We start from the raw sequence: 40897 nt of genomic DNA on the forward strand, positions 1-40897 counted from the left end.
GGGGATGCTGTAGCTGTTTGCCCCTCCGCTTCGGGGGAGGGGTTACGACAAGTCTCCCCTCCCGCTTGCGGGAGGGGCCGGGGGTGGGCCAGACCGGGCCAGCCCGCCCCAGCACAGAACGGCCCACCCCCAACCCCTCCCGCGTGCGGGAGGGGGGAGAACGACGCGATGACCACCACCACCCGCCAGCGCCCCGCCGCGCTCACCCTCACCCCCGGTGCGGAGGCGCGCATTGCCGCGCTGATGGCGCGCGCGCCCGAAGGGGCGATGGGCGTGAAGCTCTCCACGCCGCGCCGCGGCTGTTCGGGGCTGGCTTATTCGGTCGATTATGTCACCGCCGCCCAGCCGCTCGACGAGCGGATCGACACGCCCGGCGGCACTTTGTTCGTCGATGCCGGATCGGTGCTCTATCTGGTCGGCTCGACGATGGACTGGGTGGAGGATGATTTCGCCGCCGGCTTCGTGTTCAACAACCCCAATGCCAAGGGCAGCTGCGGCTGCGGGGAAAGCTTTACGGTTTGAACACGCCGCTGGTGGAACGATTCACCGCGCCGAGCAGTTATCCTGAATAGAGTCCCCGATCTTGGTGGCCGGTTTAGGATGAAGCGATGCTCTGGACCCTCGTTGGGCTGTTGATCCTGCTTTGGCTGCTGGGATTTTCGTTTCACATCGCCGGCAGCCTGATCCACTTGTTATTGGTGATTGCGGTCGTCGTGGTCGTGTTTCGGATCATCACCGGGCGGCGCGCAGTGTGAACGGCCAGACGTACTCTCCATCGTCATGCCGGACCTGTTCCGGCATCCACCGGCGTTCTGGCCCGGCGCGCCGGTGGACCCCGGCACGAGGCCGGGGTGACGGGCGGGAAGGGGGCGCCGCGCGGTTACTTCGCCGGTCGCCCGCTCAGCACGCCGGTGGCGAACAGCGGCACGAAGAAGGTGATCAGCAGCACCATATTGGGCACCACGTTCAGCCCGAAGCCGGTGGCGACCGACAGCGTCGAATCGGTCACGAACCAGCTGAGCACCCCGGCCGTCAGCCAGCGCCACAGCCGCGTGCCCTGGGCGCCCAGATCGGCGGCAACGCGCACCGCGCCCAAAGTCGCCACGCCCCAGCCGATGGAGACGCCGCCCAGCACCCCGTTGGCGAAATAGAGCGGCGGCGTCACCTCAAGCGGCGCGTCGCCGTTCAGCTGATCGAGCAGCGCGACCGTCAGCGCCGAGGTGGCGGACAGCCCGCCGAGCAGCAGCACCACGCCGAACACAATCACGCCCACGCACCACAGCGACAGCCAGTTGCGCCAGAAACCGCTCATCATCACGCTCCTCCCTGATTGCGGAGGAGGATAGCCACGTCGCGTAGCGAACGCTACAGCAAAATCAGCTGGCTCGCCGCGCGGTTACTTTGCGGGACGCCCGTTCAGCACGCCGGTTGCGAACAGCGGCAGCGCCAGCGCGACCAGAAATCCCACATTCATGACGGCGTTCAGCGCGAAGCCCGTCGCCACCGACAGCGTTGAATCGACCGCGAACCAGAACAAAATGCTGGCCAGCAGCCAGCGCCAGATGCCCCGCGCATCGCCGGCAATTCTCTCGGCCGCCTGAAACGCGGCGAACAGCGTGACGCCCCAGCCGCACATCACCCCGCCCAGCACGCCAAAGGCGATGCGCGCCGCGCGATCGATCGCCAACGGTCCGCCATTCTGCCATTCCAGCAGCAGCCGGGCGGGCCATTCCGTCGCCGGCAGCGCGGCACCCGCCATCACCAGCCCGAACAGCACGACCACGCTGCACACAGCGTTCAGCCAGTTCCGCCAAAATCCGTTCATTCTTGCACCCTTGCCGGTCTCATTCGGCAAGCAGTGTAGCGATCGCTACGACAAGCGGCAAGCCATGCGCGGCAACGCACCAACCTAACGGTCGGGGGGCGCAAGGGCCGCGATCAGCAGGCCGCGCTGCTGGCGCGAATAGCGATCGAGCGGCAATTGATAGAGTGCCTGCAGAAAGCGGCTGTCCAGGTCGGTCAGCTGCCGGGCCTTGTCGGCGCCGCTGAACAGCGCCAGGATCGAGCTGCGCTGCACGTCCCTGGTCGGACGAATCTCGGCCAACGAAACAAATGCTGCATATTCCGCGATCGATTCCAGCCTGACCCCTGCGGCGCGGTTGACATCGACAACCACCGTTGCCGCGATGATTGCCCGCGCCGTTTGCGTGCTGATGATGCCGTTGGAGTATTGCGACAGATAGGTGGTGTCGCCATTGGACGGCAGCGATTGGCCCGGCACCCCGCCCTGAATGGAGGCAAATACCGGCGGCGCGCCGGACAGCCGATCGCCATCCTTGCCCCTGATTTCGGTTGAGTACCACCAGCGCACCGGCGCATCGCCGTTCAGCAGGGCATGGCGATCCTGTGCCTGCACTTCGGCCAGCTGGCCCGGCTGGCGGCGGACGACGAACTGGGCGGCGGCGCTGGCGTCTGCAACAAAGCTGACGATCAGATTGGGCTCGCACCGATCCTTGGCCAGCGGTGCTCCCGCAGCGGATGCGATGCGCCGTATCCGCCCCTCGACATAATGGGCGAGCTTGTCGTCGATGCCGCGCACTTTCGGGCAGACCGGGTCGATCCAGCGGGCAACGCCTTGCTGGCTGGCAGTCACGCCGACATGGCGCACATAGGCAGCGGCCTGCTGACGGGCTTCCTCCCGCGACAGGCGTTCCCCGGTGACGACGATGTCAGCCTGCGGCGTGGCGACCGCATTCTGCGCGTGCACAGACGCACTGGCCGACAGCGCAATGCAAAGGGCCGACAGGTTCAGTCTGCGCATCATCATCAACCACAGCATGATCAAGCCGAGAAAAATCGTGGCTCTAATATGGTGTTGCGTCAACAGAATCGCATCTTCATGCACGCGCTCGCCGGAGCAATGCGGTGCGCAGGCATTCGCACACCATCTCGCCGCGCTGGTTCCACATCTGGTGGCGCCAGGTGACGAGGCCCGCATCGGGGCGCGACCTGCTCTCGCGCAGTTCGGTCACTTCGCTGGTCGCGTGCAGCGTGTCGCCGATGAACACGGGCTTGGGCATCACCAGCTTGTCGTATCCCAGATTGGCGACCAGCGTGCCCATCGTCGTCTCGGCCACGGTGATGCCCACCATCAGGCTGAAGGTGAAGGTGCCGTTGACGAGGATGCGGCCGAATTCGCTGGCGGCGGCGGCTTGGGCGTCCAGGTGCAGCGGCTGCGGATTATGCGTCATCGTCGACCAGAGCAGATTGTCGGTCTCGGTCACGGTGCGGCGCAGCGGGTGCTCGATCCGCTCGCCGACCTGCCATTCGTCATAAAATTTGCCGGGCACGATTGTCTCCTGTCGCCAGCGCGTCAATGCTCGCCTCATGGACCAGCGGCTGCCCCCTGTCACGATCATCATGGGGGTCAGCGGTTGCGGCAAATCGACCTATGGCGCGGCGCTCGCCCAGCGCGGTGGCGCGCGTTTCATCGAGGGGGACGACCTGCACGGCGCCGCCAACATCGCCAAGATGCGCGCCGGCCAGCCGCTGAGCGATGATGATCGCTGGCCGTGGCTGGACCGGATTGCGACGGCGGTGAATGCGGCGCTGGCGGATGGGCCAGTGGTCGCCACCTGTTCAGCCCTGCGGCGTGCCTATCGCGACCGGCTGCGTGCGGCGATCACGGCGCCGGTGCGCTTCGTGCTGCTCGATGTGCCGCTGGAGGAACTGCGCCGCCGGGTTGCGACACGCAATCACTTCATGCCGCCCGCGCTGCTCGAAAGCCAGCTCGCCACGCTCGAATGGCCGGGCGCGGACGAAGCCGTCGAAATCGTTCAGCCGCCCAGCGCGCCAAACCCGCGCCCCGCCGTCCAGCCGCCATCGGCGGGCAGCACCACGCCCGACACATAGCGCGCATAGTCGCTGGCGAGGAACAGGCACACGTCCGCCACGTCATCCACCGTGCCCAGCCGCCCCAGCGGGACGGCGCGCGCCGACGCCGCTTTGGCTTCGGGGGTGGGGGCCAAGCGGTCCATCCCCTCGGTCCCGTCGATGGGCCCGGGCGACACGCTGTTCACGCGCACGCCCTCGCGCCCCCATTCGATGGCGAGCGTCCTGGTGATCATGTCGACGCCGGCCTTCGCCGCACAGACATGCACCTGCAGCGCCATCGGGATCCACGCCTGCGGGGCGGAGATGTTGATGACGCTGGCGCCCGGCTTGGTGAGATGTTCGTACGCCGCGCGCATGACGTGGAAGGTGCCGAGCGCGTCGATCTCCATCACCGACTTAAAACCATTGGGGGAAAGCGCAGCGGCGGGCACCGGGAAATTGCCGGCCGCGCCCGAGACGAGCACGTCGATCGTGCCCCGCTCGGCGCGGAAATGCTCGATCGCGGCCTTCACCGCATCGAAATCGCGCACGTCGAGCGCATAGCCGAGCGCGGGTTTGTCGCCGTGCAGCGCGGCGACGGCGGCGTCGACCTTGTCCTGCTTGCGGCTCGCAACCGCGAGGTTCGCGCCGGCCCGCGCGAAGGACTTGGCGATGCCCAGGTTGATGCCCGACGTGCCGCCGAAGACGATGACGTTCTTGCCCGTGAAATCGAAGGCCATGGGTTATCCTCCCGCGTGATGTGCTCCCGCGCAGGCGGGAGCCCAGACTGGGTCCCCGCCTTCGCGGGGACACAAGGTTGCTACTGTCCTGCCGCCACCACCCGCACCAGCAGCGCCTCCACCGCCACCTGCGCGCCGGGGGTGGCGTTCAGCTCGGCCACCACGCCGTCGAACGGGGCGGTCAGCGCATGCTCCATCTTCATCGCCTCCAGCGTCAGCAGCCGCTGGCCCTTGGTGACGCTATCCCCCGCCGCGACATCGACCGCCGTGACGCGCCCCGGCATGGGGGAGAGGATTGCGCCATCGGCGGCTGTGCCGACGGCGGTGCCTCGCGCTGATCGCACGAACTCGGTGGCTCTCCCCCCGGAAAAGGTGACGATATGAACGTCATCAACGAACGTGGAAAACGCCTCCGACTCGGTCACATCGCCAGCAAGAACCATTGGATAGCCATAGTCAGACGTCATCAGCTTTGCGTCGGCGCCGTTGCGGACGGTTCGGGACTCTCCACCGCATACTAGAGTGACATGCATTGCCGCTGCAGCATTGAGCCTGAAGCCTTGCGGCAGTGGCGCGGCGTCTTGCCAGTAATCTGCAAGCGCGAGCCGCGCCGCAGCCTGCCATTCATTATCGGACGCTTGTTCGGCTATGATCACCTGACTTTCGTGCCTAGCAATGAAAGCCGTATCGATATTGCCCGCCCGAAATTCATCGTGATTTGCCGCGCGTCGAAGGAATGCGGCGTTGGTCTTTATCGGCCACACTTCGATGCCGTTTAAGGCTTGGACAAGGTTGTCGATCGCTTCTTCGCGATCAAAACCATATGAGACCACCTTGGCGATCATCGGATCGTAAAATGGTGAAACTTCGGCGCCTTGCTCGACGCCGGTATCGATACGGCGGGCTAATCCGAATTGAAGATGCGTCAACCGCCCAACGCTCGGCAAAAACCCCTTCGCCGGGTCCTCCGCATAAAGCCGCGCTTCCATCGCCCAGCCGTTAATCTCCAGCTCGTCCTGCCGCTTCGGGAGCGGCTCCCCGCTCGCCACGCGCAGCTGCCATTCGACCAGATCGACGCCGGTGATTTCCTCGGTCACCGGGTGTTCCACCTGCAGCCGCGTGTTCATTTCCATGAACCAGATGCGGTCGGCGCGCAGGCCCTCGCTCGCATCGGCGATGAACTCGATCGTGCCCGCGCCGACATAATCGACCGCTTTTGCTGCGCGAATTGCTGCGCCGCAAATTGCCTCGCGCGTGGCCGCATCCATGCCCGGCGCGGGGGCTTCCTCGATCACTTTCTGGTGGCGGCGCTGGAGCGAGCAATCGCGCTCGAACAGGTGGACGATGTTGCCGTGCGTGTCGCCGAACACCTGCACTTCGATGTGGCGGGGGCTGAGGATGTATTTCTCGATCAGCACCCGGTCATCGCCGAAGGATGACGCCGCCTCGCGCTTGCAGCTGGCCAGCGCATCGGCGAAATCGCCGGCCGCTTCCACCCGGCGCATGCCCTTGCCGCCGCCGCCCGCCACCGCCTTGATCAGCACGGGATAGCCGATGGCGTCGGCCTCGGCGCGTAGCCGGTCGGGCGACTGGTCCTCGCCCAGATAGCCCGGCGTCACCGGCACGCCGGCGGCGATCATGCGTTCCTTGGCCGCGTCCTTCAGCCCCATCGCGCGGATGCTGTCCGGCCGGGGGCCGACCCAGATCAGCCCGGCATCGATCACCGCCTGTGCGAAATCGGCATTTTCGGACAGGAAGCCATAGCCGGGGTGGATCGCCTCCGCGCCCGTCGCCCTGGCGGCGGCGATGATCTTCTCGCCTTGCAAGTAGCTTTCGCGCGCCGGCGATGCGCCGATATGCACCGCCTCATCCGCCTGGCGCACGTGCAGCGCCTTGGCATCGGCATCGGAATAGACCGCGACCGTGCGCACCCCCATCGCGCGCGCGGTGCGGATGATGCGGCAGGCGATTTCCCCGCGATTGGCGATGAGCAGCGATTTGATCACGGTCTTCCCTTGCGTTCAGCGATGCCGAAAAAATCGAAAATGGTGGCGGTCGCGTCAATGCTCATGCTGGTGGGGCCAACCAGCCGCGCCAGGAAGCGCGCGCCCGGGTGGCCGGGCCAGCTATGGCCGCCATCGGCAAGGCTGATCTGCCGCACCTCCACGCCGCCGGCGCAACGGGAGTAGCGCCGCGTGGTGACGGGGCCGGCGCGGGTTTCGCTCACCGCGCCGGTGCAGCGATTGGCGCGGCCCCAAAAGGCCAAAGTCTGCGCGGCCGACAGCACCATGCCGCGCCCGCCCATGATCTCGCCCCCGCCATAGGGCGAGACGCGGTCCTGCTCGCCCAGAATGTTGAGCACCGGCACCGGCTGGACCGGCGCGCAACGCTGGCTGAGCGCGACGCTGAGCGTGGCCGCAACCGGCGCGATGGCGGTGATGCTGCCGGCCATCTCGCACGCCAGCCGAAAGCTCAAATGCCCGCCGTTCGACATGCCGGTGGCATAGGTGCGCGCGCGGTCCACCCCCGGCAGCTCGGCCTGGATCGCCGCAATCAGCGCGCGGACGAAGCCGACATCGTCCACCCCGCCGCCAATGCCCGGCCGCCCGTCATTCCAGTTGGAGGCGATCGCATCGGGAAACGCCATCACCACGTCGCGGCGCGCGGCGGCGGCAACGAAATCGCCGCTCTGCGCCAGTTGCCGGCCGGACACGGCGCGCAGCCCGCCGCCATGAAAGCCCAGCACCAGCGGGCAGCGCGCGCGGGGCAGCCGGCACGCCGGGCTGACGTAAAGCATATAGCTGCGCGTGGTACCCGCCACCGGCAGCGTGCGTGCCTCCAGCCCCTGTGCCGTGGCTGGCGCCGCGGCCAGCATCAGCGCGCCGGCCAGCGCCCAGGCCGCCCGCCGCGCGCGCACGTTCACCCCTCGCACCCGGTCGTGCGGCTGGAATAGGTGATGTTGGCGACTTTCCACTGCCCGCCCTCGCGCACCAGGTCGAAATGGTCATAGCCGCAATGGTGCAGCTTGCCATCGATGTAGAAGTTGTAGCGGCCCCACACCAGCGCGACATCGCCGTCAATCTCGATGGCGGGGTCGTACAGCCGCTCTTCATATTTTTCCGGCCCCGGCTTCATCGCGAAGAACTCGCTGAACGGGCGGCGGACCAGCTTGCGCGTGCCGTCGGCATTTTCAACCGCGATGAAGATGTTGCCATCCTCGCGGGCGAGGGCGCGCATCTGCTCGCCATTGCGCGCGGCAATCGCCGCGAACAGCGCGTTGACGGGGGCCATCACCGCTTCCGCCTCCACCTGCGGGGCGGGCGGCTGGCCGGTCTTTTTGGGCAGCGGCTGGACGGGGGTGATCTGCGCGAGCAGGGGAAGGAGAAGGGGCATCGGGCTTGTCCTTGTCGGTTGATCGGATCGCAGGAGCGCAACATCCGCCGGGTTCGTCAACGTTTCCAGAGGCAGACCCGAACATATTGGGCGATCGGGCCCTCCGGCATCCGTTTGCCGCCGTCGCTGAGGTAGCACGCGCCTTTTCGCCTGAGCGCACCCCAACGGCTTTCTTGCCCATGCACGGCGCGGATCCCGTCCTCGCTGTTGCTATAGCCTGCCCATCGGCCATCCCGTCGGAAGACATCTGCCCACCAATCGGTCGAGATCATGTTCGCCATGCCGCCGGCCTCGGGATAGTCGATGCCGTCGAACACCTGGTGCGGGCCGAAGATGTGAAAATCACCGCCCTTGCTGATCATGTAGCCGCATTTGCCGTCGATCAGGCGCTTGCCGTCGATTTCGAGCAGGCAGCGGCCGATCCGCGCGCCGCGCGGCAGGCGGGCAGGCGTCAGCAGCGGGGGGTGCGCGATCAGGCGGTCGATGCAGGCGTCGTCGCCATAGTCGCAACGCCTGACGCCGGGCCTGAGCGCCTGCGGTGCGGGGCCGGGTGCGAAAGCGGCCTGATCGCGCGCGCCCGCGCCGGCCAGCGCGACCGGGGCGGCGTGCAGCAGCAGGGGGAGGAGAAGGGGCATCGGGCACTCCGCATGGGCCGGGGGGGCGATCCTGTCTTATCCCCGTTCCGCCTGCCGCACCACTTCGTTGCACAGGCGGAAGGTGATGACCGCAATCACCGCGATGGTGAGGATGCACGATCCCATCACCAGCGCCAATGTCCCCTCCAGCACCGGCGCGACCATCGCGCCGCCGCTCAGCGCCTTCACCACCGCGAGCAGATCGAGCGACAGGTTGAGCGCGAGGATGTTGAGCGTGACCAGCACCGTATGCCGCGCCAGCACCGCGCCGATAAAGCCCGAACGATCAAGGCACAGCTTGGCCCGCGCCGTCATCCGCGCCGAAAAATCGCGCACCCCGCCCAGCACATGGCGCCAGGTCTGGTGCGCGCTGATCGCGACGAAACACAGCATCAGCGCGATGGCGAGGCGGGCCCAGCCGTCATTGGTCATCACCTCGTGCGCAATGGCGTTCATCATCATGGGTTGCGCCCTTAGCGCGTTTGGTCACGCGCTGCCAACGGGGGCGGGGGGCTCAATCCGGGCGGCGGCGCGCAACGCTGGGCACGGGCGTGCGGCGCCCCATGCCGGCCGCCTCACCCCGGCTTTTTGGTGCCGGGGGCGGGCAGCTTCAGGTAGAGTTCGCTCGCGCCGATGTTGATGATGCCGGCATAGGCGCTCAGCACGTCCTGGCCGACAACGCCGTCGATGACGACGCCGGTCGCGGCTTGCAGCCGGTTCGCCACGCTGTCCAGATCGGTCGCGCGCACCGTGTCGAGCGGAACCGGCTGACCGTTCAGCAACAGGCTTTTGACCGGGTGGCTGGTGATGGCAATGTTGCCGCCCGCGCCGGCGCCCTGCCCTTCGCCACTTGCCTGTTCGATGCCGAACTTTGCCAGCCGCGCGCGGTGGACCACCGTGCCGCCCGCGCCCGAATCCACCACGAAAATGCCGGAGACGCCGTTGATCGTCACCTCGATGGTTTCATGGCCGGTGGGCAGCTTGGTGAGCTTGAAGGTGTGATAGCCCTGGCCTTCAAGAAAGGCGCGAACCGATGTTGGCGCGGGCGCGGCCGCCGCCACGGTGCTTGCGGGAACCAGCATCAGCATCAGAAAGCAAAGCTTGGCGGAACGCACGGTCGGCCACTCCATTGACTACAGTAGTAGTCGATACTGGTGCGGGTCGAGGATTGTCAAGCGTGCCGGCGGGGCTGTTCCGCCCCGAGCTTGTCTCGGGGAGGGGGACCATGCGAAGGATGGTGGAGGGGTCGAGCCATGTTGAAGAACACCGCGCCAAGGGCAGCGGCCGGAGCGGTTCGGCAATCGCGCCGGCTGCGTCGGGCGATGACCCTGCCGGAAATATTGCTGTGGCAGGCGCTGCGCGACCGGCCGGGCGGGCTGAAGTTCCGCCGCCAGCACCCGTCCGGCGCGTACACGCTGGATTTCTATTGCAGCGACGCGCGGCTGGCGATCGAAGTCGATGGCGAGGCGCATTCGCGGAGTGACCGGCCCGCGCGCGACGCGGTTCGGGATGCGTGGTTTGCCGACCGCGGGATTGCGACGTTGCGCCTTGCAGCGGCGGATGTGCTGAGGGATTTGGATGCGGTCGTACGCGGCATCGTTGCGCAGGCTTGCGCGCGCCTGCCCCTCCACCACCCGGCTGCGCCGGGCGGTCCCCCTCCCCGAGACAAGCTCGGGGAGGAATGAGGGCTACCAACTCCTCCCCGAGCTTGTCTCGGGGAGGTGGCAGCGCGCAGCGCTGACGGAGGGGTGGGTGCGAAGCCCCCTCACATCCGGAACACCCCGAACCCGCGCTCCTCCACTGGCGCCGCCAGCGTCGCGGCCAGCGCCAGCCCCAGCACGTCGCGCGTCTGCGCGGGGTCGATCACGCCGTCGTCCCACAGCCGGGCGGTGGCGTAATAGGGGTTGCCTTCGTCTTCATATTTCTGGCGGATCGGCGCCTTGAAGGCTTCGGCCTCGTCGGTCGTCCAGCTCGTGGCGTCGCGGTGGACGGTCGCGAGCACCGACGCCGCCTGTTCGCCGCCCATCACGCTGATCCGCGCATTGGGCCAGGTGAACAGGAAGCGGGGGCTATAGGCGCGGCCGCACATGCCATAATTGCCCGCGCCAAAGCTGCCGCCGATCAGCACGGTGATCTTGGGCACGGTGGCGGTGGCGACAGCCGTCACCAGCTTGGCGCCGTGCTTGGCGATTCCTTCGGCCTCATATTTCCCGCCGACCATGAAGCCCGAGATATTCTGCAGGAACAGCAGCGGCACGCGGCGCTGCTGCGCCAGCTGGATGAAATGCGCGCCCTTCACCGCGCTTTCGCTGAACAGCACGCCGTTATTGGCCAGGATCGCGACCGGCATGCCCCAGATATGGGCAAAGCCGCACACCAGAGTGGTGCCATAGAGCGCCTTGAACTCGTGGAATTCGGACGCATCGACCAGCCGGGCGATCACCTCGCGCACGTCATAGGGGGCGCGGACGTCTTCGGGGATGATGCCGTAAAGCTCTTCGGCGTCATATCGGGGGGGGCGCGGCTCCTTCATTAAATGGGGACTGTCCCCATTTAATGGGCCGAGATGGCTGACAATGTCGCGCACGATGGTCAGCGCATGCTCGTCATTCTCGGCCAGATGATCGACCACGCCCGATTTGCGCGCGTGCAGATCGCCGCCGCCCAGATCCTCCGCGCTGATTTCCTCGCCCGTCGCCGCCTTCACCAGCGGCGGCCCGGCCAGGAAGATGGTGCCCTGGTCGCGCACGATCACCGTCTCGTCGGACATCGCCGGCACATAGGCGCCACCGGCGGTGCAGCTGCCCATCACACAGGCAATCTGGGTGATGCCGCGCGCCGACATCGTCGCCTGGTTGAAGAAGATGCGGCCGAAATGGTCGCGGTCGGGGAACACCTCTGCCTGGTGGGGCAGGTTGGCGCCGCCCGAATCGACCAGATAGATGCAGGGCAGCCGGTTCTCGAGCGCGATTTCCTGCGCGCGCAGATGCTTCTTCACCGTCATCGGATAATAGGTGCCACCTTTGACGGTGGCGTCGTTGGCGACGATCATCACCTGCCGGCCGGAAACCCGGCCGATGCCCGCGATCAGCGAGGCGCCATGGACATCGCCTTCATACATGCCGTTCGCGGCAAGCTGGCCGATTTCGAGAAAGGGCGCGCCCGGATCGAGCAGCCGCTCGACCCGCTCGCGCGGGAGCAGCTTGCCGCGCGCGACATGGCGCTCGCGCGATTTCTCGTTGCCGCCCAGCGCCGCCTCCGCCACCCGGCGCCACAGCGCGTCGCGCAGCGCGCGGTTATGGGCATCGCGCGCCCGGAAATCATCGGCGTCGGGGTTGATCCTGCTGTCGAGCACTGCCGCGCTCATGCCCTTGCTCTCCTGGTCTATGTCGCCTGCCTGCCTAGCGGCATGGCGCAGGCTTGGGAAGCGCGGCACCGGCGCGAATATTGGCATTTGCCATTGTATTTAACGGCTTCGTCAGTAGAGATTTGGATTTCGAAACTATTCGCATGGGGGCGGGGCGCAATGCGTTGGCTGGTGCTGTTCGCGGTGATCGCGGGGCTGGGGACTGTCGCGCGGGCGCAGGCGCCGGAAACGGTGGGTACCGGGCCGGCGCCGGCCTGGGTGGTGCCGGTGGCGCCGGGGGCGGAGCGGCCGGCCGATGGCGCCTTTCAGCTGCGGCTGGCCGACATCCAGGTCCGCACCGATGCGCAGGGCCTGCACAGTTTCCGCCACACCGTGGTGAAGGTGCTGGCGCCGGCCGCGCTGCAGCCGCTGGGCAACCTGACCGTGCAGTGGCAGCCCAGCTTCGGCAAGGTGACGATGCACCAGGTCACCATCATCCGCGCGGGCACAAGGCTCGACGTGCTGAAGGATGGCAAGGGCATTCAGGTGCTGCGTCGCGAGGAGGGGCTGTCCTCCTTCCAGCTCGACGGGCGGCTGACCGCGGTGTTCTCGGTGCCCGACCTGCGGCTGGGGGACACGCTGGAGTTCAGCTACACGGTCGACCAGGCCAATCCGCTGCTGGCTGGCCGGGCGGAGGAGCAGCTGGGCTTTGCGCCGGGCGTGGCGGCCGAGCGGCTGTTCCTGCGGCTCAGCTGGCCCACCGCGCGCCAGGTGCTGACCCGGTTCGGCGAGGCGATGCCCAAGCCCGCGCGGACGCGCGAGGGGGACATTACCGCGCTGGTCGTCGATCAGGTGGATTTCAAGGTGCCGGAGGTGCCCGCTGACTCCCCCGGCCGCTATGCGTTGCGCGGCCATGTCGAACTGAGCGAATTTGCCGACTGGAGCGCGGTGCGCGGCAACATGGCGCCGCTCTACCAAAAGGCGGCGGTCGCCGCGCCCGGCTCCCCCTTGCGCGCGGAGATCGACCGGATCGCGGCCCTTTCCGCCGATCCGGTGGTGCGCGCCAGCGAAGCGCTGACGCTGGTGCAGCGCCAGGTACGCTATTTCGCGCAGATCGACGGGCTGGGCGGCTATCTGCCCGAAGCGGCCGATGCGGTGTGGGCGGCACGCCGGGGCGACTGCAAGGGCAAGACCGCGCTGCTCGTCGCGCTGCTGCGTGGGCTGGGGATCGATGCGGTGCCGGCGCTGGTTTCCACCAAGCACAGCGACGGGGTCGATGCCTCGCTCGCCATGCCGGGCCGGTTCGACCATGTCATCGTGCGGGTGCGGCTGGGCGACAAGACCTATTGGCTCGACGGCACCCGGCTCGGCGACCGGTCGATCGGGCAGCTGGCGGTGCCCGATTTCAAATGGGCGCTGCCGCTTGATGCCGCCGATGCCGCGCCCGCCCGGCTGGTGCCGTTGCCGGCCACCGCGCCGGCCGAGCCCAACAGCGAATGGCGGCTCGATCTGGATGCCCGCGCCGGGCTGGACAAGCCGGCCAAGGCGACCGGCACGGTCGTGTTTCGCGGCGAGCTGGCACAGATTTTCGGCACCGGGTTCGAATCGATGACCAGCGCCGACCGCGAGACGGCGCTGCGCAAGCTGTGGAGCGAACGTCACGACTGGGTGACCATCGACAGCGTGTCGTTCCAGACCGATCCGGCCACCGGCCATGTGCGGCTGGGCTTTACCGGTTCGGGCAAGATGGAGTGGACCGGTGCCGAAGGCGGCGCCGGCCGGCTTTACGAAGCCAACAAGTCGCGGCTGGGCATGAACATCGCGCCCAAGCGCAACCCCGGCACCGAAAATGCCGCCCCGGTTCAGGTCGGCGCGCGTTACGATGTGGTGCAGCAGACCATCCTGCTGCCCGACCAGGGCAAGGGATTCACGATCGAGGGCGACAATGTCGACCGGGTGATCGGCGGCGTCCGCTACACCCGCACCGCCACACTGAAGGACGGGCGGTTCGACTTCACCGCCGCCACCCGCAGCCAGGCCAGCGAAATCGCCTATGCCGATGCGCGCGCCGCCGACAAGCTGACCGACGGACTGTTCGAACAGCTGCTGCAGATCAAGGCGCCGCAGGCCAAAGCGGCGCAGGCCAAGGCGGCGCCGGTGGTTGTCGTCACCCGGGAGGTCGAGCGGCGCAGCGTGCCGGAACGCGGCACCGCGTCCGGTTTGCAGGACGAAAATGCGCTGGCGACGCAGGTGCGCGCCAAGATGGAGGCGGGCGAGATGGCCGCCGCGCTCGCGCTGGTCGATACCCGGCTCGCCCAGCAGCGCACGGCCGAGCGGCTGCGCCTGCGGGCCGAGGTGCTCGAAGCCGATGAGCGGTTCGACGCGGCCGGCGATGCGCTGGACGCGGCAATCGCGCTTGATGAAGACAATGACGCGGTGCTGCGCGAGCGGGCCCAGCTGCTGCAGCGTGCGGGCCGCGACATCGACGCGCTGATCCTGTTCGACCGCAGGGTGCTGCGCAATCCGGGTGATTATGACATCGTCATGGACCGCGCCCGTGCCCGCGCCGCCGCCGGACGGTACGAAGGCGCGATCAACGACCTCGACACCGCGCTGAAGCTGAAGCCTGGCGACGAGGAGGCGGCCGGCCGGCGTCTGGACCTGATGATCGCGCATGGCGACCGGCAGGCCGCGCTGCGCGAGGTGGAACAGCAGCTGGCCGACCATCCGGGCACGGCCTGGTATCTGGCGCGCAAGGCGCAAGTGCTGCTGGCGATGGGCCGCCGCGACGAGGCGCGCAAGCTGGTGGCGGAGTCGATTGCCATCGGCCCCACCCAGCTTGCCTATTGGCTGGCGATCGACAATCTGTTCGGCGACGACCTGAACGCGCAGGGCGAGAACCTGCTCGGCTATATCCGCGAAGCGCCGGGCTATACCCCGCCGCTCCATGTGCTGCGGCCGCTGGCGCGCGATCCGGCATGGCGGGCGAAGATCGATGCCGCCTATGCCGCCGCGATCGAGGCGGTGCCGCCGGAGCAGGTGCCGGGCGTGCGCCATACGCGGGCCGCGTTTCAGGCCGCCGGCGGTGACACCGCGCCGCTGCTGAAGCTGGTCGATGAACCTGTGGCCAAGCCGCGCCCGTCGCCCGACGACCTGAACGCGGCTTGTTATGCGCGGGCGGAGTTTGGCGTGGAGCTGGACAAGGCGCAGGAGCAGTGCATGGCGGCCATCGCCCGGCTGCCCCGGCCGGCCATTCTGGACAGCCTGGGCCTGGTCCAGCTGCGGCGCGGCGATTTCGCCGGGGCAAAGGCAAGCTATGACCGGGCGATCTTCAACAATGCGGGCATCGCCGTCACCTTTTTCGGCCGCGGGCTGGCGCGGCTGAGGCTGGGCGACAAGGCCGGTGCCGAGGCCGATTTCGCCATCGCGCGCCGCCTGCAGCCCATGGTCGCCCAGCTGTTCGCGGCGATGGACCTGAAGCCCTGACGGCGCGGGCGGGGACAGCCAGCACTGGCTGCGCGCTCGGGCAGCGGCATTGAGCGACATACTCCCCTCCCGCAAGCGGGAGGGGCCGGGGGGTGGGCAAGCAGCCCCTGGTCCGGGGGCAGGCCCACCCCAAACCCCTCCCGCAAACGGGAGGGGTTTAGCGGCGCGGCGCGGCGCCGTTGGGCCTTAGCCGCCCGCCCCCACCAGTTCCCGCCCGATCAGCATCCGCCTGATCTCGTTCGTCCCCGCGCCGATGTCGAGCAGCTTGGCGTCGCGCCAATAGCGTTCCACGGGCCAGTCCTTGGTATAGCCCGCGCCGCCCAGCGCCTGGATCGCTTCGCCCGCCACCTTCACCGCATTCTCGCTGGCGAGCAGGATCGCGCCCGCCGCGTCGAACCGGGTCGTCCGCCCCGCGTCGCATGCTTGCGCCACCGCATAGACATAGGCCCGCGCCGAATTGAGCGCGACATACATGTCGGCCACCTTGGCCTGCATCAGCTGGAACTGGCCGATCGGTTTGCCGAACTGCTGGCGCTCGCGCACATAGGGCAGCACGACGTCTAGGCACGCCTGCATGATGCCCAGCTGGATGCCGGCGAGCACCGCGCGCTCGAAATCCAGGCCCGACATCAGCACGCCCGCGCCGCCATTTTGCGGGCCCATCACCTGCTCCTCGCCCACGAAGCAATCGGTGAAGACCAGCTCGGCGGTCGGCGAGCCGCGCATGCCGACCTTCTCGATCTTCTGCCCGATGGCAAAGCCTTCCATGTCCTTTTCAATGAGGAAAGTGGTCAGCCCGCGCCCGCCGCCGGAGGTGTTGGCATAGACGACGAGCGTATCGGCATAGGGCGCGTTGGTGATCCAGAATTTGGTGCCATTGAGCACATAGCCGCCCTGCACCGCCTCTGCCTTCAGCTTCATCGACATCACGTCGCTGCCCGCATTGGCTTCCGACATCGCCAGGCTGCCGACATGCGCGCCGGAGATCAGCCCGGGCAGATATTTGGCCTTTTGCGCCGCATTGCCCCAGCGCGCGATCTGGTTGATGCACAGGTTGGAATGCGCGCCATAGGACAGGCCGATGGACGCGGAGGCGCGCGCCACTTCCTCGCACGCGATGACATGTTCCAGATAGCCCAGCCCCAGCCCGCCATCAGCCTCCGGCACGGTGATGCCGTGCAGGCCGAGCGCCCCCATCGCCGGCCACAGCTCATCACGCGGGAACCAGTCCTCCGCATCCACTTTTACCGCGAGCGGCGCGATCTGCTCGCTGGCGAAGCGGCGCGTGGTCTCGCGGATCATGTCGGCGGTGTCGCCAAGCGCGAAGTCGAGGGCGATGTCCATGGTCTCTCCTGTGTTGCGGCCGGTGTCTCGCCGCTTGTCGCCCCCCGTCCTTGCCCCTAGACGGAAAGACGACGGGGCGCGACGAGCCAGACCCCGAAAGCATTGAATATGCCGCGCCATAACCCGCGCGGCGACGGGGGGAAAGCGTGACCGGCCTGTTCCGCAAAAAGATCATCACCGCCCAGGCGCCGCATCAGGCGCTGGCACGCACGCTGGGCTGGCCGCATCTGGTGGCGCTGGGGGTGGGCGCGATTGTCGGCACCGGCATCCTGACGCTGATCGGCGTGGGGGCGGACCGCGCCGGGCCGGCTGTGCTCTTAAGCTTTGTCGTCGCGGGCGCGATCTGTGCGTGCGCGGCTTTGTGCTATGCCGAAATGGCGACCAGCATTCCCGCCTCGGGCAGCGCCTATACCTATAGCTATGCGGTGCTGGGTGAAGTGATTGCCTGGGTGGTGGGGTGGAGCCTGATCCTGGAATATTCGCTGGTCGTCTCCACCGTGGCGGTGGGCTGGTCGGGCTATGCGGTGGGCTTTCTGAAAGGGCTGCGCATCGCGGTGCCGGCGGCGCTCGCCAATGGCCCGGCGCTGGGCGGGGTGATCAACCTGCCGGCGGTGCTGATCATCGGCGTGGTCGCCGGCCTGCTGATGCTGGGCACCCGCGAAAGCGCGCGCATCAACACCGCGCTGGTGGTGCTAAAAATCACCACGCTCGCGCTGTTCGTCTTCGTCGCGCTGCCGCATTTCGACGCGGCCAATTTTCAGCCCTTCGCGCCCAATGGCTATGGCAGCACCGCAGGCGCAGGCGGCGCGAAATACGGGATGATGGGGGCAGCGGCGATCATCTTCTTCGCCTTTTACGGGTTCGATGCGATCTCGGCCGCGGCGGAGGAAGCGAAAAACCCCGACCGCGATCTGGCGATCGGCATTGTCGGCTCGATGCTGGCCTGCACCGTCATCTATCTGGTGGTGGCTGCCGTCGCAATCGGCGCGCTGCCGGTGGCGCAGTTCGCCAAGAGCGCGGAGCCGCTGGCGCTGATCCTGCGCAGCGTGGGGCAGGGCAAGGTGGCCACCATCGTGGCGGCGGCGGCGGCGATTGCGCTGCCCACCGTGCTGCTGGCGTTTCTTTATGGCCAGAGCCGCATCTTCCTGGTGATGGCGCGCGACGGTTTTCTGCCGCCCGCGCTCGCCCGCGTTTCGGCGCGCGGTACGCCGGCGCGGATCACCGCGCTCACCGCCGTGCTGGTCGCGGTGGTGGCGGGGGTGATGCCGCTCGCCGAGATTGCCGCGCTCGCCAATGCCGGCACCTTGTGCGCCTTTGTCGCGGTGGCCGCGTGCGTGCTGGTGCGGCGGCGGCAGGCGCCCGATGCGCCGCGCCCGTTCCGCACGCCGCTCGCCTGGCTGGTGGCGCCGGCGGCGATTCTGGGCTGCCTCTATCTGTTCACCAGCCTGTCGACCACGACGCAGCTGTCATTCTTCGTGTGGAACGGCGTGGGGCTGGCGATTTACCTGCTTTACGCCCGCCCGCGCGCGCTGATTGCCCGTTAGGGTTGGTTTCAGCTTTGCTGAAACCATAACGGCACCAGCCCGCTCCCCCACCCGGCCTCCCATCGGCAGTATCTTGTGGGAGGCGGGGTGGGGGAGCGGGCTGGTGCCGCTTCAGCGATAGCTGAAGAACACTCAAATAATCATGCACGACCAAGCGCAATCCGCGCCAGGCTGACCAGCGCGATGGCCGCCCAGAGCAGTTCCAGCGCGGTGGCCGGCCAGGCCCGCTGCGCGATGACGTTGACCGCCAGGCACGCCGCCCCGGCCGCGTTCAGCGCGTGATAGGGGGCGGAGCGCCCGTCGATCCGCCCGGCCGATGTGAGCGCATAGGCGCCCAGCACCAGCAGCGATCCGGCCCAGCCGATGACATCGGAGAGCGGCACCGCCTCAGCCCGCCGGCCGCGCGCGTGCCAGCCGCCACAGCGATGCCAGCCCGATCGCCATCCACACCAGGTTGAGCACGGTGGAGGGGATCGCCCCGTGCCAGCCGCTGTTCACCACAAAGCCGGCGGCGCCGACCACGTTCAGCCACTGGAACAGCGCCGACTGGCCCGACAGCCTGCCCGCCGATACCAGCAGATAGGCCAGCAGGATCAGCCCTGCGCCGATCCAGCCGACCGCTTCAATCGCCAGCGTCACGCCGCCAGGGCGCGCAGCACATAGTGCAGGATGCCGCCGTTCAGGAAATATTCCAGCTCGTTGACGGTATCGATGCGGCACAGCGTTTCGAACGTCTCGGTCGTGCCGTCGGCGCGGGTCAGCTTCACCGTCACGTTCTGGCGCGGCTTCAGCCCGGCGACGCCTTCGATGGTGAAGGTCTCGCTGCCGTCCAGCTTCAGCGTCTGGCGCGTCACCCCGTCGGCGAACTGCAGCGGCAGCACGCCCATGCCGACCAGGTTGGAGCGGTGGATGCGCTCGAAGCTTTCCACGATCACTGCGCGCACGCCGAGCAGATTGGTGCCCTTCGCCGCCCAGTCGCGCGAGGAGCCGGTGCCATATTCCTTGCCGGCCACCACCACCAGCGGCGTGCCGTCGGCCTTGTGGCGCATTGCCGCGTCATAGATGGGCATGGTCTCGCCCTTATACTGGGTCATGCCGCCTTCGACGCCGGGGACCATTTCGTTCTTGATGCGGATATTGGCGAAAGTGCCGCGCATCATCACTTCATGATGGCCGCGCCGCGCGCCATAGCTGTTGAAGTCGGCCTTCGAAACCTGATGCTCCTGCAGATAGGTGCCAGCCGGGCTCGTCGCCTTGATGCTGCCGGCCGGGCTGATGTGGTCGGTGGTGATCGAATCGCCCAGGATCGCCAGCGGCTTGGCATCGATGATGTCGGCAACCGGCGCTGGCGTCATCGTCATCCCCTCGAAATAGGGCGGGTTGGCGATGTAGGTGGAGCCGGCGCGCCAGCGATAGGTGTCGGACCCGGTCACGTCGATCGCCTGCCAGCGCGCGTCGCCGGCAAACACATTGGCATAGCGCGCGCGGAACATCGCATTGTCGATATTGGCGTCGATCAGGCCGCGCACTTCGTCATTGGTCGGCCAGATGTCCTTCAGATAGACATCCTTGCCGTCCTGATCCTGGCCGATGGGGGTGCTGACCATGTCGGTCGTCACCGTGCCGCGAATGGCATAGGCCACGACCAGCGGCGGCGAGGCGAGGAAGTTCGCGCGCACGTCCGCGCTCACCCGCCCCTCGAAATTGCGGTTGCCCGACAGGACGGAGGCGGCGACGATGTTGTTGTCGTTGATCGCCTGGCTGATCGGCGCGGCGAGCGGCCCCGAATTGCCGATGCAGGTGGTGCAGCCATAGCCGACCAGGTTGAAGCCGAGCGCGTTCAGATCCTCGGTCAGCCCGGTCTTGTCGAGATAGTCGGTCACCACCTGGCTGCCCGGCGCCAGGCTGGTCTTGACCCAGGGCTTGGCGGTGAGGCCGCGCGCGCGGGCCTTGCGCGCGACAAGGCCGGCGGCGACCAGCACCGAGGGGTTGGAGGTGTTGGTGCAGCTGGTGATCGCCGCGATCACCACATCGCCATCGCCAATGCCATGGTCGGCGCCCTCAACCGCCGCGCGCGCGGGCGCGGTCTTGCCATAGGTCTTGGCGAGGTCGCCGTTGAACGCCTCATCGACATCGGGCAGGCTGACGCGGTCCTGCGGCCGCTTGGGGCCGGCGAGCGACGCCTGCACGCTGCCCATGTCCAGCTCCAGCGTGTCGGTGAACACGGGGTCGGGCGCGTCGGCATGGCGCCACAGCCCCTGCGCCTTGGCATAGCCCTCGACGAGCGCGATCGTCTCGTCGCTGCGGCCGGTCAGGCGCAGATAGTCGATGGTCTTTTCATCGACCGGGAAGAAGCCGCAGGTCGCGCCATATTCGGGCGCCATATTGGCAATGGTCGCGCGGTCGGCCAGCGTCATGCTGGCCAGGCCCGGGCCGTAGAACTCCACGAACCGACCGACCACGCCCTTGGCGCGCAGCATCTGCGTGACGGTCAGCACCAGGTCGGTCGCGGTGATGCCCTCGTTCAGCTTGCCGGTCAGCTTGAAGCCGACGACTTCGGGGATCAGCATCGACACCGGCTGGCCCAGCATCGCCGCTTCCGCCTCGATCCCGCCGACGCCCCAGCCCAGCACGCCCAGGCCGTTGATCATCGTGGTGTGGCTGTCGGTGCCGACACAGGTGTCGGGATAGGCAATCGTCGTGCCGCCATTGTCCGACGACCACACCGTCTGCGCGATGTTTTCCAGGTTCACCTGGTGGCAGATGCCGGTGCCCGGAGGCACCACCTTGAAATTGTCGAGCGCCTTCGACCCCCATTTCAGGAATTCATAGCGTTCGTTGTTGCGCGCATATTCCAGCGCCACATTGTCCTCGAACGCCTTGGGCGTGCCGAACTCGTCGACCATCACGCTATGGTCGATCACCAGATGCACCGGCACCAGCGGGTTGATCTTCGCCGCATCGCCGCCCAGCCGGGTGATCGCGTCGCGCATCGCCGCCAGATCGACGACGCAGGGCACGCCGGTGAAATCCTGCATCAGCACGCGCGCCGGCCGATACTGAATCTCGCGGTCTGAGCGCGGATTGTTCTGCCAGTCGATCAGCGCCTGAATGTCGTCGGTGGTCACGGTCTTGCCGTCTTCGAAGCGCAGCAGATTTTCCAGCAGCACCTTCATCGAAAAGGGCAGGCGCGAAATGTCGCCCAGCTGCTCGGCCGCCTTGGGCAGGCTGAAATAATCATAGCTCTTGCCGCCCGCGTCGAGCGTGGTGCGGGTGCGCAGGCTGTCCTGTCCGATCGCGGTCATGGCGGTTCCTTTCATCATGGCCCGGGGCGTTGGGGCCATAGGGGGATGGGGCGGCCGGATGGCCACGGAATGCGTTCAGCGATTGGCCAAGCTCAGCCCTGATTGCAAGGGGGTACGGCGCGGTGCCCCTGATGGTTACGCCGTGGTGGCGGCCGCGGCCGGGGCAGGGGTGGCGCCGCCCAGCACTTCGGCGATCAGGTCCTTGCGGCTCAGCTTGCCGATCATCGTCTTGGGCAGCGTGTCGCGCACCACCACCGCATCGACGCGCTCATGCTTGCCGAGTTGCGGGTTGAGCCAGTCGCGCAGCTCGTCTCCGGTCACGCTCGCGCCCTCGTTCAGCGTCACATAGGCGCGCGGTGCCTCGCCCCGATAGGTGTCGGGCACGCCGATCACGAGCGTTTCCTTGACCGCGCCATGCTTGTAGAGCAGCGCCTCGATCTGGCTGGGGAAGACCTTGAATCCGCCCACCGCGATCATGTCCTTCAACCGGTCGACGATGGCGACGAAGCCGTCCTCGTCGATGCGGCCGACATCGCCGGTGCGCAGCCAGCGCACGCCCTCTGCATCGGTCACGAACACGCCGTCATCGGCATCCGGTCGGTTCCAATACCCCTTCATGATCTGCGGCCCCGCCAGCACGATCTCGCCTGGTTCGCCGGGCGACGGGTCCTGCGCCGGGTCTTCCTTGTCGACCAGGCGGATGCGGGTGGCGGGCAGCGGCTGGCCGATGGTGCCGGGCTTGCCGGCATTGGCATAGGGGTTGGCCGCGACCACGCCCGAACTTTCCGACAGGCCATATCCCTCGATCAGCTTGGCGCCGGTTGCCGCCTCGAACCGCGCCTTCAGCTCCGCCGACAGCGGCGCGCCGCCCGAAATGCACACGCGCAGGTTGGAAAAGTCGGTCTCGGCCAGCTTGGGATGGTCGAGCAGTGCCTGATACATGGTCGGCACGCCGGGAATGGCGGTGACCTTCGCGCTGCTGATCGCGGCCAGCGCCTGCGCGGCGTTGAAGCGGGGCAGCATCACGATGCAGCCGCCATTCACCACGGTGCGGTTGAGCACGCAGGTATTGGCAAAGACGTGGAACAGCGGCAGCACGCCCAAAATCCGGTCTGGCGAGTCAGGCTGCGGATCGAGCGCCACCACCTGCCGCGCATTGGCGGACATGTTCTGGTGGGTCAGCATCGCCCCTTTGGGCGTGCCGGTGGTGCCGCCGGTATATTGGATGAGCGCGACGTCGTTCGCCGCATCGATCGGCGGCGAGGTGAACTTGCCGCGATTGTGGATCAGCCGCGAAAAGGCGATGATGCGCGGGTCGTTGGGCTTGGCGGCGACCTCTGCCTGTTTGAACAGGCGGTAGAGGATCGACTTGCCGATGGGCAGCGCGCCCGCGACCGAGCCGACCACCAGCCGTTCCAGGCTCGACCCTTCCAGCACTTTCAGCGCGGTCGGCAGCAGCGCCTGTGCGGACAGGGTGAAGATCAGCTTGGTGCCCGAATCCTCCACCTGATGTTCAAGCTCCGCCACGGTATAGAGCGGCGAGAAATTCACCACCGTCGCGCCCAGTTTCAGGATGCCGTAATAGGCCGCCAGATAATGCGGCGTGTTGGGCAGGAACAGGCCGATGCGGTCGCCCGGGCCATAGCCCAGATCAGCCAGCCCGCGCGCCACCCGGTTCGCCCCGTCCAGCGTTTCGGCATAGCTGTAATGCCGGCCCATGAAGTCGATGAGCGGTTTCGGCCCGCCGCGCGCACAGGCCGCGTCGAACATCTCCACCATCGATTGCAGGGGGAAGGCGCGGTCCCACGCGCCAGGGTGACGATAGGCGGATCGCCAGGCGGCAGGATCACTCATGTAGCGAAACGTAAGCCGCGTTTTTCAGCGGCGCAAGCGGCGTTCAGCGCAGGAACGGCCGGCTCGTCCAGGTGACCAGCAGCGACACCGCGAAAACGCCGACATCGACCGCCGCCTGCATCTGGCGCGGGGTGCGGTCGGCAGGGTCGTGCGCGATGATGCTGATATTGGCGCTGGGATGACGCGCGGAGGTGACCACCAGCAAAAGGGCCAGGGCAGCAAGGGCAAAACGGCGGTTGCGCATGGGGATCCTCCGACGCGATTGGCCTTAACCAATCCGGCCCGCGCGGTCAAACGAAAGCGGGCGACATGCGCAAGACGCACATCGCCCGTTTCGGGCGATCAGTCGACCGCTTCCGCCTTTTTCTTGCGCGGCTTCTTGGGCGCGGCGGACTCGATTTCAAAGGCGAGCGCGCCGTCCTTCAGCTTCACCGTCACTTCGCCGCCATGGACGAGCTTGCCGAACAGCAGCTCCTCGGCCAGCGGCTGCTTCACCTTTTCCTGGATCAGCCGGCCCATCGGCCGCGCGCCATAGAGCTTGTCATAGCCCTTGGTGGTGAGCCACGCCTTGGCCTCGTCGTCGAGCTTGATGTGCACGCCGCGGTCGGCCAGCTGCAGCTCCAGCTGCAGGATGAACTTGTCGACCACGCGGGCGACGACTTCGGGCGGCAGGTAACCGAACGGCACGATCGCATCCAGCCGGTTGCGGAATTCCGGCGTGAACATCTTCTGCACCGCCTGCTCGTCCTCGCCCTCGCGCGTCAGGTTGCCGAAGCCCACTGTCTCGCGCGCCATGTCGGCGGCGCCGGCATTGGTCGTCATGATGATGATGGTGTTGCGGAAATCGACGGTCTTGCCGTGGTGGTCGGTCAGCTTGCCATTGTCCATCACCTGCAACAGGATGTTGAACAGGTCCGGATGTGCCTTTTCGATTTCGTCGAGCAGCAGCACCGAATGCGGCTGCTGGTCGACCGCATCGGTCAGCAGACCGCCCTGATCATAGCCGACATAGCCCGGCGGCGCGCCGATCAGCCGGCTGACCGAGTGACGCTCCATATATTCTGACATGTCAAAGCGTTGCAGCGGAATGCCGAGAATCGATGCGAGCTGGCGGGCAACTTCTGTCTTGCCGACGCCGGTGGGGCCGGTGAACAGATAATTGCCGATCGGCTTATCGGGGTCGCGCAGGCCCGCGCGGCTCAGCTTGATCGCGCTGGCCAGCTTTTCAATCGCGGCATTCTGGCCGAACACCACCCGCTTCAGGTCGGTCTCCAGCGTCGCCAGCGCCTTGGTATCGTCCTTCGATACAGATTTGGGCGGGATGCGCGCCATCGTTGCAATCACCGCCTCGATCTCCTTGGCGGTGATCGTCTTCTTGCGCTTGGAAGGCGCAACCAGCATCTGCATCGCGCCGACTTCGTCGATCACGTCGATGGCCTTGTCGGGCAGCTTGCGGTCGTTGATGTAGCGCGCCGACAGCTCGACCGCGGTCTTGATCGCCTCGGGCGTGTATTTCACGCTGTGGTGGCTTTCAAAGGCAGTGCGCAGCCCCGACAGGATCTTGATGCTGTCCTCGATCGAGGGTTCGTTGACGTCGATCTTCTGGAACCGGCGCAGCAGCGCGCGATCCTTCTCAAAATGGTTGCGGAATTCCTTGTAAGTCGTTGATCCGATGCACCGAATGGTACCACCGGAGAGCGCGGGCTTGAGCAGGTTCGACGCGTCCATCGCGCCGCCGCTGGTGGCGCCCGCGCCGATCACGGTGTGGATTTCGTCGATGAACAATATGGCGTGGGGCAGCTTTTCCAGCTCGTTCACCACCGCCTTCAGCCGCTCTTCGAAATCGCCGCGATAGCGGGTGCCGGCGAGCAGCGCGCCCATGTCGAGCGAATAGATGACGGCGGGCTTCAGCACCTCGGGCACGTCGCCCTCGATGATCTTGCGCGCCAGCCCTTCGGCGATCGCGGTTTTGCCGACGCCGGGGTCGCCCACATAGAGCGGGTTGTTCTTCGACCGGCGGCACAGAATCTGCACGGTGCGGTCCACCTCTGCCGAGCGGCCGATCAGCGGATCGACCTTGCCGCGCTTGGCCTTCTCGTTCAGGTCGACGGTGAACTGCTTCAGCGCGCTTTCGTTCTTGCCGCCCTTGCTTTCGGCCTTCGCGGGCTTTTCCTCCTCGGCGCCCTTCACCTCGCGCGTTTCGGGCGGGGTGCCGCCCTTGCCGACGCCGTGGCTGATATAGCTGACCGCGTCGAGCCGGCTCATATCCTGCTGCTGCAGGAAATAGACGGCATAGCTCTCGCGCTCGCTGAACAGCGCGACAAGCACATTGGCGCCGGTCACTTCGTCGCGGCCGGAGCTTTGCACGTGCAGGATCGCGCGCTGCACCACCCGCTGAAACCCGCTGGTGGGCGAGGGGTCGGTCGCCTGCGCGACCTTCAGCGCATCAAGCTCGGTATCCAGATAATTGGCCACGGTGCGCTTCAGCTCGGCCAGGTCCACCCCGCAGGCCGACATCACCTTCGACGCATGTTCATCATCGATCAGCGCGAACAGCAGATGTTCAAGCGTTGCATATTCGTGGCGGCGCGAGGACGCGGCCTCGAGCGCCTTGTGCAAGGTGGATTCGAGGGCGGAAGCAAAGGACGGCATGGTCTAACTCCTGCGGGCCGCGACGGATGCGGCCCCGTTAACCGCTATGTTGGTAAGCCGGGCGCACGCATCAAGCACTTGAAATCGAGATTTGCCGCTGCCGGCGAAAGGCGTTCTTGTGCTCACCGCTTGAATAACGCGTCGGCGATTGCGCGATGGTTAACGGTGCGGGAACGATGCTGGCGGGTGCGTTCGATTTCCGCCTCCAGCGCGGCGATCCGCGCGTCGAGCTCGGCAATCGACAGCGGGTCCAGATCCTGCCGGGCGAGCAGGAGGACCGGATCGCCGGGCCAACGCGGCGGCGCGATGTCGTCGGTATCCATCGCGGCGATGGTCGCGCGGATGGGGGCGGGCTGTCAACCATGCCATGCCCCGGATTCTGCGCGGCGCGCGCCCCGTTGACCGCCGCCGCGTCGCCGCCGATAAGGGCATGTCGAAAGCCATAAGGGCGGTTCTGTGGGGGGCAAGACGATGACCGTGCTTCCGGCGCGCATGCGGGCGATCGATCCCGCACCGCCATGCCCGGCAGAGGCGCTGGTCGTCGTGGAGCGGCCGGTGCCGGTGCCCGGCGCGGGCGAGGTGCTGATCCGGGTCGCCGCCGCCGGCGTCAACCGGCCCGATGTGCTGCAGCGGCTGGGGATGTACCCCATGCCGCCGGGCGTGCCGACCATATTGGGGCTGGAAGTGGCGGGCGAGATCGTTGCGCTGGGCACCGGCGTGGAGCCCGAACTGCTCGGCCAGCCGGTCTGCGCGCTGATCAACGGCGGCGGCTATGCCGACTATGCGGTGGCGCCCGTCGGCCAGTGCCTGACGGTGCCGGCCGCGCTGACCATGGTCGAAGCTGCGGCGATGCCCGAGACGCTGTTCACCGTGTGGACCAATTTGTTCGAGCGTGCCTATGCGGTGGAGGGGGATACGGTGCTCGTCCATGGCGGCACCAGCGGCATCGGCACGATGGCGATAGCGCTGGGCGGCCTGTTCGGCCTGACCATGATCGTGACCTGCGGCAGCGACGACAAATGCGCCGCCGCGCTGAAGCTGGGCGCGGCGCACGCGATCAATTACCGCAGCGAGGATTTCGTCGCGCGCGTGGCCGAGATTACCGGCGGGCGCGGCTGCCAGGCGGTGCTCGACATGGTGGGCGGCGATTATGTGCCGCGCAATCTGAAATGCCTGGCGGAGGATGGCCGCCATGTCTCGATCGCGGTGCAGGGCGGGGTGACGGCGACGGTGCCGCTGTTCGACATCATGCGCCGCCGGCTGACGCTGACCGGATCGACGCTGCGCCCGCGCGACGTGTCGTTCAAGTCGCTGGTCGCGGACGAACTCGCCCGCGCGGTGTGGCCCCATGTCGAGGCAGGGCGGCTGAAACCGGTGATCGACACGACCTTCCCGCTCGCCGAAGCGGGCGCCGCCCATGCCCGCATGGAAGCCGGCGACCATGTCGGCAAGATCGTGCTGACGGTGGGGTGAAATCGCGACCCGATTGCGGCGCGTCTATTTAAATCGACTCTGCCCCGGTCCGATTTTGCTTCCCGCTCTTCTCGGGCAATCCTAATATCATTCGCGAATCGTAATGGTGGGGAACCCCAGTGTTGGCGTTGCTCTTCGCGCCGGAGAACAGCCTCTTCGTCGCGGCATTTGTGCTGATGGTGCTGATCGGGCTCGTCCAGTTCAGCGGCTTGGTCGGGCATGTCGATCTGGACGCGCATGGCGAGTTCGGCGATCTGGGCGCGCTGCTCACCTGGCTGGGGCTTGGCCGGTTGCCGCTGATGGCGCTGCTGGTCGTGATGCTCGCCATCTTCGCGCTGGTCGGGCTGGTCGGCCAGCAGCTGTCGCACGACCTGTGGGGCGCGTTCCAGCCGGCCTGGCTGGCCGCACTCGTGGCGCTGGCGGCGAGCGTGCCGATGACCGCCGCCGCCGCCCGCGTGCTGGCGCCATGGCTTCCCCGCGACGAGACGACCGCCATCGAGCTTGACGATCTGGTCGGCCGCCGTGCCGCCATCGTCACCGGGCGGGCGAGCCAGGGTTTTCCGGCGCGGGCGCGGGTGGAGGATCACCATGGCCAGGCGCATTATGTGATGGTCGAGCCGAACGCGCCGACCGAAATCTTTGAAGAGGGCGAGGAAGTGCTGCTGGTGCGGCGCGAGGCGCAGGCGTTTCGCGCGATCGGCAGCGGTGCATTCCGCCTGCCCGGGCTGGAGGGTTGAGATGGGTGAAGTCGTGACACAGGCTGGCGGCATGATGGTGCCCTATGTCGTGCTGCCGCTGTCGGTTCTGGTGGCGCTGCTGGTGCTGGGGGCGGTGCTGGCGCGCCTTTACAAGCGCGCGTCGAAGGAGATCGGCTTCGTCCGCACCGGCTTTGGCGGGGAAAAGGTCGTCATCAACGGCGGCGCGCTGGTGCTGCCGGTTTTCCATGAAACCATGCCGGTGAACATGAACACCGTGCGGCTGGCGGTTGAGCGCAAGAATAACGACGCGCTGATCACGCTCGACCGGTTGCGGATCGACGTGAAGGCCGAATTCTATGTGCGTGTGCGCCCCGATGCCGGGTCGATCGCCACCGCCGCGCAGACGCTGGGCCTGCGCACCATGAACCCCGATGCGTTGAAGGAACTGGTCGAGGGCAAGTTTGTCGATGCGCTCCGCTCGGTTGCGGCCGGCATGACCATGGCCCAGCTTCACGAGCAGCGCAGCGAGTTCGTGCAGAAGGTGCAGCAGGTCTCCTCTGCGGACCTGGCGATGAACGGGCTTGAGCTGGAAAGCGTGTCGCTGACCGGGCTCGACCAGACCTCGATCGAGCATTTCAACGCCAACAACGCGTTCGACGCCGAAGGCCTGACCAAGCTGACCGAGCAGATCGAGCTGCGCAAAAAGGCGCGCAACGACATTGAGCAGGACACCCGCGTCCAGATCGAGTCGAAGAATCTGGAGGCACAGCGCCAGTCGCTGTTGATCGCGCGCGACACCGAATTTGCCCGGCTGGAGCAGGAGCGCGAAGTGGAGATGCGTCGCGCTGCCCAGGCGGCCGAGGTGGCGCGCGAGCAGGCGCAGCGCCAGCAGGAGGCCGAGCAGGCCCGGATCGAGGCGAAGCGGCTGATCGACGCGCAGCAGATCGAGACCGACCGCGCCCTGCAGGAGGCGCGGATCGCCCAGGCCCAGGCGCTCGAGCTCGCGCGCCAGGAGCAGCAGATCGCCGTGCAGAACAAGAGCCGCGAGGAAAGCCAGGCCAAGGCAGAGGCCGATCGCGCCCGTGCCGACGCGGTGGTGGCCGAACAGCAGGTGGTGAGCGCGCGCGAGGCCGAGATTGCCGAGCGCGACAAGCGCATCGAACTGATCAACGCCGCCCGCGAGGCCGAGCGCGCAGCGATTGCGGTGAAGGTGCAGGCCGATGCCGAGAAACAGGCCGCCGCCGACCGTGCCGAAGCGGCCCGCCGGCTGGCCGAGGGCGAGGCGGAGGCCGCCAAGCTGCGCGCCGATGCCGATCGCATCCGCTTCGAGGTGGAGGCGGCCGGCCAGCGCGCCATCAACGAGGCGGCCAATCTGCTGTCGTCCGACCAGATGTCGCTGCAGACCAAGCTTGCCCTGCTGAAAGTGCTGCCCGAGGTCATTCGCGAAGCCGCCAAGCCGCTGGAGGCGATCGATTCGATCAAGATCGTTCAGGTGGAAGGGCTGGCCGGCGGCGCCGCTGCGGGTGGTGGCGCGGCGGCGAATGACGGCGGTGATCGCAATCTGGCCAATGCCGCCGTCTCTGCGGCGCTGCGCTACCGGGCACAGGCACCCATTGTCGACGGGCTGATGCGCGAACTGGGGTTCGAGGGCGGATCGCTCGACAAGCTGGTCGCTGCGGCCGCCGGCGACCAGAGCGAAGCAGCCGAATGATGATCCTCCACGAATATGCGCCGTCCGGCAATTGCTACAAGATCCGGCTGACGGCGGCGCATCTGGGTATCGCGCTGGAGCGGCGCGGCTATGACATTCTGGCCGGGGAAACGCGCACGCCCGACTTTCTGCGCGCGGTGAACCCCAATGGCCGCATTCCCGTGCTGCAGGATGGCGACCATTTCCTGCCGGAAAGCAATGCCGCCTGCTGGTATCTGGCGGAAGGGTCCGCGCTGGTGCCGGACGACCGTTTTCGGCGCGCCGACATGCTGCGCTGGATGTTCTGGGAACAATATAATCACGAACCCAATATCGCGACGGTGCGCTTCTGGCTGGCCTTTGTGGGTGAGGCGGCGCTGAGCGAGATGCAGCGCCAGCAGTTGCCGGGCAAGATTGCCGGCGGCCAGGCGGCGCTCGCGCTGATGGAGGGGCAGCTGGTGCGCACGCCCTTCCTGCTGGGCGATGCCTTCTCGCTCGCCGACATTGCGCTCTATGCCTATACCCATGTCGCCGAGGAGGGCGGTGCCTTCGCTTTGGCGGATTATCCGGCCGTGCTCGCCTGGCTGGCGCGCGTCGCGGCGCTGCCGGGGCATGTTGGAATCACGGATTAGGGTTTTTTGGGGTGTGGTGTTGAGGCGGGCCGGTGCGGCCCCAGACAAACCTTAACCCTTAACTCTCGCGCTTCCCGCCCCGAAATTGTAACACTAGCCGGGCAGAGCCGATCAATGGCTTGAGTGGAAGTGGCATGGACGGCGTACCCCTGGGCAGCGGTGGCGGACTGACGGATATTGCCGATTTCGTGAACTCGGCACCCGCCATTCCCGAAAAGCAGGTGACCGAGCGCCGCCGCTATCGCACGATCTGGATTTCCGACATCCATCTGGGCACGCGCGGCTGCAATGCCGATCTGCTGATCGACTTTCTCGACCATGTCGACAGCGACACGCTCTATCTGGTCGGCGACATTATCGACGGCTGGCGGCTGAAGAAGAAATTCTACTGGCCGGCCGCGCACAACGACATTGTCTGGCGGGTGCTGAAACGGGCCAAGCGCGGCGCCCGCGTCATCTATATCCCCGGCAATCATGACGAGGTTTTCCGCCAGTTTTCGGGGCTGGACTTTGGCGGCATCGCCATCCGGCGCAAGGCAATCCACGAAACCGCCGATGGCCGCCGCCTGCTGGTGCTGCACGGCGACGAGTTCGACGCGATCACGCTGGCGCACAAGTGGCTCGCGCATGTCGGCGATTTTGCCTATAACGCGCTGATGAGTGCCAATGTCTGGGTCAACGCGTTCCGCCGCTATTTCAACATGCCCTATTGGTCGCTGTCGAAACACGCCAAGGCCAAGGTGAAGAACGCGGTCGAGTTCATTTCCAATTACGAGGAAGTGGTGGCCCAGGCCGCCGGCGCGCGCGGGGTGGATGGCGTAGTGTGCGGCCATATCCACACCGCCGAGATCCGCACCATCGGCGGCGTCGCTTATTATAATGACGGCGACTGGGTGGAGAGCTGCACCGCGCTCGTTGAACATGCCGACGGCCGGATGGAGCTGCTCCACTGGGCCGATGAAATCCGTGCGCGCGGGGAGCGCGAAGCGGCGGTGGCGGCGTGATGCGCATCGCCATCGTGACCGATGCCTGGAGCCCGCAGGTCAACGGCGTCGTGCGCACGCTGCAATCGGTGCGCACCGAGCTGGAGCGGATGGGGCATGAGGTGCTGGTGATCAGCCCGGAGCGCTTCTATTCGGTGCCGTGCCCGACCTATCCCGAAATCCGGCTGGCCTTTGCCCGCACCGGCACGGTGGGCGCGATGCTGGCCAAATTCGCGCCCAATGCCATCCATCTGGCGACGGAAGGGCCGGTGTGCCTGGCCGCGCGGCGCTGGTGCCTGGCGCGGGGCTTTCCCTTCACCACGGCCTATCACACCCAGTTTCCCGATTATGTGTCGGCGCGCACCGGCATAGATCCGGGCTGGATCTGGCGCTACATCACCTGGTTCCACCGCCCGGCACAGGCCGTGCTGGCCTCCACCGCGTCGATCGCCAAGACGCTGGCCGACCATGGCGTGCAGCGCATCCGCCACTGGGGGCGCGGCGTCGATCTGGCGATGTTCCGCCCCGATGTGCCGCCGGACCCAGAGATCAGCGCGCTGCCCGGCCCGGTGCAGCTCTATGTCGGGCGGATCGCGGTGGAGAAGAATATCGAGGCGTTTCTGAACACCAGCCACCCCGGCACCAAGGTGGTGGTGGGCGACGGCCCGGCGCGCGCCACGCTGCAGGCGCGCTATCCCGAGGTGAAGTTTCTGGGCGCAAAATTCGGCGCGGCGCTGGCGGCGGCCTATACGGCGGCCGATGTGTTCGTCTTCCCCAGCAAGACCGACACGTTCGGGCTGGTGATGATCGAGGCGCTGGCCTGCGGCGTGCCGGTGGCCGCCTATCCGGTGACCGGCCCGATCGACGTGCTGACCGCCGAGACGGGCGCGATGGATGAAGACCTGACCCGCGCCATCGCCACCGCGCTGACCCGCGACCGCGCGGCGTGCGCCGCCTATGGCCAGGGCTTCACCTGGGAAGCGAGCGCCCGCCAGTTCCTGGAAGCGCTGGCGCCGGTGGGCGTCGGCGAGCAAGCCGAGAGCGAGCGCGCAGCGGCGTGAGGCGCGGCTTGGCGCTGTTGCTGCTCGTGCTGCTGTCGCTTGGCGGTGGGATGGTCTGGAATGCCTCTGCCGATCCCGTGGTGCGGCGGTTGTCGTTCAAGGTGAAGGGCTGGCCGGCCGGGGCACCCCCGATGCGGCTGGTGCTGCTGAGCGACGTGCATGTTGCGGGGCCGGATAATCCGCCGGCGCGTGTGGCGCGCATTGTGGCGCAAGTGAATGCCCATAAGCCCGACCTGGTGCTGATCGCCGGCGATTTCGTTTCTGAAAAGCGTATGGCGACCCAGTGGTTCGACGCGCCGGCGGCAATCGCCCCGCTGGGTGCGTTGCGCGCCCGGCACGGCGTGATCGCGGTGCTCGGCAACCATGATCATTGGTTTGGCGCCAAGCGCGTCCGTGTCGCATTGGCTGCTGCCGGGATTCGCGTGATCGACAACGGTGCAGAACGTGTCGGTCCGCTGGCAATCGGTGGTGTGGATGACGACTTCACCGACCATGCAAGGTTGCCAGAGGCGCTGTCGGCGTTGAGGGAGGCAAAGGGCATCCCGGTTCTGTTGTCGCACAGCCCTGATGTGGTTCCTGAGGTGCCGGACTGGGTACCGCTGATACTGGCCGGGCACACCCATTGCGGGCAGATTGTGCTGCCCTGGTACGGTGCCATTGCTACCGCTTCTCGCTCAGGAGAGCGCTTTCGCTGCGGTGTCGTGCGAGCAGGGGCCCATACGGTGATCGTGACCGCAGGCATCGGCACCAGCATCCTGCCCTTCCGTCTGGGCGCGCCGAGCGATTATTGGATCATCGACATCGGACAATCGCCGGCATAAGTCTTGCCCTTGGCGCGCAAGCGGATTAAGTCGGCAGGGTGACGAGGCCGCTCCGTGATGGGGCGGCCCTTATTGTTTCCGACGGAGATTCCCGCATGGCACAGCCACTCATGCCGCATGCGACCGCCTCGTGGCTGGTTGACAACACCGCGCTCAGCTTCGCGCAGATCGCCGAATTCTGCGGCCTGCACATCCTCGAAGTGCAGGCAATCGCCGACGATACCGCCGCGACCAAGCTGACCGGGCGCGATCCGGTGCGCGCGCATGAGCTGACCATGGAAGAGATCGAGCGCGGCCAGGCCGACCCCAATTACCGGCTGAAGATGCTGAAGGGCCCCGACCAGGTGCGCCGCACCAAGGGGCCGCGCTATACGCCGGTGTCGAAGCGGCAGGACAAGCCCGACGGCATCGCCTGGATCATCCGCCACCACCCGGAAATTTCGGACGGCGCGATTTCGAACCTGATCGGCACCACCCGCACCACTATTGCCGCGATCCGCGACCGCACCCATTGGAACATCGGCAATATCGTGCCCAAGGACCCGGTGACGCTGGGCCTGTGTTCGCAGCGCGAGCTGGACGCGATCGTCGCCAAGGCGGCGAAGGCCGCCGGCATCGAGGCCCCCGTCGACAACCGGCTGGAGGGCGACCGGGCAGCGCTGATCGACGCGCTGCGCGCCGAGCGCGACCGCGCCGCGCGCGAGCCGGAAGGGCATGAGGAAACCGGCTTCGTCGATCCGTTCAAGCGTTAAGCGGCGGCGCGGCCGCGCATCGAACGGGGGACTGACATGGCCACCAATGCCGATATCGAGCTGGTGCCCAGCGCCGAATTCGTGCCGACCAGCCACAAGGGGCTGACCTATCCCTTCGGCGGGTCGGCGCCGGAGATCGGCAGCACGCTGATGGTGGCCGATGGCGTGCGCTGGGTGCGGCTGGGCGTGCCGGGGCCGCTCAAGCACATCAATTGCTGGCTGATCGACGATGATGGCGGGGTCGCGCTGGTCGACACCGGCATGAACCTGGACGAGACGCGCGCCAGCTGGAAGGCGCTGTTCAAGGGCGGCCCGCTGGAAGGGGTGCGGGTGACGCGGGTGATCGGCACCCATATGCACCCCGATCATATCGGCCTGGCCGGCTGGATGTGCGCGCACCATGGCTGCGGCCTGGAAATGACGCGCGGCGAATGGCTGACCGCGCGGATGCTGGCCGCCGACGCGCGCGACGCGGTGCCCGACGAAATGATTGCCTTCTGGCGCGGCGCCGGCTGGGACAAGGAGCAGCTGGAGCGCGGCCGCGCGCGGGGCTGGTCGGGCTTTCGCCGCATCATCACGCCGCTGCCGCTGGGCTATAAGCGGCTGGCCGATGGCGATCTGGTGACGATCGGCAAGCGGCGCTGGCGGGTGGTGACGGGCAATGGCCACAGCCCCGAACATGCCTGTCTGCTCGATGCCGAGCGCGGGCTGCTGATCTCGGGCGACCAGGTGCTGCCGCGGATCAGCTCGAACATCTCGCTGGGGGTGACCGAGCCGCACGCCGATCCGCTGGGCGAATGGCTCGCCTCGATCGGCAAGCTGAAAGGGCTGCCGGCGGACTTGCTGGTGCTGCCCAGCCATGGCGACGCGTTCACCGGGCTCCACACCAGGCTCGACGCGCTTGACCGCGAGCATCGCGACCGGCTCGACGAGCTGGTCGTGTTCCTGGCCGAGCCGCGCCGCGCGGTCGATTGTTTCGGCCGGCTGTTCCGTCGCGCGATCGGCCCCGAAGTGCTGGGCATGGCAACCGGCGAGGCGCTGGCCCATCTGCGCCGGCTGGAAGTGGAAGGCCGCGTGGTGCGCGACACCCGCGACGGGGTATGGTGGTGGCGCGCGGCTTGACCGGGCACCGGCAGGGGTCTTGACTGCGGCCACGGCGACTCGATCCGCTGGCGCCCGCAGCCGGAGACCCGACCATGACCGAGCTTGTGTTCTACACCAATCCCATGTCGCGCGGGCGCATCGCCCGCTGGATGCTCGAGGAAGTGGGCGCGCCCTACACCACGCAGATCATTGGCTATGGCCCCGACATGAAGACCGGCAGCTATGCCGCGCTCAACCCCATGCGCAAGGTGCCGGCGCTGGTGCATGACGGCCAGCTCGTCACCGAAGTGGCGGCGATCTGCGCCTATCTGGCCGATGCCTTTCCGGGCGCGGGGCTGGGGCCGCAGGCGGGCGAGCGCGCGGCCTATCACCGCGCGCTGTTCTTCGCGGCCGGCCCGGTCGAGCATGCGGTGACCAACCGCGCGATGGGCGTGGAGCCGACCGAGCAGCAATCGCGCATGTGCGGCTATGGCACCTATGACCGGATGGTCGCGGTGCTGGAGACGATGCTGGACGGCCGCGACTTTGCCGCCGGCAGCCGCTTTACCGCCGCCGACGTCTATCTGGGCTCGCAGGTCGGCTGGGGGCTGCGCTTTGGCACGCTGCCGAAAAAGCCCTTGTTCGAAGCCTATTACGCCCGGCTGGCCGACCGCCCCGCCCATCGCCGCGCGGTGGAGATCGACGACGCGCTGCTCGCCACGGCCGAGGCAAGCGCCTAGGCCCTGCCAAGCCGCCTCTGAATCCGTTCGTCCCGAGCGAAGTCGAGGGACGGATGGCGGGCGCAGCGCCAAGACCCGCGTGTCTCGACTTCGCTCGACACGAACGGTGTCTTACGCGCGGTTGGTCATCAAACCATCGTCGCCCCGGGCTTGACCCGGGGCCGGGCTGCCTTGCGAGACCCTAAGAAGCCAAGCCCCGGCTCGGGGGCGGGGCGACGTTGAACAACTAATCGCGGGTAGCGGAAGGCGTCAGCGCCCGCCCAGCGCGGCCTTGCGGGCGGGGAGGGCGGCCATCACCGCGCGGCGCCATTCGGGCGTGCCGCTGGTCCAGCCGCCAATCTCGTCCATCGTGCGGGCGCAGCCGATGCACAGCCCGCGCCGCTCGTCGATCTGGCAGATATTGACGCAGGGGCTCGGCACGCGGACGGGCGGCACGATCTCGAACATGGCGTTCAGCCGAGCGCGAAGCGCAGGAAGTCGGGGAAGGGGCCGTGCCAGTTGGCGTCGCCCACCGGATTGGGGTCGTAATCCAGCCTTGCGTCGGCGCGCGCCGGGGGAGCGGCGTCGCGCCGGGCGGGCGGGGCGGGGGGCGACGGTGCCTTGGGTGCGGGGCGCGCCTCCCGCACAGGGGGCGCCTCGCGCGCCGGGCTTTCCGCTTTCGCGGGGCGCCGGTCATCGCGCCGCTCGTCCCGGCCCTTATCCTTGGCCTTGCCGCGCGCGCCGCGACGCCCATCGCCATCGCGCGGTGCCGCTTCGGGCAGTGCCTCGCCGTTCACCCGGTTGATCTTCTGCCCGGTCAGCTTTTCGATATTGGCGATGTTCTCGGCATCTTCGGCGGTGACGAGCGTATAGGCCACCCCGGTTGCGCCCGCGCGGCCGGTGCGGCCGATGCGGTGGACATAGTCATCCGGGTGCCAGGGCGCGTCGAAGTTGAAGACGTGGCTGACGCCCTTGATGTCCAGCCCGCGCGCGGCAACGTCCGACGCGACCAGGATGTTGATCTCACCCGCCTTGAACCGGTCGAGTTCGGCAATCCGCTCGCTCTGCTCCATGTCGCCATGGATTTCGCCGGCGCGAAAACCGTCGCGTTTCAGCGCCTTGTTCAGGTCGCGCACCGTGGTCTTGCGGTTGCAGAAGATGATCGCGGTCTTGACCTCGGGATTTTCGAGCAGGTCGGTCAGCCGGTCGCGCTTCTTGGACGAACTGACCGGCACCACCCACTGCGTGATGTTGATGTTGGTGGTCGCGGGCCGCGCCACTTCGATTGTCTTGGGGTTGGACAGGAACTTGTCCGCCAGCTTCTTGATCGGCGGCGGCATGGTGGCGGAGAACAACAGCGTCTGGCGCTGGGCGGGCAGCTTGGTGCAGATTTCCTCGATATCGGGGATGAACCCCATGTCGAGCATCCGGTCCGCCTCGTCGATCACCAGCAGCGAACAGCCGGTCAGCAAGATGTTGCCGCGCCCGAACAGGTCCATCAGCCGGCCGGGCGTGGCGATCAGTACGTCGACGCCCTTTTCCAGCGCCTTCACCTGATCGCCCATCGACACGCCGCCGATCAGCAGTGCCATCGACAGCTTGTGATAGCGGCCATATTTCTCGAAATTCTCGGCCACCTGCGCGGCCAGCTCGCGCGTCGGCTCCAGAATCAGGCTGCGCGGCATGCGTGCCCGGCTGCGGCCATGCGCCAGAATGTCGATCATCGGCAGCACGAAGCTGGCCGTCTTGCCGGTGCCGGTCTGGGCGATGCCGATGATGTCGCGCATCATCAGCACGCTGGGGATCGCGCTCGCCTGAATGGGCGTCGGTTCGCTATAGCCCGCCTCGGTCACGGCGCGCATCAATTCATCGGAAAGGCCGAGATCGGCAAAACTCATCAACGCGTCCGTTCACGGGAAAGCGCTCGTTGCGGCGCCAGCGCGGCGCTTGGGCTGGGACGGTTATTTTGTCAAGCGGCGGGGTTAACGCCGGGGGATCAGCCGCTTGAAGCTTTCGATGCGGCAGGCCGCGCCGGAGCGGGCGCGCACCCAGTCGCGCCGCGCGCACAGTCGCCCGTCGCCGGTGCCGCGCAGATAGAGCCCGGCATAGAAATCCAGCGTCGGGCAATCGGTGTTGAAGCGCGCGCGCAGCCGCTGGCCATCGTCCAGCACCAGGTCGACGCTTTCGGCGCGGGTCAGCGCGGCGGCGTTCACCGTCTCCATCGGCAGGCAGCGCGGCCCGCTCTTTTCGCGCCACACGATCGGTGCGCGCGGCGGCTCTGGCGCGCGTGGCACGCGGATGACGACGCGCTGGTGAAAGCTGAACCCGCCCGATTGCACCTCCACCACCTGAGCATCGGCGGCAGCGGGCAAGGCGATCAGGAGCATCCAGCGTTTCATGCGACCGCCTTGTGACGGCGCAATGGTTGAACGCTGAATGAACTGGCGCGCGCCGCGTGCAATTGGCTGTGGCTTGGCGCGCGAAAATGCTAACACTGTGGCATGGAGACAACAGCACAGGCCCGGGTGATCGACGCCGTGCGCGCGCGGTTCGGCGCGCGGGCCGCGATCACCGACCCCGATCTGCTCACCCCCTGGCAGAGCGACTGGCGCGGGCGCTATCATGGCCGCGCCGCCGCCATGCTGATGCCGGCCGACACCGCCCAGGTGGCGGCGATGGTGGCGCTGGCCGCCGCGCACCATGTGCCGCTGGTGCCGCAAGGGGGCAATACCGGCATGGCCGGCGGCGCGACGCCCAGCGCCGATGGCCAGGCGCTGATCCTGTCCACCCGCCGCATGGCTGCGATCCGGCGGATCGATGCCGATGCCAATCTGGCGGTGGCGGAAGCGGGCGTGGTGCTGGACGATCTGCACCAGGCGGTGCGCGCGGTGGGGCGTCGCTTTCCGCTGACGCTGGGCGCGCGCGGCTCGGCGACGATCGGCGGGCTCGTCTCCACCAATGCCGGCGGCACGCAGGTGCTGCGCTTCGGCACGATGCGCGCGCTGGTCGCGGGCGTGGAAGCGGTGCTGCCCGACGGATCGGTGCATGACGGCCTGGCCGCACTGAAGAAGGACAATCGCGGCTATGACCTGAAGGAGCTGCTGGTCGGGGCGGAAGGGACGCTGGGCATCGTGACGGCCGCCGCGCTGAAGCTGGTGCCGGCGGTTGCCGCGCGCGCGGTGGCCTGGGCGGGCGTGGCCGATCCGGCGGATGCGCTCGCGCTGCTCAGGCGGATGGAGGCGGCGACCGACCGCATCGAAAGCTTCGAGATCCTGCCGCACTCTTGCCTGCAGGCGGTGCTCGACCATCTGCCCGCCGCGCGTGCGCCGCTCGCCGGGGCGCAAGCCTGGCATGTGCTGATCGAGGCGACCAGCATGGCGGCTGGGGAGGAGGCACCCCAGGCTTTGCTCGAACGGCTGCTGGCGCCGGCGATGGAAGCGGGGCTGGTTGCCGATGCGGTGATCGCGGCGAACGAGGCGCAGGCCGAGGCCTTCTGGCTGCTGCGCGATTCGATTTCAGCGGCGGAGCGTGCGCAGGGGCCGGCGCTGCAGCACGATATCTCGGTGCCGGTGGAGGCGATGCCGCGCTTCATGGTGGAGGCGGCGGCGGCCTGCGAGGCGCGCTTTCCCGGCGTCCATGCCAGCGGCTTTGGCCATCTGGGCGACGGCAATGTCCATTTCCACGTCCGCGCGCCCGCCGGGGCCGATGCCGATGCCTGGTATGCGGCGGAAACCGGACGCATCACACCCTTTGTGCACGATCTGGTGGTCGCGGCCGGCGGCTCGATTTCGGCCGAGCACGGCATTGGCCAGATGAAGCGCGACGAGCTTGCCCGCCTGTCCTCCCCGGCGCGGATGGCGGCATTGCGGGCAATCAAGGCCGCGTTTGACCCCGACGGCATCATGAACCCGGGAAAGATTGTGGCGCTTGCCTAGCGCGCGGCGCCGCAATATGGCGCAACCAGCAAGGGCCGATGGCCTTGGCCTCACCAGATTATGGAGACCAACATGGCCACCGCGCCGCAATTGCCGCTGTTCTACAAGACGCTCGAGCCGCTTTCGAGCCAGCTTCATGCAGATTTCAAGACCAAGGCGATGGATCGCGCGCCGTTTCTGATCGGCCAGCACGCCATCCCGCTGACGGTTGACGAATTTCCGCAGGTCCAGCGCTTCATGCCGATCGTCTTTTCGAGCGGCGACGATGCCATTCCGATCGCGCTGATGGGCCTGAACGAGGGCGTCAACGTGTTCATCGACGGCGAAGGCAAGCTGACCGAGCAGACGCTCTACATCCCGGCCTATATCCGCCGCTATCCGTTCATGCTCGCGCGGCTGACGCCGGAGGCGCAGGAACTGTCGCTGTGCTTCGACTCGAGCTATGAAGCGGTCGGCAATTTCGAAGAGGGCGAGCCGCTGTTCAACGGCACCGAGCCGAGCGAGCTGACCAAGAACATCCTGCAGTTCAACGAGCTGTTCGAGCAGGCTGGTCTGCGCACCCAGCAGTTCATGACCGAGCTGCGCGAGCTGGACATTCTGATCGAAGGCGAAGTGACCATTCAGCCCGATGGCGCGGCCCAGCCCTTCATCTATCGCGGCTTCCAGATGGTCGACGAGAAGAAGCTGACCGATCTGCGCGGCGACCAGCTGCGCAAGATGTCGCAGAACGGCATGCTGCCGCTGATCTATGCGCACATGTTCTCGCTGGCGCTGATGCGCGAAATTTTCCAGCGCCAGGTCGACAAGGGCCTGATGCCGCAGCCCGAGCTGGTGCTGGGCAATCCCGCGTAACAAAAAGTTAATCGAACGGACGGGGG

At 67.3% G+C, this 40897-nt stretch carries 41 protein-coding genes; 18 read left to right on the forward strand and 23 right to left on the reverse strand.

The window, feature by feature from the left end; translation table 11 throughout:
* Positions 1 to 168 precede the first annotated feature (168 nt).
* Positions 169 to 522: an iron-sulfur cluster assembly accessory protein gene (locus K2Y03_RS05090; protein ID WP_294088788.1), complete on the forward strand. Its 354-nt coding sequence runs from the start codon at positions 169 to 171 to the stop codon at positions 520 to 522.
* An 86-nt stretch (positions 523 to 608) separates the two neighbouring features.
* The gene (locus tag K2Y03_RS05095; RefSeq protein ID WP_294088791.1) at positions 609 to 755 is read left to right on the forward strand and encodes a lmo0937 family membrane protein; all 147 of its coding nucleotides are present in this window, start codon (positions 609 to 611) and stop codon (positions 753 to 755) included.
* Positions 756 to 880: 125 nt separating this feature from the next.
* Here the strand turns inward: K2Y03_RS05095 and K2Y03_RS05100 are convergent, their stop codons facing one another.
* The 4 genes from K2Y03_RS05100 to K2Y03_RS05115 all read right to left on the reverse strand — a co-directional run bounded on the left by K2Y03_RS05100 (position 881) and on the right by K2Y03_RS05115 (position 3389).
* The gene (locus tag K2Y03_RS05100) at positions 881 to 1312 is read right to left on the reverse strand and encodes a hypothetical protein (RefSeq protein ID WP_294088795.1); all 432 of its coding nucleotides are present in this window, start codon (positions 1310 to 1312) and stop codon (positions 881 to 883) included.
* 84 nt (positions 1313 to 1396) lie between these two features.
* On the reverse strand, positions 1397 to 1825 hold the full coding sequence (locus tag K2Y03_RS05105) for a hypothetical protein (RefSeq protein ID WP_294088797.1): 429 nt from the start codon (positions 1823 to 1825) through the stop codon (positions 1397 to 1399).
* An 84-nt stretch (positions 1826 to 1909) separates the two neighbouring features.
* On the reverse strand, positions 1910 to 2821 hold the full coding sequence (locus tag K2Y03_RS05110) for a hypothetical protein (protein WP_294088801.1): 912 nt from the start codon (positions 2819 to 2821) through the stop codon (positions 1910 to 1912).
* 76 nt (positions 2822 to 2897) lie between these two features.
* Positions 2898 to 3389 carry a MaoC family dehydratase gene (locus tag K2Y03_RS05115; protein WP_367114751.1) on the reverse strand — a complete coding sequence of 164 codons (492 nt, stop codon included), beginning with the start codon at positions 3387 to 3389 and terminating at the stop codon, positions 2898 to 2900.
* Here K2Y03_RS05115 and K2Y03_RS05120 point away from each other — a divergent pair.
* Positions 3388 to 3912: a gluconokinase gene (locus tag K2Y03_RS05120; protein ID WP_294088804.1), complete on the forward strand. Its 525-nt coding sequence runs from the start codon at positions 3388 to 3390 to the stop codon at positions 3910 to 3912. The genes K2Y03_RS05115 and K2Y03_RS05120 overlap by 2 nt on opposite strands.
* Here K2Y03_RS05120 and K2Y03_RS05125 read toward each other — a convergent pair.
* From K2Y03_RS05125 to K2Y03_RS05155, 7 genes are all read right to left on the reverse strand, one after another.
* Complete coding sequence (locus K2Y03_RS05125) at positions 3837 to 4613, reverse strand: SDR family oxidoreductase (protein ID WP_294088805.1); 777 nt, start codon at positions 4611 to 4613, stop codon at positions 3837 to 3839. The genes K2Y03_RS05120 and K2Y03_RS05125 overlap by 76 nt on opposite strands.
* Positions 4614 to 4693: 80 nt before the next feature.
* Positions 4694 to 6619, reverse strand: a complete 1926-nt coding sequence (locus tag K2Y03_RS05130; protein ID WP_294088806.1) for an acetyl/propionyl/methylcrotonyl-CoA carboxylase subunit alpha — start codon at positions 6617 to 6619, stop codon at positions 4694 to 4696.
* Entirely contained in the window at positions 6616 to 7530 is a 915-nt protein-coding gene (locus K2Y03_RS05135; RefSeq protein WP_294088807.1) for a hypothetical protein, read from the reverse strand. Before K2Y03_RS05135 ends, K2Y03_RS05130 begins: the two co-directional genes overlap by 4 nt.
* A gap of 2 nt (positions 7531 to 7532) precedes the next feature.
* Positions 7533 to 8006: a DUF4440 domain-containing protein gene (locus K2Y03_RS05140; protein WP_294088808.1), complete on the reverse strand. Its 474-nt coding sequence runs from the start codon at positions 8004 to 8006 to the stop codon at positions 7533 to 7535.
* A 56-nt stretch (positions 8007 to 8062) separates the two neighbouring features.
* Positions 8063 to 8641 carry a hypothetical protein gene (locus tag K2Y03_RS05145; protein ID WP_294088809.1) on the reverse strand — a complete coding sequence of 193 codons (579 nt, stop codon included), beginning with the start codon at positions 8639 to 8641 and terminating at the stop codon, positions 8063 to 8065.
* Positions 8642 to 8677: 36 nt separating this feature from the next.
* A complete protein-coding gene (locus K2Y03_RS05150; RefSeq protein WP_294088811.1) occupies positions 8678 to 9103 on the reverse strand; it encodes a hypothetical protein in 426 nt (141 codons plus the stop codon).
* Between the two features lie 113 nt (positions 9104 to 9216).
* Entirely contained in the window at positions 9217 to 9723 is a 507-nt protein-coding gene (locus K2Y03_RS05155) for an aspartyl protease family protein (protein WP_294088812.1), read from the reverse strand.
* A gap of 171 nt (positions 9724 to 9894) precedes the next feature.
* Between K2Y03_RS05155 and K2Y03_RS05160 the strand changes: the two genes are divergently transcribed.
* Positions 9895 to 10326: an endonuclease domain-containing protein gene (locus tag K2Y03_RS05160; RefSeq protein WP_294088814.1), complete on the forward strand. Its 432-nt coding sequence runs from the start codon at positions 9895 to 9897 to the stop codon at positions 10324 to 10326.
* A gap of 80 nt (positions 10327 to 10406) precedes the next feature.
* Here K2Y03_RS05160 and K2Y03_RS05165 read toward each other — a convergent pair whose 3' ends face one another.
* Positions 10407 to 12008, reverse strand: a complete 1602-nt coding sequence (locus K2Y03_RS05165) for a carboxyl transferase domain-containing protein (protein ID WP_294088816.1) — start codon at positions 12006 to 12008, stop codon at positions 10407 to 10409.
* Positions 12009 to 12167: 159 nt separating this feature from the next.
* Between K2Y03_RS05165 and K2Y03_RS05170 the strand changes: the two genes are divergently transcribed.
* Positions 12168 to 15473 (forward strand): DUF3857 domain-containing protein, encoded by a 3306-nt coding sequence (locus K2Y03_RS05170; RefSeq protein WP_294088818.1) that lies wholly within the window; start codon positions 12168 to 12170, stop codon positions 15471 to 15473.
* Between the two features lie 186 nt (positions 15474 to 15659).
* Here the strand turns inward: K2Y03_RS05170 and K2Y03_RS05175 are convergent, their stop codons facing one another.
* On the reverse strand, positions 15660 to 16817 hold the full coding sequence (locus tag K2Y03_RS05175) for an acyl-CoA dehydrogenase family protein (RefSeq protein WP_294088820.1): 1158 nt from the start codon (positions 16815 to 16817) through the stop codon (positions 15660 to 15662).
* 155 nt (positions 16818 to 16972) lie between these two features.
* Between K2Y03_RS05175 and K2Y03_RS05180 the strand changes: the two genes are divergently transcribed.
* The gene (locus K2Y03_RS05180) at positions 16973 to 18361 is read left to right on the forward strand and encodes an amino acid permease (RefSeq protein WP_294088863.1); all 1389 of its coding nucleotides are present in this window, start codon (positions 16973 to 16975) and stop codon (positions 18359 to 18361) included.
* A gap of 140 nt (positions 18362 to 18501) precedes the next feature.
* Here K2Y03_RS05180 and K2Y03_RS05185 read toward each other — a convergent pair whose 3' ends face one another.
* The 7 genes from K2Y03_RS05185 to K2Y03_RS05215 form a co-directional block, all read right to left on the reverse strand.
* Complete coding sequence (locus tag K2Y03_RS05185) at positions 18502 to 18744, reverse strand: hypothetical protein (protein ID WP_294088821.1); 243 nt, start codon at positions 18742 to 18744, stop codon at positions 18502 to 18504.
* A 4-nt stretch (positions 18745 to 18748) separates the two neighbouring features.
* Entirely contained in the window at positions 18749 to 19000 is a 252-nt protein-coding gene (locus tag K2Y03_RS05190) for a hypothetical protein (RefSeq protein WP_294088823.1), read from the reverse strand.
* Positions 18997 to 21666, reverse strand: coding sequence for an aconitate hydratase AcnA (gene acnA / locus K2Y03_RS05195; RefSeq protein WP_294088825.1), 2670 nt, complete (start codon positions 21664 to 21666; stop codon positions 18997 to 18999). Before acnA ends, K2Y03_RS05190 begins: the two co-directional genes overlap by 4 nt.
* A 135-nt stretch (positions 21667 to 21801) precedes the next feature.
* The gene (locus tag K2Y03_RS05200; RefSeq protein ID WP_294088826.1) at positions 21802 to 23520 is read right to left on the reverse strand and encodes a long-chain fatty acid--CoA ligase; all 1719 of its coding nucleotides are present in this window, start codon (positions 23518 to 23520) and stop codon (positions 21802 to 21804) included.
* Between the two features lie 43 nt (positions 23521 to 23563).
* The gene (locus tag K2Y03_RS05205; RefSeq protein WP_294088828.1) at positions 23564 to 23764 is read right to left on the reverse strand and encodes a hypothetical protein; all 201 of its coding nucleotides are present in this window, start codon (positions 23762 to 23764) and stop codon (positions 23564 to 23566) included.
* A 98-nt stretch (positions 23765 to 23862) separates the two neighbouring features.
* Positions 23863 to 26172, reverse strand: coding sequence for an ATP-dependent Clp protease ATP-binding subunit ClpA (gene clpA / locus K2Y03_RS05210; protein WP_294088830.1), 2310 nt, complete (start codon positions 26170 to 26172; stop codon positions 23863 to 23865).
* 122 nt (positions 26173 to 26294) lie between these two features.
* On the reverse strand, positions 26295 to 26495 hold the full coding sequence (locus tag K2Y03_RS05215; RefSeq protein ID WP_294088832.1) for a DUF1192 domain-containing protein: 201 nt from the start codon (positions 26493 to 26495) through the stop codon (positions 26295 to 26297).
* A 148-nt stretch (positions 26496 to 26643) separates the two neighbouring features.
* Here K2Y03_RS05215 and K2Y03_RS05220 point away from each other — a divergent pair, with 148 nt between their 5' ends.
* The 10 genes from K2Y03_RS05220 to K2Y03_RS05265 all read left to right on the forward strand — a co-directional run bounded on the left by K2Y03_RS05220 (position 26644) and on the right by K2Y03_RS05265 (position 36105).
* Positions 26644 to 27645 (forward strand): NAD(P)H-quinone oxidoreductase, encoded by a 1002-nt coding sequence (locus K2Y03_RS05220; protein WP_294088834.1) that lies wholly within the window; start codon positions 26644 to 26646, stop codon positions 27643 to 27645.
* 119 nt (positions 27646 to 27764) lie between these two features.
* Complete coding sequence (locus tag K2Y03_RS05225; protein ID WP_294088836.1) at positions 27765 to 28382, forward strand: OB-fold-containig protein; 618 nt, start codon at positions 27765 to 27767, stop codon at positions 28380 to 28382.
* A gap of 34 nt (positions 28383 to 28416) precedes the next feature.
* Complete coding sequence (locus tag K2Y03_RS05230; RefSeq protein WP_294088866.1) at positions 28417 to 30054, forward strand: flotillin domain-containing protein; 1638 nt, start codon at positions 28417 to 28419, stop codon at positions 30052 to 30054.
* Positions 30054 to 30665, forward strand: a complete 612-nt coding sequence (locus K2Y03_RS05235; RefSeq protein ID WP_294088838.1) for a glutathione S-transferase family protein — start codon at positions 30054 to 30056, stop codon at positions 30663 to 30665. The genes K2Y03_RS05230 and K2Y03_RS05235 overlap by 1 nt, the downstream gene beginning before the upstream one ends.
* Positions 30666 to 30799: 134 nt before the next feature.
* Positions 30800 to 31669, forward strand: coding sequence for a UDP-2,3-diacylglucosamine diphosphatase (locus tag K2Y03_RS05240; protein WP_294088840.1), 870 nt, complete (start codon positions 30800 to 30802; stop codon positions 31667 to 31669).
* Positions 31669 to 32709, forward strand: a complete 1041-nt coding sequence (locus K2Y03_RS05245; protein ID WP_294088842.1) for a glycosyltransferase family 1 protein — start codon at positions 31669 to 31671, stop codon at positions 32707 to 32709. Before K2Y03_RS05240 ends, K2Y03_RS05245 begins: the two co-directional genes overlap by 1 nt.
* 8 nt (positions 32710 to 32717) lie before the next feature.
* Positions 32718 to 33530, forward strand: a complete 813-nt coding sequence (locus K2Y03_RS05250; protein ID WP_294088843.1) for a metallophosphoesterase — start codon at positions 32718 to 32720, stop codon at positions 33528 to 33530.
* 95 nt (positions 33531 to 33625) lie between these two features.
* A complete protein-coding gene (locus K2Y03_RS05255; protein WP_294088846.1) occupies positions 33626 to 34282 on the forward strand; it encodes a DUF1013 domain-containing protein in 657 nt (218 codons plus the stop codon).
* A 36-nt stretch (positions 34283 to 34318) separates the two neighbouring features.
* Positions 34319 to 35404 carry an MBL fold metallo-hydrolase gene (locus K2Y03_RS05260; RefSeq protein WP_294088847.1) on the forward strand — a complete coding sequence of 362 codons (1086 nt, stop codon included), beginning with the start codon at positions 34319 to 34321 and terminating at the stop codon, positions 35402 to 35404.
* A gap of 74 nt (positions 35405 to 35478) precedes the next feature.
* Positions 35479 to 36105, forward strand: a complete 627-nt coding sequence (locus K2Y03_RS05265) for a glutathione S-transferase family protein (RefSeq protein ID WP_294088849.1) — start codon at positions 35479 to 35481, stop codon at positions 36103 to 36105.
* Between the two features lie 249 nt (positions 36106 to 36354).
* Here K2Y03_RS05265 and K2Y03_RS05270 read toward each other — a convergent pair whose 3' ends face one another.
* The 3 genes from K2Y03_RS05270 to K2Y03_RS05280 form a co-directional block, all read right to left on the reverse strand.
* Positions 36355 to 36552, reverse strand: coding sequence for a DUF1289 domain-containing protein (locus K2Y03_RS05270; protein WP_294088852.1), 198 nt, complete (start codon positions 36550 to 36552; stop codon positions 36355 to 36357).
* A 5-nt stretch (positions 36553 to 36557) separates the two neighbouring features.
* Positions 36558 to 37982 (reverse strand): DEAD/DEAH box helicase, encoded by a 1425-nt coding sequence (locus tag K2Y03_RS05275; RefSeq protein ID WP_294088855.1) that lies wholly within the window; start codon positions 37980 to 37982, stop codon positions 36558 to 36560.
* An 84-nt stretch (positions 37983 to 38066) separates the two neighbouring features.
* Entirely contained in the window at positions 38067 to 38483 is a 417-nt protein-coding gene (locus tag K2Y03_RS05280; protein WP_294088860.1) for a hypothetical protein, read from the reverse strand.
* Positions 38484 to 38585: 102 nt separating this feature from the next.
* Between K2Y03_RS05280 and K2Y03_RS05285 the strand changes: the two genes are divergently transcribed.
* The gene (locus tag K2Y03_RS05285; protein ID WP_294088862.1) at positions 38586 to 40019 is read left to right on the forward strand and encodes an FAD-binding oxidoreductase; all 1434 of its coding nucleotides are present in this window, start codon (positions 38586 to 38588) and stop codon (positions 40017 to 40019) included.
* A gap of 72 nt (positions 40020 to 40091) precedes the next feature.
* Positions 40092 to 40871: a SapC family protein gene (locus K2Y03_RS05290; RefSeq protein ID WP_294088867.1), complete on the forward strand. Its 780-nt coding sequence runs from the start codon at positions 40092 to 40094 to the stop codon at positions 40869 to 40871.
* Positions 40872 to 40897 lie beyond the last annotated feature (26 nt).

This window comes from Sphingomonas sp. (assembly GCF_019746015.1).
Classification (GTDB): domain Bacteria; phylum Pseudomonadota; class Alphaproteobacteria; order Sphingomonadales; family Sphingomonadaceae; genus Sphingomonas.

Bases quoted from the DNA above. Each gene is read 5' to 3' on its own strand.
- K2Y03_RS05090 (WP_294088788.1), top strand. From the start codon at position 169: ATGACCACCACCACCCGCCAGCGCCCCGCCGCGCTCACCCTCACCCCC.
- K2Y03_RS05095 (WP_294088791.1), top strand. From the start codon at position 609: ATGCTCTGGACCCTCGTTGGGCTGTTGATCCTGCTTTGGCTGCTGGGA.
- K2Y03_RS05100 (WP_294088795.1), bottom strand. From the start codon at position 1,312: ATGAGCGGTTTCTGGCGCAACTGGCTGTCGCTGTGGTGCGTGGGCGTG.
- K2Y03_RS05105 (WP_294088797.1), bottom strand. From the start codon at position 1,825: ATGAACGGATTTTGGCGGAACTGGCTGAACGCTGTGTGCAGCGTGGTC.
- K2Y03_RS05110 (WP_294088801.1), bottom strand. From the start codon at position 2,821: ATGCGCAGACTGAACCTGTCGGCCCTTTGCATTGCGCTGTCGGCCAGT.
- K2Y03_RS05120 (WP_294088804.1), top strand. From the start codon at position 3,388: ATGGACCAGCGGCTGCCCCCTGTCACGATCATCATGGGGGTCAGCGGT.
- K2Y03_RS05115 (WP_367114751.1), bottom strand. From the start codon at position 3,389: ATGAGGCGAGCATTGACGCGCTGGCGACAGGAGACAATCGTGCCCGGC.
- K2Y03_RS05125 (WP_294088805.1), bottom strand. From the start codon at position 4,613: ATGGCCTTCGATTTCACGGGCAAGAACGTCATCGTCTTCGGCGGCACG.
- K2Y03_RS05140 (WP_294088808.1), bottom strand. From the start codon at position 8,006: ATGCCCCTTCTCCTTCCCCTGCTCGCGCAGATCACCCCCGTCCAGCCG.
- K2Y03_RS05145 (WP_294088809.1), bottom strand. From the start codon at position 8,641: ATGCCCCTTCTCCTCCCCCTGCTGCTGCACGCCGCCCCGGTCGCGCTG.
- K2Y03_RS05150 (WP_294088811.1), bottom strand. From the start codon at position 9,103: ATGATGATGAACGCCATTGCGCACGAGGTGATGACCAATGACGGCTGG.
- K2Y03_RS05155 (WP_294088812.1), bottom strand. From the start codon at position 9,723: ATGCTGGTTCCCGCAAGCACCGTGGCGGCGGCCGCGCCCGCGCCAACA.
- K2Y03_RS05160 (WP_294088814.1), top strand. From the start codon at position 9,895: ATGTTGAAGAACACCGCGCCAAGGGCAGCGGCCGGAGCGGTTCGGCAA.
- K2Y03_RS05165 (WP_294088816.1), bottom strand. From the start codon at position 12,008: ATGAGCGCGGCAGTGCTCGACAGCAGGATCAACCCCGACGCCGATGAT.
- K2Y03_RS05170 (WP_294088818.1), top strand. From the start codon at position 12,168: ATGCGTTGGCTGGTGCTGTTCGCGGTGATCGCGGGGCTGGGGACTGTC.
- K2Y03_RS05175 (WP_294088820.1), bottom strand. From the start codon at position 16,817: ATGGACATCGCCCTCGACTTCGCGCTTGGCGACACCGCCGACATGATC.
- acnA (WP_294088825.1), bottom strand. From the start codon at position 21,666: ATGACCGCGATCGGACAGGACAGCCTGCGCACCCGCACCACGCTCGAC.
- K2Y03_RS05200 (WP_294088826.1), bottom strand. From the start codon at position 23,520: ATGAGTGATCCTGCCGCCTGGCGATCCGCCTATCGTCACCCTGGCGCG.
- K2Y03_RS05205 (WP_294088828.1), bottom strand. From the start codon at position 23,764: ATGCGCAACCGCCGTTTTGCCCTTGCTGCCCTGGCCCTTTTGCTGGTG.
- clpA (WP_294088830.1), bottom strand. From the start codon at position 26,172: ATGCCGTCCTTTGCTTCCGCCCTCGAATCCACCTTGCACAAGGCGCTC.
- K2Y03_RS05215 (WP_294088832.1), bottom strand. From the start codon at position 26,495: ATGGATACCGACGACATCGCGCCGCCGCGTTGGCCCGGCGATCCGGTC.
- K2Y03_RS05220 (WP_294088834.1), top strand. From the start codon at position 26,644: ATGACCGTGCTTCCGGCGCGCATGCGGGCGATCGATCCCGCACCGCCA.
- K2Y03_RS05230 (WP_294088866.1), top strand. From the start codon at position 28,417: ATGGTGCCCTATGTCGTGCTGCCGCTGTCGGTTCTGGTGGCGCTGCTG.
- K2Y03_RS05235 (WP_294088838.1), top strand. From the start codon at position 30,054: ATGATCCTCCACGAATATGCGCCGTCCGGCAATTGCTACAAGATCCGG.
- K2Y03_RS05240 (WP_294088840.1), top strand. From the start codon at position 30,800: ATGGACGGCGTACCCCTGGGCAGCGGTGGCGGACTGACGGATATTGCC.
- K2Y03_RS05245 (WP_294088842.1), top strand. From the start codon at position 31,669: ATGCGCATCGCCATCGTGACCGATGCCTGGAGCCCGCAGGTCAACGGC.
- K2Y03_RS05255 (WP_294088846.1), top strand. From the start codon at position 33,626: ATGGCACAGCCACTCATGCCGCATGCGACCGCCTCGTGGCTGGTTGAC.
- K2Y03_RS05260 (WP_294088847.1), top strand. From the start codon at position 34,319: ATGGCCACCAATGCCGATATCGAGCTGGTGCCCAGCGCCGAATTCGTG.
- K2Y03_RS05265 (WP_294088849.1), top strand. From the start codon at position 35,479: ATGACCGAGCTTGTGTTCTACACCAATCCCATGTCGCGCGGGCGCATC.
- K2Y03_RS05270 (WP_294088852.1), bottom strand. From the start codon at position 36,552: ATGTTCGAGATCGTGCCGCCCGTCCGCGTGCCGAGCCCCTGCGTCAAT.
- K2Y03_RS05275 (WP_294088855.1), bottom strand. From the start codon at position 37,982: ATGAGTTTTGCCGATCTCGGCCTTTCCGATGAATTGATGCGCGCCGTG.
- K2Y03_RS05280 (WP_294088860.1), bottom strand. From the start codon at position 38,483: ATGAAACGCTGGATGCTCCTGATCGCCTTGCCCGCTGCCGCCGATGCT.
- K2Y03_RS05285 (WP_294088862.1), top strand. From the start codon at position 38,586: ATGGAGACAACAGCACAGGCCCGGGTGATCGACGCCGTGCGCGCGCGG.
- K2Y03_RS05290 (WP_294088867.1), top strand. From the start codon at position 40,092: ATGGCCACCGCGCCGCAATTGCCGCTGTTCTACAAGACGCTCGAGCCG.